Annotated in this window: 49 protein-coding genes and 1 tRNA gene (1 of these 50 running past the window's edge); 18 read left to right on the top strand and 32 right to left on the bottom strand. The window is 30.0% G+C overall.

All coding sequences use genetic code 11. The annotated features are described in order from the left end of the window. Together H574_RS0112785 and H574_RS0112780 are read right to left on the bottom strand one after the other, a co-directional pair. Positions 1–1,197 carry the 5' portion of an MFS transporter gene (locus H574_RS0112785; protein ID WP_027880956.1) on the bottom strand. The gene continues 177 nt to the left of window position 1, outside the view, so 1,197 of the gene's 1,374 nt are visible here — the first part of the coding sequence; it begins with the start codon at positions 1,195–1,197; its stop codon lies beyond the left edge, outside the window. Positions 1,198–1,328: 131 nt separating this feature from the next. After that, complete coding sequence (locus H574_RS0112780) at positions 1,329–2,369, bottom strand: LacI family DNA-binding transcriptional regulator (protein WP_027880955.1); 1,041 nt, start codon at positions 2,367–2,369, stop codon at positions 1,329–1,331. Between the two features lie 286 nt (positions 2,370–2,655). Here H574_RS0112780 and H574_RS0112775 point away from each other — a divergent pair, with 286 nt between their 5' ends. From H574_RS0112775 to H574_RS0112760, 4 genes are all read left to right on the top strand, one after another. Beyond that, positions 2,656–5,769: a SusC/RagA family TonB-linked outer membrane protein gene (locus H574_RS0112775; protein WP_027880954.1), complete on the top strand. Its 3,114-nt coding sequence runs from the start codon at positions 2,656–2,658 to the stop codon at positions 5,767–5,769. Positions 5,770–5,779: 10 nt separating this feature from the next. After that, a complete protein-coding gene (locus H574_RS0112770; protein ID WP_027880953.1) occupies positions 5,780–7,324 on the top strand; it encodes a RagB/SusD family nutrient uptake outer membrane protein in 1,545 nt (514 codons plus the stop codon). Positions 7,325–7,339: 15 nt separating this feature from the next. After that, a complete protein-coding gene (locus H574_RS0112765) occupies positions 7,340–8,674 on the top strand; it encodes a SusF/SusE family carbohydrate-binding protein (protein WP_027880952.1) in 1,335 nt (444 codons plus the stop codon). Positions 8,675–8,757: 83 nt separating this feature from the next. After that, positions 8,758–11,637: an alpha-amylase family glycosyl hydrolase gene (locus H574_RS0112760; protein ID WP_027880951.1), complete on the top strand. Its 2,880-nt coding sequence runs from the start codon at positions 8,758–8,760 to the stop codon at positions 11,635–11,637. Between the two features lie 112 nt (positions 11,638–11,749). Here H574_RS0112760 and H574_RS0112755 read toward each other — a convergent pair. Further along, positions 11,750–11,831 (bottom strand) — tRNA-Leu (locus H574_RS0112755). A gap of 120 nt (positions 11,832–11,951) precedes the next feature. Between H574_RS0112755 and H574_RS0112750 the strand changes: the two genes are divergently transcribed. The 5 genes from H574_RS0112750 to H574_RS0112725 all read left to right on the top strand — a co-directional run bounded on the left by H574_RS0112750 (position 11,952) and on the right by H574_RS0112725 (position 18,285). Continuing rightward, positions 11,952–13,340 carry a dipeptidase gene (locus H574_RS0112750; protein ID WP_027880950.1) on the top strand — a complete coding sequence of 463 codons (1,389 nt, stop codon included), beginning with the start codon at positions 11,952–11,954 and terminating at the stop codon, positions 13,338–13,340. A gap of 129 nt (positions 13,341–13,469) precedes the next feature. Continuing rightward, complete coding sequence (locus tag H574_RS0112740) at positions 13,470–14,330, top strand: DMT family transporter (protein WP_027880949.1); 861 nt, start codon at positions 13,470–13,472, stop codon at positions 14,328–14,330. A gap of 86 nt (positions 14,331–14,416) precedes the next feature. Beyond that, entirely contained in the window at positions 14,417–14,782 is a 366-nt protein-coding gene (locus tag H574_RS0112735; RefSeq protein WP_027880948.1) for a BlaI/MecI/CopY family transcriptional regulator, read from the top strand. A gap of 2 nt (positions 14,783–14,784) precedes the next feature. Continuing rightward, a complete protein-coding gene (locus H574_RS14490; RefSeq protein ID WP_081653215.1) occupies positions 14,785–17,028 on the top strand; it encodes a M56 family metallopeptidase in 2,244 nt (747 codons plus the stop codon). A 156-nt stretch (positions 17,029–17,184) separates the two neighbouring features. Then, on the top strand, positions 17,185–18,285 hold the full coding sequence (locus tag H574_RS0112725; protein WP_027880947.1) for a DUF4407 domain-containing protein: 1,101 nt from the start codon (positions 17,185–17,187) through the stop codon (positions 18,283–18,285). Positions 18,286–18,337: 52 nt separating this feature from the next. Here H574_RS0112725 and H574_RS0112720 read toward each other — a convergent pair whose 3' ends face one another. Genes H574_RS0112720 through H574_RS0112710 form a run of 3 tightly spaced genes read right to left on the bottom strand, consistent with a single transcriptional unit; the run spans position 18,338 to position 20,644 of the window. Next, a complete protein-coding gene (locus H574_RS0112720; RefSeq protein ID WP_027880946.1) occupies positions 18,338–18,916 on the bottom strand; it encodes a PhnA domain-containing protein in 579 nt (192 codons plus the stop codon). A 36-nt stretch (positions 18,917–18,952) separates the two neighbouring features. Continuing rightward, positions 18,953–19,447, bottom strand: coding sequence for a glycosyltransferase (locus tag H574_RS0112715; protein WP_027880945.1), 495 nt, complete (start codon positions 19,445–19,447; stop codon positions 18,953–18,955). 15 nt (positions 19,448–19,462) lie between these two features. Further along, positions 19,463–20,644, bottom strand: a complete 1,182-nt coding sequence (locus tag H574_RS0112710; protein WP_027880944.1) for a response regulator — start codon at positions 20,642–20,644, stop codon at positions 19,463–19,465. A 180-nt stretch (positions 20,645–20,824) separates the two neighbouring features. Between H574_RS0112710 and H574_RS0112705 the strand changes: the two genes are divergently transcribed. The 3 genes from H574_RS0112705 to H574_RS0112695 are packed head-to-tail and all read left to right on the top strand — an operon-like array spanning position 20,825 to position 26,633. Further along, entirely contained in the window at positions 20,825–23,914 is a 3,090-nt protein-coding gene (locus H574_RS0112705; RefSeq protein ID WP_027880943.1) for a membrane protein, read from the top strand. Continuing rightward, a complete protein-coding gene (locus H574_RS0112700) occupies positions 23,914–25,128 on the top strand; it encodes a hypothetical protein (protein ID WP_027880942.1) in 1,215 nt (404 codons plus the stop codon). Before H574_RS0112705 ends, H574_RS0112700 begins: the two co-directional genes overlap by 1 nt. Further along, positions 25,122–26,633, top strand: a complete 1,512-nt coding sequence (locus tag H574_RS0112695) for a glycoside hydrolase family 2 TIM barrel-domain containing protein (protein WP_027880941.1) — start codon at positions 25,122–25,124, stop codon at positions 26,631–26,633. The genes H574_RS0112700 and H574_RS0112695 overlap by 7 nt, the downstream gene beginning before the upstream one ends. A 32-nt stretch (positions 26,634–26,665) precedes the next feature. Here H574_RS0112695 and H574_RS0112690 read toward each other — a convergent pair whose 3' ends face one another. The 3 genes from H574_RS0112690 to H574_RS0112680 form a co-directional block, all read right to left on the bottom strand. Continuing rightward, entirely contained in the window at positions 26,666–27,877 is a 1,212-nt protein-coding gene (locus tag H574_RS0112690; protein ID WP_027880940.1) for a glycosyltransferase, read from the bottom strand. A gap of 110 nt (positions 27,878–27,987) precedes the next feature. Beyond that, positions 27,988–29,232 (bottom strand): oligosaccharide flippase family protein, encoded by a 1,245-nt coding sequence (locus tag H574_RS0112685; protein ID WP_240471272.1) that lies wholly within the window; start codon positions 29,230–29,232, stop codon positions 27,988–27,990. A 54-nt stretch (positions 29,233–29,286) separates the two neighbouring features. Further along, positions 29,287–29,556, bottom strand: a complete 270-nt coding sequence (locus H574_RS0112680) for an STAS domain-containing protein (protein WP_027880938.1) — start codon at positions 29,554–29,556, stop codon at positions 29,287–29,289. Between the two features lie 138 nt (positions 29,557–29,694). On the opposite strand from H574_RS0112680, the gene H574_RS0112675 reads away from it, so the two are divergent. Further along, the gene (locus H574_RS0112675; protein WP_027880937.1) at positions 29,695–31,761 is read left to right on the top strand and encodes a tetratricopeptide repeat protein; all 2,067 of its coding nucleotides are present in this window, start codon (positions 29,695–29,697) and stop codon (positions 31,759–31,761) included. 55 nt (positions 31,762–31,816) lie between these two features. Here H574_RS0112675 and H574_RS0112670 read toward each other — a convergent pair whose 3' ends face one another. The 18 genes from H574_RS0112670 to H574_RS0112580 all read right to left on the bottom strand — a co-directional run bounded on the left by H574_RS0112670 (position 31,817) and on the right by H574_RS0112580 (position 47,313). Further along, the gene (locus tag H574_RS0112670) at positions 31,817–34,438 is read right to left on the bottom strand and encodes a DUF6923 family protein (protein ID WP_027880936.1); all 2,622 of its coding nucleotides are present in this window, start codon (positions 34,436–34,438) and stop codon (positions 31,817–31,819) included. Positions 34,439–34,553: 115 nt separating this feature from the next. After that, complete coding sequence (locus tag H574_RS0112665) at positions 34,554–35,048, bottom strand: CAP domain-containing protein (RefSeq protein ID WP_027880935.1); 495 nt, start codon at positions 35,046–35,048, stop codon at positions 34,554–34,556. Between the two features lie 150 nt (positions 35,049–35,198). Beyond that, a complete protein-coding gene (locus H574_RS0112660) occupies positions 35,199–35,906 on the bottom strand; it encodes a LytR/AlgR family response regulator transcription factor (RefSeq protein ID WP_027880934.1) in 708 nt (235 codons plus the stop codon). A gap of 10 nt (positions 35,907–35,916) precedes the next feature. Beyond that, positions 35,917–36,234: a hypothetical protein gene (locus tag H574_RS0112655; protein WP_027880933.1), complete on the bottom strand. Its 318-nt coding sequence runs from the start codon at positions 36,232–36,234 to the stop codon at positions 35,917–35,919. Next, positions 36,221–37,291, bottom strand: coding sequence for a sensor histidine kinase (locus H574_RS0112650; RefSeq protein WP_027880932.1), 1,071 nt, complete (start codon positions 37,289–37,291; stop codon positions 36,221–36,223). The genes H574_RS0112655 and H574_RS0112650 overlap by 14 nt, the downstream gene beginning before the upstream one ends. Next, positions 37,291–38,424 carry an FIST signal transduction protein gene (locus tag H574_RS0112645; protein ID WP_027880931.1) on the bottom strand — a complete coding sequence of 378 codons (1,134 nt, stop codon included), beginning with the start codon at positions 38,422–38,424 and terminating at the stop codon, positions 37,291–37,293. The genes H574_RS0112650 and H574_RS0112645 overlap by 1 nt, the downstream gene beginning before the upstream one ends. A gap of 3 nt (positions 38,425–38,427) precedes the next feature. Then, entirely contained in the window at positions 38,428–40,767 is a 2,340-nt protein-coding gene (locus tag H574_RS0112640) for a PAS domain-containing sensor histidine kinase (RefSeq protein ID WP_027880930.1), read from the bottom strand. After that, positions 40,767–41,306: a heme NO-binding domain-containing protein gene (locus H574_RS0112635; protein ID WP_027880929.1), complete on the bottom strand. Its 540-nt coding sequence runs from the start codon at positions 41,304–41,306 to the stop codon at positions 40,767–40,769. The genes H574_RS0112640 and H574_RS0112635 overlap by 1 nt, the downstream gene beginning before the upstream one ends. Position 41,307: 1 nt before the next feature. Next, a complete protein-coding gene (locus H574_RS0112630; protein WP_027880928.1) occupies positions 41,308–41,721 on the bottom strand; it encodes a response regulator in 414 nt (137 codons plus the stop codon). A 459-nt stretch (positions 41,722–42,180) separates the two neighbouring features. After that, complete coding sequence (locus H574_RS0112620; RefSeq protein ID WP_027880926.1) at positions 42,181–42,555, bottom strand: MmcQ/YjbR family DNA-binding protein; 375 nt, start codon at positions 42,553–42,555, stop codon at positions 42,181–42,183. Positions 42,556–42,563: 8 nt separating this feature from the next. Next, positions 42,564–42,704, bottom strand: a complete 141-nt coding sequence (locus H574_RS14675; protein ID WP_155912676.1) for a hypothetical protein — start codon at positions 42,702–42,704, stop codon at positions 42,564–42,566. Between the two features lie 117 nt (positions 42,705–42,821). Then, a complete protein-coding gene (locus H574_RS0112610) occupies positions 42,822–43,433 on the bottom strand; it encodes a DUF4230 domain-containing protein (RefSeq protein WP_027880925.1) in 612 nt (203 codons plus the stop codon). Continuing rightward, positions 43,433–43,777, bottom strand: coding sequence for a DUF4260 domain-containing protein (locus tag H574_RS0112605; RefSeq protein WP_027880924.1), 345 nt, complete (start codon positions 43,775–43,777; stop codon positions 43,433–43,435). The genes H574_RS0112610 and H574_RS0112605 overlap by 1 nt, the downstream gene beginning before the upstream one ends. 1 nt (position 43,778) lies before the next feature. Next, positions 43,779–44,525 (bottom strand): cyclase family protein, encoded by a 747-nt coding sequence (locus tag H574_RS0112600; protein ID WP_027880923.1) that lies wholly within the window; start codon positions 44,523–44,525, stop codon positions 43,779–43,781. A 4-nt stretch (positions 44,526–44,529) separates the two neighbouring features. Continuing rightward, entirely contained in the window at positions 44,530–45,657 is a 1,128-nt protein-coding gene (hemW, locus tag H574_RS0112595) for a radical SAM family heme chaperone HemW (protein WP_027880922.1), read from the bottom strand. Between the two features lie 90 nt (positions 45,658–45,747). Then, positions 45,748–46,116, bottom strand: coding sequence for a four helix bundle protein (locus H574_RS0112590; protein ID WP_027880921.1), 369 nt, complete (start codon positions 46,114–46,116; stop codon positions 45,748–45,750). 10 nt (positions 46,117–46,126) lie between these two features. Continuing rightward, positions 46,127–46,684, bottom strand: coding sequence for a crossover junction endodeoxyribonuclease RuvC (ruvC, locus tag H574_RS0112585; protein WP_027880920.1), 558 nt, complete (start codon positions 46,682–46,684; stop codon positions 46,127–46,129). Further along, positions 46,684–47,313: a hypothetical protein gene (locus H574_RS0112580; RefSeq protein WP_027880919.1), complete on the bottom strand. Its 630-nt coding sequence runs from the start codon at positions 47,311–47,313 to the stop codon at positions 46,684–46,686. Before H574_RS0112580 ends, ruvC begins: the two co-directional genes overlap by 1 nt. A 46-nt stretch (positions 47,314–47,359) precedes the next feature. On the opposite strand from H574_RS0112580, the gene H574_RS0112575 reads away from it, so the two are divergent. From H574_RS0112575 to H574_RS0112560, 4 genes are read left to right on the top strand one after another with little or no spacing between them, the layout of a single operon-like run. Then, positions 47,360–48,325, top strand: coding sequence for a lysylphosphatidylglycerol synthase domain-containing protein (locus tag H574_RS0112575; RefSeq protein WP_027880918.1), 966 nt, complete (start codon positions 47,360–47,362; stop codon positions 48,323–48,325). After that, entirely contained in the window at positions 48,325–49,449 is a 1,125-nt protein-coding gene (locus H574_RS0112570) for a glycosyltransferase family 2 protein (RefSeq protein ID WP_027880917.1), read from the top strand. The genes H574_RS0112575 and H574_RS0112570 overlap by 1 nt, the downstream gene beginning before the upstream one ends. Positions 49,450–49,500: 51 nt before the next feature. Beyond that, entirely contained in the window at positions 49,501–50,373 is an 873-nt protein-coding gene (locus H574_RS0112565) for a hypothetical protein (RefSeq protein ID WP_027880916.1), read from the top strand. Further along, the gene (locus H574_RS0112560) at positions 50,374–51,114 is read left to right on the top strand and encodes a Bax inhibitor-1/YccA family protein (RefSeq protein ID WP_027880915.1); all 741 of its coding nucleotides are present in this window, start codon (positions 50,374–50,376) and stop codon (positions 51,112–51,114) included. A gap of 52 nt (positions 51,115–51,166) precedes the next feature. Here H574_RS0112560 and H574_RS0112555 read toward each other — a convergent pair whose 3' ends face one another. The 3 genes from H574_RS0112555 to H574_RS0112545 all read right to left on the bottom strand — a co-directional run bounded on the left by H574_RS0112555 (position 51,167) and on the right by H574_RS0112545 (position 53,877). Continuing rightward, positions 51,167–51,643, bottom strand: coding sequence for a hypothetical protein (locus tag H574_RS0112555; protein ID WP_027880914.1), 477 nt, complete (start codon positions 51,641–51,643; stop codon positions 51,167–51,169). Between the two features lie 120 nt (positions 51,644–51,763). Next, positions 51,764–53,515: a M56 family metallopeptidase gene (locus H574_RS0112550; protein WP_027880913.1), complete on the bottom strand. Its 1,752-nt coding sequence runs from the start codon at positions 53,513–53,515 to the stop codon at positions 51,764–51,766. A gap of 2 nt (positions 53,516–53,517) precedes the next feature. Beyond that, positions 53,518–53,877: a BlaI/MecI/CopY family transcriptional regulator gene (locus H574_RS0112545; protein WP_027880912.1), complete on the bottom strand. Its 360-nt coding sequence runs from the start codon at positions 53,875–53,877 to the stop codon at positions 53,518–53,520. A 119-nt stretch (positions 53,878–53,996) separates the two neighbouring features. On the opposite strand from H574_RS0112545, the gene H574_RS0112540 reads away from it, so the two are divergent. After that, positions 53,997–54,494: a DUF456 domain-containing protein gene (locus H574_RS0112540; protein WP_027880911.1), complete on the top strand. Its 498-nt coding sequence runs from the start codon at positions 53,997–53,999 to the stop codon at positions 54,492–54,494. Positions 54,495–54,761: 267 nt separating this feature from the next. Here the strand turns inward: H574_RS0112540 and H574_RS0112535 are convergent, their stop codons facing one another. Next, positions 54,762–55,439, bottom strand: coding sequence for a response regulator (locus tag H574_RS0112535; protein ID WP_027880910.1), 678 nt, complete (start codon positions 55,437–55,439; stop codon positions 54,762–54,764). A gap of 15 nt (positions 55,440–55,454) precedes the next feature. After that, complete coding sequence (locus H574_RS0112530) at positions 55,455–57,485, bottom strand: tetratricopeptide repeat-containing sensor histidine kinase (protein ID WP_027880909.1); 2,031 nt, start codon at positions 57,483–57,485, stop codon at positions 55,455–55,457. Positions 57,486–57,671 lie beyond the last annotated feature (186 nt).

Raw genomic sequence — 57,671 nt, 5'->3', positions numbered from 1 at the left:
AAACATATTAAATATCCCCATGATTACTCCCATTTTCTTAGGGTCTACACTACTAGATAACATAGCATATGGCATTGAAAGAATACTTCCCCATGCAAAACCTATAAGAATAAAGCAGTATTTTAGGGTTTCAGGAGTTGCTATATTCATCATTAAAAAACCTATACCTCCTAATATTAAAGAACCCATGTGTACAAATTTTCTATTAATCCTTCTTTTTGAAGTGTAAAAAGTTAGTAGTAAAGCAAACGCCATAGATGACAAGCCATAAATACCCATTGCTGAACCTACTAAATTTGAAGATTTTTGAAATGCTGTGTTTGCTGTATCAAAAGCTAATTTTTGTGCGCTGTCTGCCATATCAAAAGCAGTTTCTATAGGTGCTGGAGTATGAAACACATGTTCTGTAAGTGCAGGATTAGCTAAACTCCACATGGTGAAAAATGCAAACCAAGAAAAGAATTGAATAACTCCAAGTTTTTTCATGGTGGTTGGCATACTTCCAATATTATTAATTATATCTTTTATGAAGTTGCTTTTTTGGGCTTTTTCACGTTTAAACTCTTCCATATCCTCTGGTGGATATTCTGTAGTCGTAAAAATTGTATATAATACACTAATTAAAAACACAAAAGCACCTATTGCGAAAGCTACTTTTACAGTGTCTGTAATGACACCAGAGTCTGCAGAATCGCTAACACCAAACTGAGATACCATCCATGGTAGGTTACTAGCTATCCAAGTACCAATACCAATTATTAATGTTTGTACCACAAAACCATAAGATCTTTGTGAATTTGGTAATTTATCTGCAACTAAAGCTCTAAATGGTTCCATAGACACATTAATCGAGGCATCTAAAACCCATAAAAAACCAGCTGCTACCCAAAGCGCAGGAGAATATGGCACAAAAAATAATGCTAAAGAGCTTAGTATTGCTCCTATTAAAAAGTAAGGTCTACGTCTTCCTAATTTTGGATGCCAAGTCTTATCACTTAAATACCCTACAATTGGCTGTACTATTAACCCTGTTAATGGTGCTGCAATCCAAAGCAAAGGGATTTCGTCTTTACTTGCTCCTAGTGTTTGAAATATTCTAGACATAAATCCGCCTTGTAAGGCAAATCCAAATTGAATCCCGAGAAAACCAAAACTCATGTTCCAGATTTCCCAAAATCCTAACTTCTGTTTTTTCATTTATAGTATTATTAAATTTATACTATTTGATAAGCTGAAAAAACCTATCAAAACTTAAAGGTGAGAAGTAAAAATATAAGTTTTGATTGCCGTAAAGATAAAAAACATTTTAAGATTATATGTTAAAAATCTTATTTTGTAGATTCTCGTTCTATTAAATCTGTTTGAATTGTAAAGGTTTCGTATACCTCTTCTTCGTCTTCTCTCTCTAGATTATTAATTAAAAGTTCTGCTGCTTTTTCTCCCATTTGGCTTGCGTGCTGACTAACCGTTGTTAAACTTGGCACAGCGTGTTTGGACAATACACCATCTGTAAAACCAATTACTTGAAGACTTTCAGGTATTTTTATTTTTAACTTTCTAGCAACTTTCATTGCAGTAATTGCATAGATTTCGTTAACTGCAACTATTCCATCTAGATTTTTGTTTACTTTAAAAAAGCTTTCTATTTCTTTCTCCAAACTTTCAAGATTTTCTTCTGAAAGTTTTTCGTCATCTACTTTTAAGATAAAGTCTGCTTCTGGAAAAATCTGATGATCTTCTAACGCTTTTAAATATCCTTGGGTTCTTAATTTACCAACATTTATATAATCCTTTGTTGTAATTAAACCAATCTTTTCACAACCATTTTCAATAAGTTTATTAGTAGCTTTTACTGCGCCTTCAAAATCATCTACGATTACTTTATCACAATTAATTTCATTTATCACACGATCAAACATCACTACTGGCATACCTTGATTAATAGTTTCAGTTAAATGATGGTAATCTTGAAGTAACATTGTTTCTTTTGACACAGAAAGTATAAATCCATCTATACTTCCATTAGCTAACATCTCCATATTTATTACTTCGTTAGAAAAAGACTCGTTAGATAAACCAACAATAACATTATAACCTCTACTTAATGCTTCTTTTTCTATACCGCTTATTACTTTTGAGAAAAAGTGATGAACAATCTCTGGTATAATCACACCTATAGTTTTTGTTTTTCTATTTTTTAAACTTAAAGCAATATTATTAGGTCTATAATTGTAGAGTTTAGCAAAAGCTTGCACTTTTTGTCTTGTATCCTCACTTATCTCAATACTGTTTTTTAATGCTTTAGACACTGTAGATATAGATACATCTAATTCTTTTGCTATTTGCTTTAATGTTACCTTTTTTTTCATCTTAGATACTGTTAATCAATTTGTTTTAGTTGTTTTTGTATTGAGAATTTAATAAATTATCTACTCTAAATTAAGAAGATGCAATTTAAAACACGCTCTAAATGTGATTTTTGCAAAATTTTATGGTCTATTTTGTCAAATAACCAAAAGTTTTCAACACGAAAACGTTTGAGTAACCTGTTAACAAAGGAGTTACGTCAATTTAACATAAATTTTACATAGTTTTATAACGAGAAGTAAAAATATACTTAAAAATAGACTAATAAAATAATTTAATAGCAATTGTATGAAAACAATTTTTAAAGGGTTGTTGTTTGCGTTTATTCTGATACCATCTTTAATAATGGCTCAGAACACAGTAACTGGTTCAGTTACAGAGCAAGCAACCTCATTACCATTACCAACAGTTAATGTTTTAGTAAAAAACACAACTAAGGGTACTGTTACAGATTTTGATGGTAATTATAGCCTACAAGTTAATCAAGGAGAAGTTTTAGTTTTTTCTTACGTAGGATTTATTACTCAAGAAGTAACATATAATGGTCAAGACAAAATTAACGTGGCTTTAGTAGAAGACTCTGCCCAATTAGACGAAGTTGTAATTATAGGGTATGGTAGTGTTAAAAAAGAAGATTTAACTGGATCTGTAGATGTAGTTTCTTCTGATGATTTTAACAAAGGAGCCATTCAATCTACGGATCAATTACTTCAAGGTAAAGCAGCAGGTGTAAGAATTACAGATAGTGGTGGATCACCAGATTCTGCTCCTAATATTAGAATTAGAGGTGGCGCCTCTTTAAATGCAGATAGTAGTCCATTAATAGTAATTGACGGAATACCTGTAGGCACACAAAATCCAGCAGGTGTAAGCAACCCTTTATCATTAGTAAATCCTAATGATGTAGAAAGCTTCACGATATTAAAAGATGCATCTGCTACAGCAATTTACGGTTCTCGTGCCTCTAACGGTGTAATTATTATTACTACAAAAAGAGGAACTTCTGGAGCACCACAATTTAACTTCTCTACTACAGTAACTGCTAGTAGCGCTGGAGAAGGTATAGATATGATGGATAGTGATAGTTATGTAAGATTTATACAAGAGTATCATCCAGATTTAGTAGGCAGTCTTGGTGTACCAGTTGGTTCTGTTACAACAAACGAACCTATTAGTTATATCTTAAATACTCCTGATGGAGATAGAGCTATTTATGACACTAACTGGAGAGACGCTATTATTAGAACAGCATTTACATCTAACACTAACTTTTCTGCTAGAGCTAATCTAGGAGAAAACACACCTTTTAGAGCTTCAATAGGTTACAACAACGCACAAGGTGTTGTAAGAACAGATGATTACGAAAGATTTAGCGCTTCATTTAAATTATCACCTCAACTTTTAGACGATAATTTAAAAATTGATACCAATGCAAAACTAACTTGGGCAGAGAAAAATGCAACAGATGCTGGTGGAGCTTTAGGTGGCGCATTAGTATTTGACCCAACAAAACCAATTTATAATACTTCAGGTATATTTAACGGGTTTTATACTAACTTAAACGCTACAAACCCTAATTTAATTGATGGACAATACAATCCTCTAGCGTTACTTGAGCAACGTGAAAGACCTGAAAAAGCATTTAGATTTTTAGGAAACATAGAGTTTGATTACACTATGCCTTTTTTACCTGAGTTAAAAGCTGTAGTTAATGTTGGTTTGGATGCCTCAAGATCTAAAATTAGAGAGACTTTTGGCGAAGGCGCTTTAGCTACTTATAAGTTAGATGAAAATGGTCAAGGCGTATTTAATCCTGGATTAAATTATGCTGAAAGACAACATATAACTAATACAACTTTTGATGCTTATTTAAAATATGCAAAAAACCTAGAAAATTCGTTTATTAATAATTACGATGTCCAACTTGGATACGCTTACCAAAATTTTAAAAACGATGGTAATAATGACACTTATAACTACGCATCTACTCAAGAAGAAGTTGATCAATATGGTGTAGCTATTGGAGAAAGATATTTAGTATTAAACCCAAACAATCCAAACAACAGATATTATAACACTCAAAACTTACAATCATTTTTTGCAAGATCAAACATTAATATTAAGGACAAATACCTTTTAACATTATCTTTAAGAGCAGACGCATCTTCTCTATTTGTATTTGATGACATTTGGGGAGATAACGTTTGGGGATTATTCCCTTCTGCAGCTCTTGCTTGGAAAGTAAAAGAAGAAAACTTCTTAAAAAATGTAGAATTTGTAGACGATCTTAAGCTAAGGTTAGGATGGGGTAAAACAGGACAACAAAATATTACTGGCGTTTCTGGATTCTACCCAACAAGTCCATTGTTTTCTGTTGGTAGTCAAAACAGTCAATACTTACCTGGGTACAACTTATATTCAGCAAACGCATTTCAAACTGGGTTAACTTGGGAGAAAACAACAACATTAAATGCTGGTATTGATTTTGCTTTCTTTAATAACAGATTGATAACAGGTAGTTTTGATGTCTTTAAAAGAGAAACTACAGATTTATTATCAAGAGTAAGTTTACCACCAGGTCAATCTTTAACAGATAGCTTTATTAAAAATGTTGGAAGTACAGATAGTGAAGGTTTTGAACTTAGTTTAAACTTAAATGCTATCCAAAAAGAAGATATTAGCTTAAGTATTAATGGTAATTTATCTTATGCAAAAACAGAGGTTACTGATTTAGGAGGAGTTAATAGACTTAATATTGGTGGACAATTATTAGGTACAGGATCTAACTTGTTATTCAATTTAGTTGGAGAAGAACCATACCAAGCTGGAGTTTTCAAACAAGTTTATGATACAGACGGTAACCCAATACCTAATGCTTTTGTTGATTTAAATGGAGACAATCAAATAACTGAAGAAGACAAATATTATACACCTCTTAGACCAAACTGGAATTTTGGTTTTGGACTTAACTTTAACTATAAAAACTGGGATTTTGGTACAACTTTTAGAGGTCAGTTAGATGGTAAAGTTTATGACTTAAATGCTTTACGTTTTGGTTATACTGAAAGTGCAGCTCCTAATAACAACACTAGTATATCAAATGTATTAAACTTTTATAACGGTGCTGCTAATCCTGTATTTCAAGATGCAAACGGAAATATTCAATTCTCAGATTATTTCTTACAAGACGCAGCGTTTATGAGATGTGAAAATATTGTTGTTGGCTATAGTTTACCTAACAATTTTATTAAAAACACAAACATGAGGCTTTACGCATCGGTTAACAATCCTTTTATTATAACTAATTACGATGGACAAGATCCTGAACAATTTGGAGGAATAGATGGTGCGTTTTACCCAAGACCAACAGCTTATACATTTGGTGTAAACTTAGATTTTTAAAATTATGACTATGAAAAAATTAATATTAACATTTTTTGGATTGGCGTTATTTGTAACGATTACGTCATGTGTTAACGATCTAGACACAGAACCAAAAGTAGAGCTTACTCTACAACAGCTTTTAGATCAAGACCCAAATGCAATAGAAGGTTTATTATCTAGACTTTATGCTTCTTTTGCTTTATCTGGACCTAACGGACCAGGAAGTTCGGACGTATCTGACGATGCTGGAGAATCTCCTTTTTTAAGAGGTATTATCAACTTACAAGATTTTACAGCAGACGGAATGAAAAACCGTTGGGGAGATGATGGTTTAGACCAATTAACCACAACATCGCAATGGACTAGTAACAACAAATTTTTTAGATATTTATATAATCGTGCATATTACACAATACCACAATGTAATAACCTTCTAACAGTATTACCAAACGCAGGTGTAGATATACCTGAGTCTATACAAAGCGAAGTACGATTTTTAAGAGCTTTAGCTTACTACTATTTAATAGATACATTTGGAAAAGGAGTTTTAGTTACTGAAGAAAACTCTGGATCATCAGATTTCTTACCAGAAGCTTCTAGACAAGAATTATTCAACTTTGTTGAATCAGAATTATTAGATATAGAACCAACTATTGGAAACGACAATGGTTACGGTAGAGCTAACACATACGTAGTAGACATGTTATTAGCTAAATTATATATAAACGCCGAAGTATACACAGGGACAGCAATGTATACAGAAGCTGCTACGTACATCAATAAAATAATAAATGAAGGTGGTTATCAATTAGAAGAAAATTTTGTTCAAAACTTCTCTGGAGACAATAATATTTCTAATGAAATTATTTACCCTCTAATTGCAGACGCAGTAAATAGCCAAAGCTTTGGTAACACTACATACATCGTAAATGGTAGTTTAAGTCCTGATACTATTCCTATCTTAGAATTTGGCGCTGCCGAAGGTTGGCAAGGTCACAGGGCAACAGAAGCTTGGTATGGTCTATTTGGAGATTTAAACACATCTAATGATGTTAGAGCAAGTTTATTCTGGACGGATGGTCATAATTACACAATGACAGATTACAGAGAATGGACAGATGGCTATCCTTCAATTAAGTTTAGAAACAACGATTTTAACGAAACACCAACAACAGGAACTTCATTCTCAGGAACAGATTTCCCTCTTTATAGACTTGCAGATGTATATTTAATGTATGCAGAATGTGCTTTAAGAGGTGCTTCTAACACAAACATGAATGATGCCTTAACATATGTTAATTTAGTTAGAGATAGAGCTAATGCAGATTTAATAAATATGTCAGATTTAACATTAGACTTTATTATAGACGAAAGAGCTAGAGAATTAAACCTAGAAGGACATAGAAGAACTGACCTTATTAGATTTGGTATGTTTACAGGTGGAAGCTACTTATGGCCTTGGAAAGGTAACACCTTAAACGGTACATCAATACCCGATTCTTATAGATTATTCCCTATACCTCAATCTGCTTTAGACGCTAATCCTAATTTACAACAAAACCCTGGTTACTAATTAAAAATTGAAACAATGAAAAATTTTATAAAAATATCAGCTTTATTTTTGACATTATTCTTAAGCTTTACTTCTTGTGAAGAAGATGATAGTTTAGAATTTGTTGCAGCTCCTCAAGGAGAATTTGAATTCACTAACACATTCTTGTCAGAGTACATTTTACCAGCCGAAAATAGTACTGATGACAATATTGGTGCAATATTTTCTTTCAACCCAGCAGATTTTGATGTTCAAACTAACGTATCTTACGAATTACAATCTTCTATATTAGGCGACTTCACAGACGCAACTGTAGTTCCTACATTATCAAACAACAATAACAATCAAATAGAGGTTACTATTGGAACTTTAAAAACTTTAGCAGAAGAGTATGGTATTACTGCACCAGACTCAGGAATGTTAAACTTTAGAATAAGAGCTTATGTTGGTGATGCGATTTCTACAACAGAATCATTTACTGAAACTCAATCTATAACAGTAACGCTATTAGAAGCTCAAACTGGTGGCGGATCAGGGATAGAACCTTCTACGTGGGGAATTGTTGGTTCTGGTTACAATAATTGGGGCGCATTTGCAGATGCACCTTTTTACACAACAGACCAAGCAGATGTATATGTATCTTATGTAACTTTAGTAGATGGTGAGATCAAGTTTAGAGAAAATAACGAATGGGTTAATGACTTTGGAGATGATGGTGCAGACGGAACTTTAGAAGCAGGAGGAGCCAACATACCTGTTACAGCAGGAACTTATAAAATCACATTAGATCTTTCTACAAACACATATACAATGGAAGAATACTCTTGGGGTATTGTTGGTTCTGGTTATAATGATTGGGGAGCAACTCCTGATGCTAAATTTACATACGATTACGTTACTGATACTTTCAAAGTTGGAGTTAAGCTAATTGATGGTGAAATTAAGTTTAGAAAAAATAATGATTGGGCTGAAAACTTTGGTGATACTGGTGTAGATGGCACATTAGATGCTGGCGGAGATAACTTAGTTGTTACAGCTGGTTTTTATGCAATAACTTTAGATTTCAACAATGGAACATACACCATGGAAGCTACAGACATCTTCGGTGTAGTAGGTTCTGGATATAACGATTGGGGAGCAACTCCTGATTTTTCTTTTACGCCTTTAAGTAATGGAGTTTGGGTTGCTGAAATTGTACCTATAATTGATGGTGAAATTAAATTTAGAGCTAATGAAGATTGGGGAACCAACTATGGTGGTACTTCTGGAACTTTAGTTGATGGCGGGGACAATATTGCTGTAACTGCTGGAAATTATAGAATATCTTTTGATACAGTTAATCTAACTTACGAGCTAAATCAAGTTAATTAATTTTATCTAAATAACTAGCTATTATATAAATTGAAAAGGCTGACTGGTTTTAGTCAGCCTTTTTTTAAATACGAATACTTAATATGAAAAAAATTACATTAATAATCTTGATGTTGTTTTCAATAATATCATTAGGACAAGTTACAATAACACCAAATCCTTTTGAAGTCGATCAATCTATTACAATAACAGTAGATATTAATAGCACTGCAACAGATTGTAACGGAATTAATAACCCATCAAAAGTTTACCTACACTCTGGTATTGGAGACGATAATGACCCTTGGGGATTTAATGTAGTTGGAAATTGGGGACAAGATGATGGAGTTGGTGAAATGACAAACAATGGTAATGGCACATGGAGCATCACTTTTGTGCCTGAAACTTATTATAATCTTTCTACAACTCAGGCTCAAAATGCCATAAAAATGGGAATGGTTTTTAGAAACGCAGACGGCACTCAAGAATTAAAAGCTTCAGGTTGTTCTGATTTCTTTTTTGATGTTGGGACTTTTCAAGTTAGCTTAAGCTCTCCTGCAGAAGACTCTACAACTATAATTAATTCTGGAGATAATTTTTCCGTAAGCGCATCAAATATTGGCGGTCCGGCAGATTATGTTTTAAAATCTAACGGAAATATAATAAATACTCAAAATAGTGTTTCTTCATATAACTATACACAAACTAACATAACTAATAATCAAAATTATGTTTTAGAAGTTACTTTAAACGGAACAACTATTTTTAAAGAATTTTCAGCTATTGTAGATCCAGGAACAGTCTATGACGTAATGCCTACAAATTATCAAGATGGAATAACTTATCTAAGCGATACAGAAGCTGTACTAGTTTTATATGCAACAGGTAAGGACTTTGTGTACTTGGCTGGAAGTTTTAATAATTGGCAACCAGATTCAAACTACGCTATGAAGGTTGATCCAACTCGTAATAATAAGTTTTGGATCACACTTACAGGATTAACACCTGGACAAATTGAGACTTATCAATATTGGGTAGTAGATAAAACTCCTCCTGCAAATTCACCATCATTAGTAAAAACTGCAGATCCTTATTCAACATTAGTATTGTCTCCATTTGATGATCCTTGGATTCCTGCTGCATCATACCCAAACTTACCTGCCTATCCTGCTGGTCAAGAACGCGAGGTTACTGTTTTACAAACAGCTCAAACACCTTACAATTGGCAAGTCACAAACTTTACTAAACCAAAAAAAGAAGACTTAATTGTTTACGAACTTTTGGTTAGGGACTTTGACGCAGATAGAAATTATCAAGATATCATAGATAAAATAGACTATTTTAAAAGTTTAAACATTAATGCTATCGAGTTGATGCCTGTTATGGAGTTTGAAGGCAATGAAAGTTGGGGATACAATACGTCATTTCATAGAGCGTTAGATAAATTTTACGGCACAGAAGATAAGTTAAAAGAGTTAATTGATGTCTGTCATCAAAATGGAATTGCTGTAATCTTAGACTTAGCTTTAAACCATGCTTTTGGTCGTAATCCAATGGTACGTATGTGGATGAATGATCCTGATGGAGATGGTTGGGGCGAGCCAAATAGTCAAAACCCATATTTTAATGTAACACCTACACATACTTATAATGTTGGATATGATTTTGATCACTCTAATCCAAGAACAAAAGATTATACAAAAAGTGTTATTAAACATTGGATTGAAGAGTTTCATATAGATGGTTTTCGTTGGGATTTAACTAAAGGGTTTACTCAAAATTGTACATCTGGAGATGAAGGTTGTACAAACAGCTACCAACAAGATCGTGTTGATGTTTTAAGAGAATATGTTGATTATTCTTGGTCACTTGATCCTTATCACTATGCCATTTTTGAGCATTTAGGATCAGATTCAGAAGAGCAACAATGGGCCAATTACCGTATTGGAGAAACTATTCCTAAAGGTGTAATGATGTGGAAAGAAATGTGGAACGATTACAAAAACCTTGGTAATGGTAGTGCTGCAAACATTAGCGGTATGGGAAGTAACGAACATGGGTTTACAATGAAAAGAGCTTTAGGTTACCCAGAAAGTCATGATAAAGACCGTGTAATGTACGAGATGGTAACATTTGGTGCCAGTAATGGTAGTTACGATATTACAGATTTAAATACCGCTTTAACAAGAATGTCTACAATTGGAGCTACTTCAATTATGATTCCTGGTCCAAAAATGTTATGGCATTTTGCAGAGTTAGGAATGGATATTTCTATTTGGACTTGCGACAACGGTGTTGTAAATACTGATTATGACGGTAATAATGATGGTGATTGTAAATTATCCACAAAACCACAACCACAATGGGTAAACAACTGGACAAGTGACCCAAATAGAAGTCAAGTTTTTAACGATTGGGCTAGATTGAACGATTTAAAAATTAACGAAGATGTTTTTGAAGGTGACTACTCTATTGACTCTGGAGATTTAACACCTCGTATTTTTATCTGGAATGATGCCATTCCTGCAACTGAATTAAAAAATGTTGTGATTTTAGCAAACTTCGATTTAACAGCTCAAAACATTGTACCAGATTTCCCTTATACGGGAACATGGTATGATTTAATGGATGAAACTAACTCAACATCAATTAATGTAACTAACACAGCTGCAACAATTAATATTCCTGCTGGTGAGTTTAGAATTTTTGGTAATGCTGCTCCTCAAAGTTTAAGCACTACAAGTTTTGATGTAGAAGATTCTATAAAACTATATCCTAATCCAACTAAAACAACATTCTCGGTAAATATTAAACTTAACAACGTATCGATTAATGATGTTTCAGGAAAAGAAATAAAATCGTTTAATGGTGATTTTGAAAAAGGACATACTTTTAATGTTGAAGGTATTTCGGAAGGGTTATATTTAATCCAACTTGAAAATGAAAATGGTCAATCTTCAACTCAAAAATTAATTATTAATTAGTCAGAATAGAAATTTGCATTTAAAAAAGGCTTTAATCTAATTAGGTTAAAGCCTTTTTTATAATGATTTAAAACAAAAAAAGCTAACTTATTCAGTTAGCTTTTTTACTCTGTACAGGCGGAGAGACTCGAACTCTCACACCTTGCGGCACTAGATCCTAAGTCTAGCGTGTCTACCAATTCCACCACGCCTGCAACTTGTTTCCGTTAATTTCGGATTGCAAATATAATCAATAGTTTCAATTTACAAACAAGTTAATAGCAGATTTTTTTGATTTGCTTTTTGTACTTTTACATAAATCATAAAATTCTCTTATGCAAAACATTTCAACATACGTCAAAGACAACAAACAACGCTTTATTGACGAGCTGATAGAACTCTTAAAAATTCCTTCTATTAGTGCAGATTCTGCTTACAAAGAACACACATTTAATACTGCAGATGCTGTCGCAGAAAGTTTAAAAAAAGCAGGTTGTGACAACGTAGAAATCTGCCAAACCGATGGTTATCCTATTGTCTATGCAGATAAAATAATTGATAAAAATTTACCAACGGTTTTAGTTTACGGTCATTACGATGTACAACCACCAGATCCTCTAGATTTATGGCATTCGCCACCTTTTGAGCCTGTAATAAAACCTACAGAATTACATCCTGAAGGTGCAATTTTTGCACGTGGTGCTTGTGATGACAAGGGACAAATGTACATGCACGTCAAAGCAATGGAGTTTATGACCAAAAATAATTGTTTACCGTGTAATGTTAAATTTATGATCGAAGGTGAAGAAGAAGTTGGTAGCGTTAATCTTGGAAAGTTTGTTAAAGAAAACCGTGAAAAATTAGCTAACGATGTGATCTTAATTTCAGATACTGGTATGATTGCTAAAGACGTGCCTTCAATTACAACTGGTTTACGTGGTTTAAGCTATGTAGAAGTTGAAGTTACAGGTCCAAATCGCGATTTACATTCTGGATTATATGGCGGTGCAGTTGCTAATCCAATAAATGTATTAACAAAAATGATTGCTTCGCTTCATGACGAAAATAATCACATTACCATTCCTGGTTTTTATGATAAAGTTGAAGAATTAAGCCAAGAAGAACGTGCGCAAATGGCAAAAGCACCTTTTTCTTTAGACGCTTATAAAAAATCATTAGATATTGATGCTGTTTATGGTGAAGCCGGTTACACAACTAACGAGCGTAACAGCATTAGACCAACTTTAGACGTTAACGGAATTTGGGGCGGATACATTGGCGAAGGTGCAAAAACCGTTATTACAAGCAAGGCTTATGCAAAAATATCAATGCGATTAGTACCAAATCAAGATTGGGAAGAGATTACCCAACTATTTAAAACACATTTTGAAAACATTGCTCCAGAAGGTGTAAAAGTACTTGTAAAACCACATCATGGCGGACAAGGTTACGTAACGCCAATAGATAGTGTTGGTTATCAAGCTGCAAGTAAAGCTTACGAACAAACTTTTGGAAAAACACCTATACCACAACGTAGTGGCGGAAGTATTCCTATTGTTTCACTTTTTGAAGAGCAACTAAAAAGTAAAACCATTTTAATGGGCTTTGGTCTAGATAGCGATGCGATACACAGTCCAAACGAACATTTTGGAGTATGGAATTATCTAAAAGGCATAGAAACTATTCCGTATTTCTATCAATATTTTACAGAGCTACATAAATAAAATTTGGGTGTTTCCACCTTTTGCTTCTAATGGCAAAAGGTGGTCGCGCTTTTCATTATATCTTAATTTTGCCATATATGGCAGCAAAATTAAGGATGTCATTACAATCGCTAACACAACTAACCCAAAGTGAAAAACCAACATTTTAAGCATGTTTTAGAACTTACTTTTGCTACTTTTTTAATAAGTACGTCTGGTGCTTTAGGTAGATACATAGATATGCCTGCTCCAGTAACAATTTGGTGGCGAAGCATTTTAGCAATGCTTATTTTATTGGGTTATTGCAAGTATAAAAACATCAAATTAAACATTCTTTCAAAAAAAGATTTAGGTGGTTTTATAATTGCATCCATCTTTATGGCATTACATTGGATTACTTACTTTATTGCACTGCAAAAATCTAGTGTTGCAATTGGTATGTTATCACTATTTACATTCCCGATAATTACAGCGCTTTTAGAGCCATTATTTTCTAAAACTAAATTTGATATCATGCACCTTATACTTGGTGCAATGGTACTTTTAGGTATTTATATTTTATCTCCAGAAATAGACTTTGAAAACGACGCATTTATAGGCATATTTTTCGGATTGGTTTCTGCATTGTGTTATGCGCTTCGAATTTTAATAATGAAACAGTATGTAACTACTTATCATGGTAGTCATTTAATGTTTTATCAATTACTAATTATGGGTATAATGTTATCGCCTGTATTAATTTTCTTAGACAGCTCTAATATGGTAACACAATATCCTTATGTGATTATTTTGGCATTAGTTACTACAGCTTTAGGACATACTTTATTTGTACAAAGTTTAAATCATTTTAAAGTGAGTACAGCTAGTATTATTGGTAGCACACAGCCTATTTTTGGGATTATTATTGCTTACTTTTTCTTAAACGAAATCCCGACTTGGAACACCTTTTTTGGCGGACTATTAATCCTTTCTACTGTAATTATAGAAAGTCTTAGAACACGAAAGAAATAAAATATTTTCACTCAAAATTTGTTCTACGTTTGTAGAAGTCATTTTTATATTCTACATTTGTAGAAGTCATTCTAAAAACATAGAACATGCAATTATCAAAATCTGAAGAAGAATTAATGAGTTATTTATGGCAATTAGAAAAAGGTTTTATGAAAGACTTGCTAGACGCTTATCCAGAACCAAAACCAGCAAACACAACAGTTGCGACGCTTTTAAAACGTATGACAGACAAAGGTTTTGTGGCTTATAACAAATTTGGAAACTCTAGACAATACTATCCTTTAGTTAAAAAGAAAGACTATTTTTCTAAGCACGTAAATGGCTTGATCAAAAACTTTTTTAATAACAGTAGTACGCAATTTGCTTCGTTTTTTACTCAAGAAACAGATTTAACAAAAGAAGAATTAGAAGAACTACGCGCTATTATAGACAACCAAATTAAAAACAAATAATCATGGGTATTCTGCTATTAAAATCATCGGCATGTTTGGCTATTTTAATGCTATTCTACAAAATAGTTTTAGAGCCGTTAAACCATCATCATTTTAAAAGGTTTTATTTGTTAGCTGCGCTTTTACTATCGGCAATCATACCTTTTATTACATTTATTAAATATGTAGAACCAACTTTAGATTTTGGCTTTTACGATTCAGAAAGTATGACTACTCCACCATATTTTCCTGCAGAACTACCTACAATTACAGAAGGACAACCCAATACATTTTTACCGACACTTTTATGGGCAATTTATGCTATTGGTGTTATTATATTTTCAACGCGATTTATTTTAAATCTATTTAAGATTTCATCTAAAATTAGAACACATCAAAAGGTAAAAACCCATGTATTTATAAATGTTTTAATTGAAAAATTAGTTATTCCGCATACATTTTTCAACTATATTTTTCTTAATAAATCTGCTTTTGAAAATAACGATATTCCACAAGAAGTTTTATTACACGAACAAGCACATGCTAAACAAAAACATAGTTTAGACATTTTGTTTTTAGAAATCTTACAGGTTATTTTTTGGTTTAATCCACTACTCTATTTTATAAAAAAAGACATTAAACTTAACCACGAATTTTTAGCCGATCAACAGGTTTTAAAAAGTGGTTTCAACTTAAAAGATTATCAAAATCTCTTGTTAAGGTTCTCATCAAACCAAAAAGAGTTAGCATTGGTTAATGCTATCAATTATTCATCAATCAAAAAACGTTTAACAATTATGAACACACAAACAACACAAAGAACAAAATGGCTTAGAAGCCTATTACTACTACCTGTATTGGCATTGCTTTTATTTAGTTTTAGTCAAACTAAAGAGGTTGAAAAAAGTGTTAAGCCAAAAATTAATGTTGCATCTAATGCTAATGAAAATTTAATTAAAACACCAACTCTAACAATCAATCAAAATCCATTATCTCTTAAACTAAATGGTAAGTCGACTAGTTTAGAAAATTTGAGATCAGATTTCATAAACTTATTTGGAAAAAAAGATGTTGAATTACAAATAAATTCAAAAGGTAAAAGTTTAGATTACTCTATTTTAGAAAAAGTAACTAAAGCATTAGAAGGTTTATGTAAATCGATAGAATTAAGCAACGGAATAAAAATTAACGAGCAAACCCATAAAGTTTCTCCAAACAAAGATTACTCTTTCAATGTTATAGAAAAGAAAAAAACTACACAAGACAAACAGTACCCAATGTTAGGTATGTCCGTTTTTAAAGGTGATCCTATTTACGCCAATAAAAAAATGATACGAGCAAGTCAAGTTTCTGTAACAACAGAAAAAGAAGTGTTAAATTTTAAATTTAAAGTACCCGGAAAACCAACAGTAAAAGTTGAAGGTGATATGCTTAACGAAGAAGCGATAAAAAATTTAGAATCTGCAAATAACGATTCATACATAACTTACTTTGATATTAAACTTGAAGATGGTAGTAAAGTGCCTTCTATGATAGTAATTATAAAAAATCAACCAAGTAAAAACAATAAAAAGACAATTCCGTTACCGCCGCCTCCAGTAGCACATAATGCTACTAAAGAGCAAAAAGAAAAATATAAAAAAGAAAGAGAAGAATATTATAAAAAATATAAAATTATAGATGGTAAACCTACAAAAATACCAACACCATCAAAGTCAAAAAATTTAAAAGAGGTACCAAAACCACCTGCACCACCAAAACCAAAATCGCCTTTAGACACAGTTGTTGAAATGGCTAAAAAAGGTGCTACTTTTTATTACAACAATGAAAAAATAACTTCTGATAAAGCTATTAAACTTTTAAAAGAGAATAAAAACTTAAATATATCTTCAAGTACAATCAACAATGTATCTACAGTACATATAAATGACAATGATATTAAAACAACAAATAAAACCGTAGTATCTAACGTTAGTTATTCTGATAAAAAATATAATGAAGACAAAACTCACACATCTAATTTAACGGTTAACGCTGAAAATTTAGAAGAATTAACCAAATTTGATTGGGACGCTTTAAAAACAATTTTCAAAAATAATAGTCCCGAAGATGTAATTGAACTTAGCTTTAATTATAATAAGAAAGTAATGTTTAATGAAAATGTTATTGATAATGTTAATTTCACTATCAAAGGAAAAACTAATGAGTTAGAATCCATGATAAAAAAATCTAAAAATATGATATCAAAGCTTAAAGAAATACATTAAAATCTCTTTAAACCAAATCTATAAAAACCTCAAAACTAATTGATTTGAGGTTTTTTTATTTCAAAAAATGTAACATTTCAGCATAATTAGCGTTCTAATAACTACTTGTCCTGAGTACAGTCTAAGGATCATCATCAATCAAAACACAATCACATCATGTTACAACAATTTTTTATTATTTGCTCTGGCGCAGATATTAACATCCTAAACAATGCTTCTTCAAGCGAAAAAAACAAATACGCAGGTATTGGCGCAACGGTCTTTTTTACAGCACTAATGGCTTTTATCGCTTCTGGTTATGCGCTTTACACCGTTTTTGACAATCTTTTTACAGCCATCTTTTTTGGACTAATTTGGGGATTACTCATTTTTAATTTAGATCGTTTTATTGTCTCTACAATTAAGAAAAGAGATTCTTTTTTAGATGAATTTTTACAAGCATTACCAAGACTAATTTTAGCTTTAATTATCGCTATAGTTATATCAAAACCTTTAGAGATGAAGATTTTTGAAAAAGAAATCAACCAAGTTTTACTAGAAGAAAAAAATGCAATGACGCTTGAAAACCAAGAACAAATTGCACTTCAATTTTCTCCTAAAGAAACAGAACTAAAGCAAAACATCGAAGATTTAAAGTCCGAAATCGACACCAAAGAAGCCGAAGTAAATGCACTTTACGACACCTATATTAGTGAAGCCGAAGGTACTGCAGGAACAAAAAAACTGGGTAAAGGTCCTGTTTATAAAGAAAAAAGAGACAAACACGATGCTGCTTTAGCCCAATTACAACAACTAAAAACAGATAACAAAGCAAAAATTGCAGCTATTGAAATGCAACTACAGCAACTTCAAAATAATTATCAAACACAAGTTAATAATACACAACCCATAATTGATGGTTTTGATGGTTTAATGGCACGTGTTAATGCTTTAAACAAATTACCTTGGTTACCTTCGTTTTTTATATTTCTATTATTTTTAGCTATTGAAACTGCACCGATTTTCGCAAAATTAATTTCACCTAAAAGTGAATATGATTTTAAATTAGAAGATCAAGAAACTGCTGTAAAAACATTAGTACAACAACGTGTTGAAGAGCGTAAACTAGCTTTACAAACCGACTTTAAAATTAACGATAAAGTTTACACAGATTTATCTGAAGAAGATGAATTATATCAATTTAAACGCAAAAAAGCTAGAGAGCTTATGCAGTTACAAGCAGACGCTTTTTATAAAAGTCAGCAAAAACTATTATAAAAAAAGCCCGATTTTCAATTAGAAAATCGGGCTTTTCTTCACTTTAAAAATTTTAATTCTTTTTTACGTATTCTGTAATAATTACAATTTGTTGTCCGCCAACTTTGCCTTCAATGTAATTAGCATTTTCGTGATCTACGCGTATGTTCCTTACAGCTGTTCCTTGTTTGGCAACCATGCTAGAACCTTTTACTTTTAGGTCTTTTATTAAAACAACGTTATCTCCGTTTTCTAGTAAAACACCATTAACATCACGATGTATAATTTTTTCACTTTCGTCTTTATCTTCTCCTGTTGCTCTTGCTAATGCTAAAGCATCTTCATCTAAATACATCATATCCAACAGGTCTTTTGGCCAACCTTCTCCTCTTAATCGTTGTAACATACGCCATGCCATAATTTGGACAGCAACATGCTCGCTCCACATACTATCGTTTAAACAACGCCAATGGTTTGGATCCATATCGGTGTTTTTTTCAATTTGATTATAACATGTGTCACAAACCAAAACGCAAGTGTCTACGCTTTCGTTTAACGAAGGTGGAATTGTGTATTGTTGTAAGTTTGAAGAAGATCCACACAACTCGCAAGTTGATTGACTTCTATCTTTTAACATTTGAAGTACGCTCATTTTAAATATTTGAGAGCAAATGTATAAATTAATAAATCATAATTTACTTAATCTTTGAAGATTAATAAAAGCATTATTAGTTTTTAATGTTTTTAAATAATCTACTAAAGAAAACATACTTTTAAATATTGAATTATGATTTTTCTTACCTTGAAAAACATTTTTATTGTAATTTAAAATATCTTCTTGATTATCTACAATTGCATGTATTAAAGCATTAAGACCATGGTATTTTGTATTAAGTAAATTTGTACTAACATAGGCTATTTTATCTAAGTTATAGCGACTATTCATAAACCTTGCTCCAGCTCTAATTGCAGATATATCTGATTTTGTTTTTTTAATATTTACAAGTGAAACATTATCACAACGATCGGCAATGATTTCTAATATAAAAGCTGTATTATCCCTACTGTTATTGTTAACAAAACATATTTTTAAGTCTGAGACTTTAATTATATTTTCTATAAATATAGAAGGGTTTATATCCTTTGCATTATTGTGAAATATTATTATTACACCTGTTTTCATCTTAAAATTACATTTTTATACAGTCTTTAAATTTGAAGCGCTGTTTACTTTTTTACTTTTTGGAGATCTATATACCCATGCTATTTGACCTAATTGCATAACTATTTTTACTGAATCCTTCATTGATAATTTAGATCCATCTGCGTGTATCCATCTTTTTAATGGCTGCTCGCACAATAAAGTTTTTGCTTTTTCTAACCCAAAATGGTGACTCATTCTTTTAAAAATTTCGACATCAAAAATCCATTGTGTTACAAATTTTTCTCCAAATGCTATTTGAATAACATCTTTACTAAAAATTTTTGCTCCACATTGTGTGTCTTTAAAGTCCATTTTTAGGATCTTTCTTATGATGAAGTTAATCGTTAAGCTTATTATTTTTCTTGCAGACTCTTTAGTTATGTTTGCTCCCATTCTAGAGATCCTTGATCCACTAACAATCTTAAAGTTTGATGTTTCTATAGTTTTTACTAAATCATCAAAATCTGCTAAATCTGTAGATAAATCTGCATCTAAAAATCCTATGTAATCTAAATCGTCTTTATTAGCCATATGTAACATACCCAGTCTTACTGCTTCGGCTTTACCTCCGTTTTTTTCGCAATCGTAAACTGTTATAAAGTCTTCTCTTCCTTTTTGTAAATCTTTTAATACTTTTAAGGTATTGTCCTTACTACCGTCATTAACAAAACATAAATGATAACCAGAGTACTTGTCTATGTAGTTTAAAAACTCATTACTTAACAAGCGTTCTTCTTCATTATAACATGGTATAACAACACCAACGCAACGCTCTTGTATAACCACGTCTGATGAAGACTCTACTGCTTTAGTTTCTGGTTTTCCTATTAACCTTTTTATCCTTGCACTAATTTCGTTAAGGCTTAAAGGTTTTTTCATGTAATCGTCTATCCCTAAGTCAAAACCATCTGTAATAGTTTTATCTTGTGTATCTCCTGACAATACAACAATTGGTATATTAGAATTTTTAGTTTGTCTTATATATTTTACAACATCTAACCCAGGTACACCTGGCATATTAATGTCTACTATTACTAAATCTGGTTGAAAACTATTAAAGGTATCTATACCTGATGTACCGTTTGTTTCTATTTTTACGTCGTATCCTAACTCTGTTAGTCTCTTTTGTAGTGGAAGTAAGACTAGTTGTTGATCGTCGATAGCTAAAATTTTCATGAGATTTGAATTTTATTGTTGATTACGGTTCAAAAGTAGCTTATTATGAAGCTCTTATACGTTGGTTTTAGTCTAAGCTATTGTTATGTGTCGACGAATGGTTAAATAGTATAGATAATTAAAAATCAAACCCTTTTTTTATTTATTTATATTTACACTCATAAAGATTTTGCTTTATTGATGAAAGAAACGTCTAATAAATTTTTAATTGCAGCTTTACTTTTAGGTTTAGCTTTTCATGGTAGTTCTATATTTTTCACTTTAGAATATACTTATGATGCGTTAATTCATTTATTTTTTGCAGATCATTATGCTAATAGTTGGTTTGAACCTTGGAATTATGAGTGGTACACAGGTTTTACAGTACAAAGCTACCCGCCATTAGTACATCAATCTATTGCTTTATTATCTTATGTTGGCGGACTTAAGTTTGGCATGTTTACAGTAGCATTAATTGCTATTGTTTTATTTATTACTGGTACATACAGATTTTCGTTATTAATTACTTCTAGTAAAAAAATAGCTGGTTATGCTTGTGTGCTTGCTACATTTTCTTCTTCGTTTGTAGAGACTTTACATATTTTTGGTCAATTACCTAGCATTGTTGGTGTTTCTGTTTTGATGCATGCTTTACCAGAAATCTACTTATGGCTAAAAACCGGTAAGAAATGGTATTTAGCAACATCTTTATCTTTAATATCTGTTACAGTTACTTCCCACCATGTAACGCCTATTTTTGGGATGGTCTTTTTTATTTTTCCTTTAATTGGAATGGTCTTAATGGATGTATCTAAAGATAAGACTGGATCTTATAAAGCTGTAACTTTTAAAGTGTTTTTAAATAGTTTTTTTAAGCTATTTAAACGCATTGTCGTTTTTGGTTTTTCTTCGTTAATTTTAATTATTGGATGCATTATTCCGTATTGGTTAAATTCTAAGACTAACCCTATAACTCAAGTACCAATACCGCATGGATCTAGAGATAATTTTTTAGAAGTAACTTCTTCAGGATTAGTGTTTTTCTTAATTCCTTGGGGAGTTTTATTAGTGCTTTTACCTTATATTTTTTATAGATATTACAGTAAACGATATTTGTTTTTTGGGCTTTCTATAACTATCTGTACCATATTAGGTACTGGAGGCACAACACCAATACCCTTAAAAATGTTAGGCGAAACCGCTTTTAACATCTTAACATTAGACAGGTTTACACTTTGGGCTTCTATAATGTCTATTCCTTTGTTAGGAGAATTTGCTTACCGTTTTGTAGAAGGTGATTTAAAAGCACTAATTCAACAAAAATTTGGTGCAGTTTACCACAGAATTATTGGTGGTATTCTGGCTGGATTATTTGTATTTATGGTAATTTTTACAATGAGCTTGGGGTATTTTAGACCTTCTCAACCTCAAAAAATAAAAATGCTACCTATTGTTAACTTTTTAAATCAAGACGACCATGATAAATGGCGTTTTTTAACATTAGGATTTGGAGACCAAATGGCTTGGCTAAGTGCACAAACTAGTGCAATGACTGTAGATGGCAATTATCATTCTGCAAGGCGTTTACCAGAATTAACCACAAGACCTATAGAACGTCTTGAAAATTCAAAATTTAAAGGCGTAGCTGGTATTGGGTCTTTACAACAGTTTTTAACAACTCCAGAAAAATATAATTTAAAATACATATTCTCTAACGATAAGTTTTATGACCCTATTCTATACTTTTGTGGTTGGCAGCGGTTAAGACAATTAGAAAATGGTATAATGGTTTGGGAGCGATTAAATATTCCTCCTGTGGCTTCTATTTTACCAAAAGAAGATGTTGCTAAATGGCTTAAAATACATTGGGGCATAATGCCTTTTTTAACTGTATTAGTTGCATTTATTTTAAATATTCAAATGCTTTGGGTTATTATGCTCAAAACCCGTAAAAAAGAATTACCTGAGTTTTTAAAACATAATTTTGTTTTTAAAAAATTTAACAATAATATACTACGATTAATACATCTTTGGTCATTACTTCTTGCTGGTTTTATTATTTACGGCATTTATCTTTTCTACTTAAAAAATGACTCTCAATTAAGTCCAAAAAACGCTTTAATTGCTTACTATGATGCTTTAGATTTTAAAGAGTTTGAAAAAGCTCATAGCCTAATAGATCCTAATAGTAACTTAAGTATTGCGCAATATATGCTAGAAGTGTCTGTAACAGATGGTTTATTGAGTAGTTATGCTAAGATGGACGAGATTAAAACTGATATAATAAAACATAGTGACAGTACTGCTACTGCAAAAGTAATTACGCAATGGATTACTCCTTTAGAAAAAATAGAGCGTGTAGACCACAAAACTTTAATTAAACAAAAGGGTAAATGGTATTTAAAACCTGATGATCTAAATAACGACCTACCGCCAGATCAGCTATATAATGCTAATCAAACTAAATATTATAATCAAGGACGCAGACGTGTAACTACAGAACAAACACATCATGAAGATGTCCTAAAACAACCTGTTTTAGAAATTACAGACGCAAAACTTGTAAAAAATAACAATAGCTATGCTATTATTGGTCAAATACAAAATATAGACAATGTCCCTGCAGATGTAATTATTAAAGGAACATTATACAATGACGATAATAAAATGCTAGCTACCTACAATGCTAAATACCATATGAAGCATAAATTAATGCCTAAAGAAACAACTAACTTTAGAATTGAATTTGAAGGCATAGCGTGGTCTAAAACAAAAGACTCTATACCAGATACTTTTAATCCTGACGAATTTACACCTGTTGAGTTAGAAGAGCAACCTACAAAATTTAACTTACAAGCAGCTGGTAATGTAGCAGGAAGTGACCTTTATAAAAGTGTTGCTTTAAGTAGTTTAAAAATTACCGACAGTTTGATTTCGGGAAGTGTATATAATGGAGGCATACAAGAAGTAACCATACCTCAACTATTGATTAGTTACTACGATAAAGACAAAAACTTATTATGGGTAGATCATCAATTTATAAAAGATGGTATTAGACAACAACGCAAACAAACTTTTAAATACAAATTACTAACTAACAACAACATAAAAATTATAAATCAATCTAAAGACAACCTTTTTGTTAATGGATTACCTAATGCAGATATAGCTAGAAAAGTTGTTTCAGATAGAATAACAAATCATACAGATCAAGTTTTACAACCTATTAATCATCCTGTTTTTAAGTATATTAAGGTTGAAATTAACTCATACATTGGCAATCCGTTTTAATGAAAAGTAAGATAACATACCTGCTACTTTTTTCTTTTATTACCATAAAAGCCATTACTATATTTAGTGGTGAATCTAAACCTATTTATAGCTTACTTAATAAAAAGAATATTTATACTGCTAACGATTCTGTTTTATTAAATTTTAGCACCAATACTGACGGCAAACCTTCACTTTACATAACTAACAGTTATGGTTCTACACTTATGCAACCTACTTTAACTAATAATGTGTTAAAGTATAAAATACCTAAATCTTTTTCATCAAAAAAAGGAATACTACATTGGAAACTTTTAGACAATAAAGCTTCTCTTGAAGGAAGTATTAAAATCAAGTCTTTAGAACAAGTAAAAAATATTGAAACCTATATTGGTCCGCCAAGTATAAATGCAGGAAAAACAGACTATAGTATGATTGTAGTTATCCCAACAGATAGTTTAGACAATCCAATAAGAAAAGATGAAGAAGTAATTATCAAACATCAATTTTTAAATAAAAAGTATTTGGACGTTATAAAAACAGACAATCTAATTGCTTACAAAAATATCTATTCTAAAGATAAAGATGGACGTTTATTAATTTCTTCAGAATGTAAAAACACAGCATCAAAGGAATTTACTGTTTTCGTAAAACCATCTATTCCTAAACCATTTAATATCTATTCAGAAAGAACTCATAATTATGCAGACGGTAACCAAATTACAACATTAAAAACTTCAATTATAAAAGACAATTATAACAATATTGTTAGCGATGGTACTTATGTAACTTTTTACATCACAGATAAAAACAACAATAAACTACAAACTACAGGAACAACAATTAACGGTATTGCTACAGCAAAAATCATTAATCCTGATCATGAAGATTCCTGGAGTATAAAGGCTTACATAGACGGTATTACAGAAAGTAACTTGATTACATTAAAATTTGAACAAGTTGTAAAAAACATACCATACACCATTATTAATAACAACCGTACTATAACTGTTGGTCCTATAAAAAGTTTTATGAATCAATTTATACCTGATGGACTTGAAGTACAATTGGTAATAAAAAAGGATAATGACATTATAAACATTATAGAAAAAACTTCTTTTAATGGCTATGTTACTTTTAATTTAAAAGATGATATTTATAAAGATGATATCTATAACTTAACTATAAAAACAGCTGGTTTAACAAAAAACATTAAAGACCTAAAACTATGGTAAGTTTAAATAAAAACATAATCAGGTCTATTTTAATAATATCGTATATCATTGTTATTGCTTTAATAGTTTCCGGAATAAGCGGATTATTTAGTTACCTAAATACAGGAGCAGATCGCAGTAAGATGCTACATACCGAAATTAAAAAAATAGAACAATACCTTCCTAAAGTAATATGGCAACCACTAAATAATGAAGGCAGAAAAATGGATAATCAAAATCTAAATGCTATACAAAACGATTATTTAGATGCATGGTACGTAAAACAAGTTGCTTATAACTCTAATAAAAAAGCTGGAATTAAAGACTACTACACAGACCATGCTAGAAAGAATTTATACCAAACAATAGATTACAATACTAGTAATAACACAAGAGTTAATGCTACGACTATTAAGCATAACTTAAATTTAGATTTTTTTAGTGAAGATGGGCAGTTAGCAGTTGTAACCGATAAAGATGTTTTAGAATATAAGCAAGTATACAATAAAGACTCTTTAGTTTTAGAAACAAAAGAAACTTCTACATATAAAAGCATATTATTATTAGAAGATGGTTTTTGGCGAATAAGACACACGGTAAGACAAAATTTTACACCAATAAAACCAAAATTAAACCCACCTATTGATTCGTTAAATATCAAAGGTATAAATTACTATCCCCAAAATGCTCCTTGGGCTATGTTTGGAGACCTTTTCTCTAAGGATACTTTAAAAAAAGACTTTAAAATAATAAAAGATGCAGGCTTAAATACCATAAGAATCTTTGTCCAATATGAAGACTTTGGTAAAGCTGATGTAGACAAAACTAAACTTAAGCAATTAAAAACTACTTTAGACATAGCAAAACAACATAACTTAAAGGTTATTGTTACATTATTTGATTTTTTTGGCGACTATGCTGTTTTAAATTGGACACTAAACCATAGACATGCCGAAACTATTGTAAATAGCATAAAAAACCATGATGCTTTATTAGCTTGGGACATTAAAAACGAACCTAACCTTGATTTTAAATCTAGAGGAAAAGCTAATGTTATTGCATGGCTAGATAACATGATAGATGTTGTTAGATCTGTAGACAGCATAAATCCTATAACTATAGGTTGGTCAAATACCAAAAGTGCTACTATTTTAAAAGATAAAGTAGATTTTGTTTCATTTCATTATTATGAAGATTTAGAAGAGTTAGACTCTAAAGTTATTACGTTAAAGAAAGAAATAAAAAACAAACAACTTGTACTTCAAGAATTTGGAATTTCTTCTTACTCTGGTTTTTGGAAACCTTTTGGTAATAGCAAAGAAGATCAAGCTAATTATTACAAAAAAGCCCAAGAGATTATTGCAAAAAATAATTTACAATTTATGTCTTGGACTTTATACGATTTTAAAAATATACCTAAAGAGGTTGTTGGTAGATTACCTTGGCGTAAAAACGCTCAAAAGCATTTTGGCTTTATCGATAAAAACGGTAATAAAAAACCTGCATTTAAGTATATTACTAATTAAAAATTAGTTAGTTTTTGGGACAAAAAAGCTATTTACGCATTTATTACTGTATTAGTTTGAGGCTTCTTTTTTTTTATAAGTTTATCAAATTGCTCTAAATACATATCGGCAATTTTTTGCATAGGATAAGCTGTTGCTGCTTTATAGTTTGCTTTTCCTAAAGACATACGATAATCTTCATTTGTAACTATTGCTTCTATTGCATTTGCTAAGCTATCTATTGATGTTGGCTCAAAAAACTCTCCTTGATAACCTTCATCTTGTACTAAAAGTGCTAAATCACCTAAATCTGGCATAACTACTGCTTTACCATAGCTACCTGCTTGGTGTAACACTCCAGAACTACCAGTTGTTGATGTATAAGGAAAAACTACAACTGCACTTTCTTTAAACAGAGTTGGCACTTCTTCTTCTTCAACATAACCAGTATATCTTACTTGTGGTACATGACTATATTTTTGTTTAACACCTTCTAAATAACCAGGTACATTTGGATTATCAGTACCCGCTACAACTACCTCTAGATCTAAACCTGTTTTTTCTCTTACCTTAACAACTGCTTCTATCATTGCCTCTACCTTTTTGTAGGTTCCAAATTTACCAAAGGTCATAATTTGTAATGGTCCATCTGACAAAGTGTATTCTGGTTGTTCTTCGGTTACTTCAAACGTACCATGTGGTATTTGAACCACATTTGTGCTTTTATATTTATTATTTAACACATCTACGTATTTATGCATTGTAACTGCTACGGTATCTGCTTTTAATATTAACTTAGTTAAGCTTGTACCTATAAAGTTATACACGTTTTGTAGCAACTTGTTTGATGTAAATCCTGCTTTTCCTAAATCAACCTCTTCTAAGATATTATGTAACAAAACAATGTTTGGTATCTTTTTTAATCTACATACTAATGGAAGCATTAATCCTAGTGCAGCAGGTACTTTTTTATCACCAAACTTCATAAATTGCAAATTAAACAATACTGCATCTGGTTTAGTTTGGTTTAATGCTTTGTTTACTGTAAATAAGTTTTTGTAGCTATTAAATTCCCAACATTCTTTAACTGAAACTCTACAACCATTTTTCACAAAATCTATATCCTTAGCACCTTCTGTTTTATCTGTTAGTAAAACTACTTCTGTTACCTGATCTTTTTGTCTAAAATGCTTTACTAAATGATAAGCGTATTCATTTAAAGTTACTTTACTTGGTGGATATGCTGTTACGATTGCTAGTTTCATAATATTAAATTTTAAATGATTTAATTACAATACAAATTTGATGATATTAGATTATAAATCTCTGTGTATTAAGATTAAACGCAAGTATCTGTAGACAAATGGAAAGAATGTTAAGTTTGACTACTTTTTGATTTTATTTCTAAACCTGTTATATAAAAAGTTAATTGCACTAGTAAGAGTAATACCATTGCTATGATTTGCATGTAAACCACTTCTTCTAATGTGCTATGAAAAAGAAATATTAGTACTACTTGTAAAACACCAAATACTGCAGATATTAACACTGGCACATACTTATCTAAAGACAAATAGTAATAAGCAAAAATATTAGATAATGCAAATAAGCCAGTTGCAGTAGCGTATTTCCATAATAATGGCGCTACATCTAAATATTGTTCTCCAAATAATAAAGTAATAGCTAAATTAGGAAACAAAGCACATCCTACAATTATTGTAATAGCTATTGCGGCAATATACAATATGTACTTAAACAATATTTTTGATGGGTCTTTACCTTCCTTTTTTAATTGTACTACCTCTGGTAATAATAACATTACAAACATCCATGCTATAAAATATACTATACGTCCAATCAAAGCTAATGATGCATAAAGACCTGCATCATGAGATGGAAAATAATGCTTAACTAATAAAATATCGCTATTATTGATTATAATTTGTGTAAGCTCGTAAAATGCAGTAACTAACAAGAAGTGCTTTATAGCTTTTTTATCTGATGCTAGAAGTTGACCTTTAATGTTTAAATTGAAGTTTTTGGTATTAAATGGTATTAGACCAAATACAAAAGACAACAATATACCAATAGCTATAACTATTGAACTTTTTAAACCCAACAAGTAAATTAACGAAATTGTTAACACCAATCTACTAAGCATTTCTAGTTGGTATGTTATAGATAACTTTTTAAATTCCTTTTTACCTTGATACACACCTCTATTTACGCTCATTACAAAATATAAAGGCACGCCAACACCAAAAATGACAAACATAGATGATGAAGATGTATTAAAAACTGTTTGTAGTTGCTTAGAAAAAATAATAATCAATGTACCGAAACCAATACCTATAGCTGTAGAGTTTTTATAGATTGTGGTTAAGAAGTTGATTAAAACATTGTTCTCTAATAATACTGAAAACTTAGCGGTAACTAATTGAAATGTCATTGCTACAAAAGATAACACCAATAAAAATGTTATTAATACCGCCGCATCTGCAAATTGAGCTGGACCTAAAATACGTCCTAATAATAAGTTATATAAGTAATTACCACCGTTTACCAATAGCACACTTAACATAAACAATTGCTCTTGAGAAATTTTTAAGGACTTAATCATCTTAATAGATTGCTGCATAACAAATTACAATAAAATCAATTAATTATATTCTTTTTATTTACTTCTTAATTCTTCATAAATCTCTTTACACCCTAAACCTGTAATGCAAAGTTTTTTATTACTAGATATGGCATTATCGTATAAGTTTCTTATAGCTTTCATACCACTGGCATCTATTTTAGAAACCTTATCTATATTTAAGGTAAGATCTTCTAAATTAGTTAGCATTAATTTTAAGTGTGTCTCAAAGCTTTTTACTGTAGATGTATCAATTCTACCAACTATTTCAAATAAAGTTTTGTCTCTTGTTATTGTTAATGCCATAATTTTTATCTTTAAATTTATTTAGAGCAAATATCTACTTAAACAATAAGCTTAACTGATGTATTTCGATAGATTGCAAATAACTGTAGATGAACAAACAAGCTATTTACCTCAAAAAGCAATAAATAAGTGTCACTTATGAAATTAAAACATACTATTAGCCTACTAATCTTTCTTTTTTGTTACTCTTTAAACGGACAAAATATGCAAGAAGGCTTTTCTTATTTAGAGTCTGGAGATTACAATAAAGCCGAAAGCTACTTTAAAGAGATTTTAATAGCATATCCTGAAAACAAAACAGCTAGACTTTGTTATGGAAGAGCTGTTGGATTAAATGGTGACCCCAAAAAAGCCTTAACTTTATTTTCTAATCTAGTAAATGATTATCCTGAAGACTTTGAGGTTAAATTAAATTATGGAGAATCTTTATTATGGAATAAAAATTACATAAAAGCCAAAACCTACTTTAAAAAACTAATTATAGAACAACCCAAAAGTTTTCCTGCATTACTAAGTTATGCAAACACTTTATCTAATTTAAAAGAATATGATGAAGCGCTAAATTATGTAAACAAAGCTTTGTCCGTTTCAAATAATAATCCAAATGCCTTAACCTCTAAAAAATATATCTACCTAGGTTACGCTTATAAAAAACAACAAGAACAATCTTATGAAGAGGCAGAAAAATTATTGCTAAAAAATTTAGAACTTTTTAATAATGATAAAGAGACTTTGCTAAACTTAGCTAATCTATATTTAATTATAAACAAATTAGATTTAGCTCAAAACACTTACAATCAATTAAAAAACAAAACACCTCATACAATAGAAGCTTTAAATGGATTAGCTTTAGTATATCACTTAAAAGGAAAAGAAAAATTAGCATTAAATACTAGCAAAGAAGCCTATCAGGCATTAAAGCAAGCAAGCAACAAGTCCTTAACCAAACAGACTACAGAACGTTACATCCAGGCATTAATTTGGAATAAAAAATACAAAGAGGCTAACCGTTTAATAAACAATTTAATTAAAGAGCAGCCTAATACCAATTGGATACTCGCCTTAAGAGCCACTTTAAATATTTATAAAAGTGACTTTAAAAAGAGTTTAACAGATTACAATACTATATTAAAAAACGATAGTACTTCTTTTGATGGCAATCTAGGTAAGGCAAACACATTAAAAGCATTAAACCAAACCAATCAAGCCTATAAATCTGCGCAACAAACATTAAATATTTACAATAATCAAAAAGATGCTTTAAACTTTATTAAAAACATAGAAAATAATTTTACACCTTTTTATGAAGGAAAAGCTTCTTATTCTTTTGACAACGGAGATAATAATGCTGTAAGTTTAAGTAACAGTTTACAATTTCCTTTAAGTACAAAACTGAAACTTCAAGCAGACTATATCTATAGAAAAACAGATAATAAAGTTACTAATTTTAACGCGACTTCTAATGATTTTACTTTAGGCGGATCTTATAAATTAACAAATACAATCACTGCAAATGTTATGGCAGGTATATCTAGTGCAGATGCAAATAATGCTAATTACAATCAGTTTTTAACTGATGTATCATTAGATATAAAACCTTTTAAATTACAGCAATTAAAAGTTGGATATAAGAGAGACTTACAAAATTTTAATGCCGAATTATTAAATCGTCAAATTGTTCAAAATAATTATTATGCTAACTATAGTTTAAATACCAACTTTAATTTAGGCTGGTTTACTCAATACTTTTATACTAGTCAAAATGATCAAAACAACAGGCATTTATTATTTACATCTCTATACTACAACATCCTAGCTAAACCATCTCTTAAAGCAGGTCTTAATTATCAATATATCACATTTAAAAATCAAGTTCCGACTATATATTTTTCTCCAGAACAATTCAATGCTGGAGAAGTATTTGTTAATCTAATTAAAGATGAAAATGTAGCTAAACCTAAAGAATGGTTTTACGAGCTTACAGCTGCTACAGGGTTACAGTTTATAGAAGATAACGAAAGCCAGAGCACTTACAGAATACAAAGTAAATTAGGATATAAATTTTCTGATAGATGTTTAGCTAATATATTTGGTATAAGAAGTAATATTGCGTCTGCTACTGCAGCAGGATTTACTTACACAGAAGTTGGTGTTAGGTTTAAGTGGTTAATTTTTAAAAGACCCGTTTTTAAATTATCAGAATAAAAAAAGGTAAAAGCATTGCTTTTACCCTTTCTTCGCTATTAATCAACAATTAAAGTTACCTTATCAATAACTTTAAACTTTTATAGTTAGAGTTTACACTCTCTAACTTACATATATATAATCCCGAAATTAGGTTTTGTCTTTGTATTGATACTTTATTTTTACCTACACTAGCATTTACTTGTTGTCTGTAAACAACCTTACCTAATTGGTCATAAATAGATAGTGTTAAGTTTTCTTTTACTGTAGCATTAAAGTTTAAGCTAGTCACCTCAGACATTGGATTTGGATATGCTACTAATGTGTTTTGGTTAATATCACTCTCAAAATCCGAAACTGATAATGCTAAACCTCTTTCAAACCTTAAATCTTGTAAATTCATTTCTTTTGTTTGTGTAGAGCCATCTTCGCTTACCATTGTAAATACTAATGTTACAATATCGTTTGGATCAATTTCTGCACTTAAATCTGAATAAAAATCTGAAAACGGTAATGAAAAACTTGTATAATTTTCAGTTAGATTAACTGTAGCTTTATATTGTTCATTCCAGTTTGTAATACTTTGTTTTACTAAAGCAACTTCTAAACTACCTGTTCCTTTTGCTTTAAATTTTAAAACGTTATAATCTGTAACATCTACAGCTTTAAACCTTGGTGTTAATGCGCGGTAGGCTGCAAAATACGTATTAGTTGTTGCGTTTAAGGTGATATTTCTTTCAATAGGAAAAACATCTTCTGCAAATTGGATTGTATTTGGTTGCACTTCATAGTTATTAACTATTGTATTTGGTTGTGCATCATCAATACCCCATGGACCATCAGACATAAATAAATCGTCTGGAATATTTACACCATCTCCTATTCTAAATCCTATATCAAACAGGTTACCAGTTGGTACTTGCACGTTAGTAATATAGTTTTGGTTTAAGTCTATTGTAGAAGTTGTGTAATTAAAATCATTAGTTTCTGATGTTCTATATCCAGCGTCAAATGTCACACTATTAGTAGCATTACTATTAATAATCTGCAAGTCTAACATACCATTGATATACTTTCCTTTTCTTACAAATACTGTTGGTGCTTCAGATAGATTATAATTTGTTATGGTTTTTTCGGCATCTAATAAATTTAATACCTCTTGTGCTAGTAAGTATAAATCGTCTACAGAATCTGACCAAATTTGAAAGTTGTAAAAAGTCACATTTTCTTGGTATAAATCTAAATTCCAGTGACTTTCTATCTCAAAGTTAGCTTGATTATTTACTTCTTTTGCTGATAGACTTAAGACGTACTCAAAACTTCCGTCTATGTTTTTTATAATTGATTTTACAAACTCTTCATCGTTAATCATTATTGTTGAAACAGAAATCAACTCAGCTCCTAACAATCTATCACAAATATATTTTGTATGCTCGTATACACCATTTTCTGTTTTAAGAGCTAAAATTGAAGCTATAGAAGCATCATTTTGATAATAATCTACAGAGAAAACCTCGGTTGCATTTGTAATATTTAACAAATCTGTTGGTGTAGACTCGATTGCAAAATCTTCATTTATAGTTGTTAAAGGTATAAAATCTTGAAGGGTAAATGATGTATTTACAGAAGCACTTTCTGTTGTATTTACTGATCTAAAATTAGATTGAGAGTTGTTTTTTGTAAATCTTTTAGCGTTTTTTGGATTGAATTTATAACCAGATTTAACTCGATTATAATTTCTTTTGTTAATAGCTTCAGATAATCTACCATTACTTTCTAATCCACCATCGTTTGCAGTAGTTGGAGGTAATATTACATCACAATTTCCAAACCCTGAACAAGAAGGATCGTCACAATCTACAAGTCCATCGCCATCATCATCAATACCGTTGTCACAAATTTCTTGTAATACTGGTGCTGTTGGACAACGTGCTCCATCATTACTAGAACTAGCTGGACCAAAAGCAAATAAATTTGAATCTATAACAGACAAAGTGTTTATATCTTGTACATTTTGTATTACATATATGGTACCTGTTTGATTTGCAGACACATAAAAACGACCATCTGCATCAAAATAAACAGCGCCATATGTATAATTTAATCCTGTTAAAATTGGTACAACACCCAAAGCTGTTACTTGGCTTGTTAAAGGATTAATACGATAAAGTATGTTAGTTCCTTTTTCAACTGTATAAATATTTCCGTCTACAGCGTTAAAAGCCCAATCATGTACATTAATATTTTGACTTAAAGTTTCTGTAGATATATACTGTCCGTAATTAGCAGATTGTGGATTTAAATCTATTTTGTAATAATCTGTTCCTCCGCTTTTTAAATAATATATACCATCTGCACTAATATCTCCTACATATCTATTAGAATCTGGTAATTGTGGAATTGTAAAGGTAGTGACTTGAAAATCTTGACCTATTCTAATTATTGTTTGTGTAGGCGTATTTAATGATCCCCAAATAAATCCATCTGCTGGATTATAGGCTGCTGCATTAATATTTCCAGGAGTTACATCTTTAGCGACCTCATAAGAATTACCAGAAGCTAAATCTATTGCGTAAACATCATTTTTTTGAAATAAATATGCATTATAATCACAATTGAATGGCGTGTCTTGTGCAATAGCTAATTGACCTATTAAAAGAGCGATTAATATTTTAGTAAAAAGTAATGTTTTATTCATGATTTTGGGTATTAAATCTTTAACAAAAATAATATAGGTTAAGAGAGTTTATTAGTGTTTTTCGTTTACTACTATTACTCTAAAGTTAAATGGTAGTTAACTATCGATAAATGGTTTATCGCTTTAAAAATATATTGGTATAGTATCTTTTACCACTTGAGTCTACATCTGAATATATACCTATATCAGATAATGATGATTGTTCTAAATTTTGCTTATGCAAATCACTATTTAACCATGCATTAAAAACTGTTTGAGCAGTTGTATACCCATAAGCTACATTTTCTGACACATGTATTGCGTTAACAGTAACTTGTAGATTTTGTTGTCTTAAAAAGAAGAAGTCATGACTAGGTTGACCTTGATCTATCATATATTTACTGTGAGCTTTTGCTTCTAAACTAGCTACATCTAGCAAGTTTAATTTTGACAACCCTAAATCTTCTCTATGAGAATTAATTAGTTGAATTATTTCTAAGTCTATTGAATTATAATTTATTTCTGTTGAAATATCAGGATTAGTATCGTTTTGACTTGAAATATCTTCTGTAGAACAAGAAGTTATTAATACAAATAAAAAAAGCGCTAATAGTTGGTATATTTTGGTCATGCTGTTAGTTTTATATTTCTAACAACAAAATTATTTTTTATGTTACTTAACAGTTAAAGTATTCGATTAGTGCTTTTTAAAGTATCGATGAATGGAATATTTTTTAAGTTTTAAATTTACAATTACCGTTTAACCTAGTTAAACTATCGATTAAAGTAAGTTTAAACGCTTCATTAACTCTGGACGGTTAGATCTACTTACAGGTATTACATCCTTTTTTATTAATACACTATTATCTTCGATATCTATTATTTTATCTACGTTAATGATATAAGATCTGTGTATTTTTAAAAATAAACTATCTGGTAATTTATCGTGTATTTTTTTTAATGTACTATGTACTGTATAATTTTTTGTTTCTGTTTTAATATGAATATAGTCTCCTTTTGCTTCTACTAGGTATATACTTGGTATATCTATTTTGATAAGCCGTCTATCTATATTTACGTACAAATCATTTACACCAGAGTCTTCTTCAGTCGGGTTTGTTGTAGCTTTAGATGTAAATGTTGCTGATTTTGCTTTATCTAATGCTTTATTAAATCGCTCTTGGGTTATTGGTTTTACTAGGTAATCTACGATACAATCATATTCAAAAGCTTGAATTGCAAAATTTGCATCTGATGTAGTTAAGATAATTTTAGGTGGATTTTTTAATGTCTGTATAAAATCAAAACCAGTAAAATCTGGCATATGTATGTCTAAAAATATTAAATCTACAGTGTTTTGATTTAAGTATTTTATAGCTTGTATAGCATTAGGAAACTCTTCTACCACATTAATATCTGGCACATTAGAGCTAAGTTTATTTATTATTGTTCTTGCTGTAAGCTCGTCATCTATTATTATACAATTCATTAAAAACTAATTATAAGTTATCTAAATAATTAGTTATGACAATTAGTATGTTATCAAATTCTTCTTTAAGATCTGTATTATGGTCTAATAAATTATTTTCATAATTTATTGCAATGTCATAACTTTTTGAAAGACCTAAAATACTAATTTTATGCTTAAGTTTATGAACATTTTCTGCTGCTAGCTTATAATTTTCATTATTTAAGTTTTTATAATACGTTTCTTTTTCTGTCGGAAACTCTTTTTTTACCACATCTAGCAATTGTGCTTCAAATTCTTTATCTCCTCCAGAAAGTGTATTTATATAAGATAGATTAGGCTGTTCCATTTAATTGTTTTTTTATTGTAAAGTAAAATGTTGTTCCTTTATTTATTTCGCTTTCAAGCCAAATTTTACCTTGATATAGTTCGACTATTTTTTTTACGATAGATAATCCTATACCGCTAGAGTCTGCTCGGTTTTCTAACTTTTCAAAGGTTTTAAATATTTTTTCAAAGTAATCACTATCTATCCCTTTTCCGTTATCCTTAACAAAAAACTGCCAGTATTGTTTTTTATCTTCTACTCCAATTTCAATACTTCCTTTAGACTTATCATTATACTTAATAGCATTTGATATTAAATTTTGAAATAATTGTTGCAGCCTATATTTATCTCCTTTTACTGTAGGTAAATTTGCTTTTGTAATAGTGATATGATTTGGTACTTGTATAGTTTTTAGGATTTGATCTACAATTAAATCTAGATCTACATCATAGATTTTTAATTGATTTTTATCTATAGAAGAGTATTCTAAAATGCCGCTAATTAGAGCATCCATTTTTTCTACATTTTCTCTAACTAATTCTAATTGTTTATTTCCGCTTTCTCCTATTTTATCCTTAAAATCTTCTTTAAACCAAGCTGTTAAGGTGTCTATACTTCTTAAAGGTGATTTTAAATCATGAGATACCATGTGTGCATAATCACTTAACTCTTGGTTTTGATATGCTAACTCTGATAGTAATTGTTCTCTTTGTTTATTTATTTCGACAATTTCTTTTGTTTGGTTGTCTATAAACTCGATAAGCTTTAAGCCATCTAAATCTAAATTTAGCGTATTATCCTTATTGTTTTCTGGTAAATTATAAAGCTTTAAGGTATCTAAGACGTGTTTAAGCTTATCTATTACTTCTTTTTGTGCGTCTGCTTCTTCTCTTAATTGTTGATTTGCTGTAAATAACTCTTCAGAGCTTAGTTGCATGGCTCTTTGCTGCATATTAAATTGTTCTTCAAAGTTGTTGTAAGAACTATTTATTGCGTCTAAAAATGTTTTTAAATCATCATTTTTTGCAAATTCTTCAGGTAAAAATTTTCTTATTTGTCGTTTTAATAACGAGTTCATTATTCGCTTATTAAAGTAATTGTCATTGTTTGATTATGTAGTTGACATGATATTTCTCCATCAAAAGGAGCTATTTCTCCGTAAGAATAAAATCCGCTTATGGTGGCGTCTTTACCAATTACTTCAATCACTTCTTCTACTTCTTCTTCTACTCTTTGATCTAAGACTAATTTACGTCCAATACAACTAACTAACATTGCTAGTTCTGGTTTGTTTTGTCTTAAATTCATTGCTTGCTTTGCGGCACGTTCTGATGCATTTGCAATATTATCTACATTAGTCATCATTAATTGAACTTTAGCATTTTCTGGGATATCTCCTGCTAATATTACAGAATTATTAGTTTCGTCTATGTTTAGAATAGATCTTACAATTGGTTGGTCGTCTATTTGTACTTTAACGTTTAAAGGATATAGTAATGCAGCACCTGGTAAGTCTTTGGCTTTATCACCTAAATAGGTTTTGTACAAATCTAAAGCTGGCTGACCATCTAATTCAAATAAAATATTATCATCAGATTTTGTAACTACACGTTCTGGTCCAAAAGGTGTCCAACCACCATAAATAGAAAATGTTACTTCTAAAGTATCTCCGTAAAAACCTATAGCGATTAATTGTCCTTCTTTTGGATTTTCATTATACCCTGCAATTGTTTTTTCAAAACGATCATCGTCACCACAAAGTCCACCTGTTATTAACAAATTATTTTGGGTAACACTATTCATACCTTGCGTTAGTTTTGATCCATTTACAAAACTACCTTCTGATATTACAAATACATGTTTTAAATTATCTTTTGGTAATTGTTGGATTAAATCTTGACCTACTTTGTAACTATCTTGATTATTATTTTTTATGTTACTAGTCTTTATTACAAATGTAGATTTTTCAAACTCTATTGCTGTAATTGTAATACTTTGCTGGTTAACATCATTTGATGAAATTTCTGCGCAAGTTGATCCAAAAACTATTTGTCCATCAGGAAATAGAGTTTTTATATCTTGATATATATTAGCGTCTTCTAACATATATCTGTTACCCAAAACCATTACTAATGGTGCATTAAGTTTTATTTCTTGTCCAATATATTTCCAATCGGAGTTTTTATGTTTTACTAATTGTACTGTTTTCATTTTCTACTTTTTTAGAGTGAAATAAAAAGTGGTTCCTTTATTTAACTCACTTTCTAGCCAAATTTCACCTTTATGGAGATCGACTATTTTTTTTACTATAGACAATCCTACTCCGGTTGAATCTTTACTTTTATTTAATGAATGAAATATTTTAAATATTTTATCGTGAAATTTTTTATCAATACCAATCCCGTTATCTTCTATTGAGAATTGATAGTATGTTTTCTTTTCTGTTACATCTATATTAATTAGTCCTTTGTCTTTATCTATAAATTTTACTGCGTTACTTATTAGATTTTGAAACAATTGCTTTAGTTTGGTTGCATCTCCTTCTAAAGTTGGAAGTTTATTTTTTATGTTAACAGTTATATGATCTGGTATATAGAGTATTTTAAGCAATTCTTCTATTGTATTATCAAGGTTTACACTTGTTAGTTTTGAGTCTGATCCAATACTAGAATATTCTAAAATATCTGTTATTAGCTGCTCCATTTTTTCTAGCGTATTTTCTATTAAAGAAATGTTTTGCAGGCTAACTTGATCTAATTTACCTTGATTATCTTCTTTTAACCAGCTAACTAATGCATGTATACTTCTTAAAGGAGACTTTAAATCATGAGATACTATATGTGCGTACTCTTGTAACTCTGTATTACTTCTCTCTAGTTTACCTAATAGACTTTCTTTTTGTAGTTGTAATGTTTTTAAATCTGTGATATCTAATACTACAACTACACTTCCTACAACTTCATCTTCTAAGTTTAGATTAGGAGATCCGCATACAAACCAAAACCTAGTGTCTCCGTTTTTTCGTTTAACCTTTAACTCAAAAGTACTAGCAACACCTACTTTTCTTTTAGCTATAAACTCTTTTACTTTTCTTGATTCAGATTTTAGAGGAAATAAATCTCTACCTTTTTTGCCTAATATTTCTTCCTCCGTATAGCCGCTCATATTTAGTAAACTTTGGTTTACCATTGTAATATTACCATCTAGATCTGCTTCTATTAAGCCTAAATCCATATTTGCAATAATATTATGGTACTTGTGCTTTTGTTGTTCTAAATTTCTACGATATGTTCTATTTAATGTTACGTCTGAATAGGACCATAAATGTCCATTATATCCATCTGCTATATTAATTGGTATGTAGTCTCTTTCTACTATTGTACCGTCTTCTAATGTTATTTCTTTTCTAAGCTCTGATTTATTTTCTTTTATTAAAATATCAGAGTTTTTGGTAAATGTTTCTTCTTTAAATAAAGCTCTGTTACTTTTAATAATAATGTCATTATAATTTAGCCCAACTAGATCTTCTGGATTTTCATTTATTTTAAATAATTGACAAAATTTATTATTTACTAGTACTGCATTTCTTTTATTATCTTCTAATAAAATTGCAGTATCTAAGCTTTGTACTAATGTAGATAATTGCTTTTCTGACTTGTAAATCTTTAAATTAGCTTTATGCTCTTTTGTAACATCTTCTATAGTGGCTACTATATAATCTAAATCTCCTGAGTTATTTTTTACAGATAGTATTTTTGTTTTAGCCCATAAAAAAGAACCATCCTTTTTTACATAGCGTTTTTGTAATGTTGCACTGTCAATTTCTCCTTTAAGTAATTGTTTTCTTATAGCTTTAGTTTCTGGCTCATCTTCAGGATGTGTTATTTCTTGTGGACTAACGCCATCAAATTCTTCTTTAGAATATCCTAACATATCTAAAAAAGATTGATTAACTAATGTTAAATCTTGAGTTTTTACATCTGTTAGAGTAATACCTATTGGTGAGTTATCTACAATTATATTAAGCTTTTTTTGCTGGTCTTCTATTTGTTTTTTTAATTGTTTTTCTTCTGTAATATCTCTAACTATACCTTGTGCTGCAATGGGCTTTTTGTGTTTATCAAATATAAGACTTGCGTTAATATGCACCCATTTTATAGTACCATTTCCTGTAACAATTCTAGCTTCAAAGTCTCTGTAATATCCTTTTGTCTTAAGTAAATAAAAAGATTCTAATGCCAATGGTAAATCTTTATGATAGACAAAGTCTAAAACATTTACTGATTGCTTATTAATATCGTACCCAAATAATTTGGTTGCTGCGTCATTAAATTTTAAGACATTACCAGGAAGATCCATAACAACATAGGCGTCTAAGATATTATCAAAGACGCCTTTTAATTGTGATGATTTTTCTGCTAGATGATTTTGCAAAAGCTTTGTAGCATTATAAAGCTCTTTAGACTTATCCTCTAATATTTTTTCAGCAGCTTTTCTTGCTGCTTTTTCTCTTGCTAATGTTCTTTTTAATATTTCAATGTCTTTTTGACTCATTATTGTTGGTGGATAATAAATCTTACTTCTGTACCGTCTTCTTTTATTTTTTCAAATTCGATATTTGCTGTAGCATTAAAATGCTCAAAGGTTTTATTCATTAATCCTAAACCAAATCTATACATCGCTCTGCTTGATTTGTAAATCATTTTTAGGTAACCTTCTCCCTTTTCTTCTATAACAAAAGTAGGTAGCTCTGCATCTGGATAGATCTTCATTACTTCTACGTGTATATGATTTTCTATTGAAGAAAGCATTTCAATTGGATCTTTATAAGTAGCTATTAAACCTGGGTAGCTTGTTTCTATTACGCTAAAAAAATGTTCTGCGTATACTTGTAGTAAATCGTCTGTTGATATGTTTGTATAACTACTTAGATTTTGAAGTAATTGAAGCATTTCTGAAAAACTATATGTGCCTACAGATGTGTATACACCATTAGATGGTAGATCTGCATTTTCTATAATACGATCTACCATCTCTAATCCAAATTTATCTTCGACTAACTCTAAAAACTCCGTAAATACAATTCCTTTCATCTTATACTACTATCAACTCGTTAACACTCCAATAGTTTAATACTCTTTCTATTTTACTAACGTAATCTTCGTATTTTAGCGGTTTAATTACGTATCCAGCAATACCTATTTTATAACATTCTAACAGGTCTTTTTGATTATTAGATGTTGTTAAAATTATAGTTGGTATATATTTTAAAACCTCATCGTTTTTTAAGATACTTAAAAACTCTATACCATTAATTTTAGGCATATTTAAATCTAACAAAATTATATCGGGTAGATTGTCTTTTTTTTCTAAAATTTTAAGAGCTTCTTCTCCATTATTAGCTTCAACAATGTTATGATTTAATTTTAAAGAAGAGATTGTTCTATTCAACTTCATGATTTCGATCATATCATCTTCTATCAATAAGATATTTAACTTATTTTTCATATCGAGGGATTTATAATTCTCGAAAGGTAGAACATTAGTATTAGACATAAATTTAATTTCGTTTAATGCTTTTAAACTAAAGGTCAAAAGCGATTAAGTGTCGACGAATGGTAATAAAATGTCGTAAAAAATTACTTACAAAATTTTAAAGCTCTCAAAGTATTTTTTTGAGCTAATAATTTTGTTTGCTCTAAATCCTTTAATAACCCTCTAACATGTTGCTGTTGCTGCTTGTTTATTAGATAATCTTCTATTAAATCTATACATTGTAGTTGCTGCATACTACAGTATAAAGGCTTGTAAGAAGTTGTTGATAGACTACGGCAACTATGCGATTGATATAGACCTTTATTAACCATTAATCATTTTTTTATGCAAAATTAACTTATGGTTATTCTAAAATTTAATTTTATTCTACGTTTAGCCCTTTTTGTTAGACCAAACTTAAATATCTATAGATTAATTGTTATTTATGTTTAATTGGCTTTGTTGTTTTTTTGTTAATTTACTGACTACCAAACTATATGATTGATCTATTAAATCGCAAAGTAAAGCGTAAGTTATTTCGTTTTTACTTAAATAAATAGTATTCCAGTGTGTTTTATTCATATGATATGCGCCTTTTATGCTATCATATTCTTCACGTAACTCTAACGCATATTTTGGATCACATTTAAGTGAAATAGAGCCTTCTCCAGCTTCCCATTTTTCTAACGGAAGTAACGCAAACATTTTACCACATACTTTAAAAACTAATGTATCTTGATCAAAAGGAAATGTTTCTTCTGTTTGCGGTTTTTGAAGACAATATTGATAAACCTGCCCTAAATTCATGTTTAGAGTTAAGACTCAATTTTATGTTGCTTGATTTTTTTTAAGGTGTTATTCCTTTTTGTTTTTAAGTTTTTAGTTTCTACCTTGGTTAATGGCGGAATGTCTAAACTTTCTAGGGTTTCATTTAAATAAAGTAGTAATCTGTTCATAATAGCAAATTTTAATTAACTTTTCTTTAAGATAAAAAAACTAAGACAAATTAACGAATTCTTTATTCGTTTTTCGACAAAACGAACGTCAAAACTACATTTTTTAACGTTTAAATGTTATTTTGTTAACTTTGGTTGCTCTTCTGAATGAATAGTCAAGGATTGATAATCTAATGTCCAACCAATAGTTTCAACAATATTTTCTATTAATTGTAAAGATTCTAAAGCTTCTTGTTTGGCAACATTATATAAGCCGCTTTCTGGAACTTTTTTTAGGATATGTTGTTTCGCTTCTTCGTTTAAAGCTGTAAGATCTGCTGCTTCAAACTTATTGAAATAACCATCTTTTTTGTCGTAGTAATTTAAGTTAGTTTCTATAGACAATATTTCTGGTTGAGGAAAGCTTTTGATTATAACTGTTTTGGTATTTTGGTTTGCCTCTAAGCTTATTTTATTAAAATCAAAACCTACATGTGCTTTTGCATTAATAACTACTAATGCTTTTTTACGACTTGAGACTAGTTTTAAAAAACGTTCTTTTACATCTTCGTAATGATATATTTCTGCAAAGTCGCCTTCTACAGTTATAAACTTGCAAACTTTTTTAATTTTATCTAAAAGAATTATCGATTGTGATGAAACTCTTTTTTTGTTCTTTAAATGTTTTACATAGGTAGATATTGCTAAAACAACAAGTCCACCAATGATTAATGAGATAAAAATTTCCATTATATATGTCCTAAATGTGTGTTTTTAAAATTATCGGCATATTTAAGTCCGTAACCAAAAACTCGGTCTAAAGCAGCATGAGAAAACAGAATGATTCCTATTAATTGCATGACTTCGATTTCAAAATAAACTCCAACTAAAAAAATTAAAATTGCTAATCCTTTATGATGAAACACATTATAAGTTAATGCTCCTGTTTTTGTATTTATTAAATAACCTAACATACCAATATCAGGTAACAAAATTAATACCAAAAACCACCACCAAGTGTAACTTAAGGTAGAAAACAAGTAAATACCTAATGCGAATTGTAATAATTCTTCTAGTTTTAAAACAGATTTCATTTTATTCTATTTTATAAAGAATAGGCTTACTTGGTGTAGCATCGTTTTCAAAAGGTGCGATTTGTAAATTTAAAATGTATTTACCGTCTTGAATTTTATTTTTCACGTAAATAAATTCGGTTATGGTGGCGTTTTTTCTAATCTTACCATCAACATCCCAAAATGCTTTATGCGCTAATAATTTACCATCGTCTTTTTCTTTATCTACACTTGGCAAGTCTACCAAAAGGTGCTGTACACCTATTTTTTTTATAAATTCTGCCGCATCTTCGGTTAAGTAAGGCCAATTAGTATTAGAGTATTGTCTAGAAAGCTTATCTTTTGTATTTGGCATTGTACGAATAACTAATGCTTCTGGCTTACGTTGTTTTAGTAAAAATTTTAATTGCGATTTAGATATCACGTAATCTTCGTCTATTTTTTCTGGTGCTACAGTGATTACCTCTGCTCTAAAGAAAAAAGTTTTTAAGCATTTATTAATGCTATAAAATTTTTCGGTAATATGTCCAACACACTCGGTATGCGTACCATGTGCATGCGGATTAAATTGAATATTATTAAAGTTAATAGACGCACCTTCTTTTACACTTGCAGTCCACTCGCCTATTTGCGCTGGTTCAATTTTAGGCTCTTCAATATACCATGCATTTGCGTTATCCTTTGATCCTCTAATTGACATAGAAATATCTAAAGGTTTAGATAAGTCTATTGTGTATTTTATAGTGTTTATTGTAATTACTGTTTTCATCTAATTAATTTAACATGAATAGCTCACTTGCTATTCCGTCAGTTAAAAATTTTCCTTTTTTTGTAGCTTTTAAGCTGTCCTTTTCAATATACAATAATTGTTCATTGATATAAAACTGAGCCTCTTTTATTAAGAAATTTTTATAATGAAGCCCAAACTTGTCTTCTATTTTAGATAATGACACGCCCCAAATTGTTCTTAATCCAGTCATGACAAACTCGTTATACTTATCATTTTTTGTTAATGTTTCAATCTCTAATGGCAGGACATTTTCTTCAATTTTTTTGATGTAAATGGAATTATTTTTAACATTCCAAGCACGTTGGTCACCGTTAAAACTATGTGCAGATGGACCAATACCAATATATGGTTTACCTAACCAATAGGCACTATTGTTTTTACTGTAATAACCTGGTTTTGCAAAGTTAGACAGCTCATAATGCTCAAAACCAGCTTCTTCTAATTGTTCTATTAGTTGATGAAATTGTTTGTGTGCAACTTCATCATCTACATCGTCAATAATTCCTTTGTCTATAAAATTTGCTAATGCTGTTTTAGGCTCGACAGTTAGTGCGTAACTTGAAATATGTGGTACGCCAAAACTTAGCGCTGTTTCAATATTATTTAACCATTCTTGCGATGTACTATTTGGAATTCCGTAGATTAAATCTAAGCTAATGTTATCAAAGTATTGCGTCGCAATTTCTAAACATTTTTTTGCCTCTTCGGAATTGTGAGCACGATTCATCAACTTTAAATCTTTCTCATAAAAGGATTGTATACCAATACTTAGTCTATTGATTGGCGATTGGGATAATTCTATAATTTTCTCTTCAAATAAATCGTCTGGATTGGCTTCTAAAGTAATTTCTGGTGACGTTGCTACTGAGTAATTTTTATGTACCGTATCTATTAAAAATTGTAATTCTTCAATGGATAATAGACTTGGTGTACCACCACCAAAATAGATAGTTTCTACAGTTGTATTTTTAAATTCATCTTTACGAAGTTGAAGCTCTTTTGCTAAAGCAGAAATTAATTGATCTTTCTTTTTTAACGACGTCGAAAAATGAAAGTCGCAATAATAACAGGCTTGTTTGCAAAATGGTAAGTGAATGTAGATGCCGGACATATCAGTTGTCAATAAACAATTAACAGGAAACAATTAGCAGTAGTCAATTTACAAATTATCAGATATCAATGATTAGTGACCAACTAACAGTTAAGGTATTTTATTTATTCTTGTTTTTTTAAGTATTGAAAATAATATTTTTGATAGTTCGTCAGTGTTTGAGTGTAATTTATCAAACTCTATTTTACTTAAAAAATCTGAATCTTTAAGTAAGCTTAACCAGTACTTAGTCTCTAAGCTTTCTTTATAAGCAATTGAAATTTTAGCAGAAAAATCAGCATTTGATATTGCACCGTTTGCTTCTGTAACATTAGCTCCAATGGACGTACCAGATCTTAATAATTGTTTAGATAAGATAAACTCTTTTTTTGAATTAGTTAATTCTTTATAAACATTAACAATTTGAAGAGCTAATTGATACGATTTATCAGCTAAAGGATTATTTGCTTGTTTAGACATTGATAACTGTTTATTGTTTATTGATTTTTGTTGGGTTTTGTTTTACAAAACTTGCCCAACCCGAATAGCTTTTACCAATTTCTACGCGACCTTGATTGTAAAAATGACAAACTGCTGCTGCTAAACCATCGGTAGAATCTAAGTTTTTTGGCAAAGTTTTTAGTTTCAATAAACTTTGCAGCATTTTTGCTACCTGCTCTTTACTAGCATTACCATTACCTGTAATTGCCATTTTGATTTTTTTTGGCGAATATTCGGTAACTGGTACTTCTCTACTTAAACCTGCCGCCATAGCAACGCCTTGCGCACGACCTAACTTAAGCATACTTTGTACGTTTTTACCAAAAAAAGGCGCTTCGATAGCGATTTCGTCAGGATGATGCGTGTCAATTAATTCTATAGTTCTTTCAAAAATCAATTTCAATTTTAAGTAATGGTCGTCGTATTTTTTTAAGTCTAGCTCGTTAAGTTGTAAAAAGCTCATCTTTTTATTTTCAACTTTAATCAAGCCAAAACCCATAATGGTTGTTCCGGGATCAATACCTAATATAATTTGTTCTTTTGCCATTAATTACAAGTTGCGCAACCGCTTAAAGAAACTGCAACACCAACAGTTACGGTTAATAAATTACCGTTAAACGATCCATAACCTTCTGTAATAGGATCGAAATCGCTTGCAAATCCCATAATGTAAGATGCGTCGATATATGCAGAAACAGTTCTACTTATTCCGTAATGAAATTCCATTCCGCCCATAGCATTTAAATAAGACGTTTTATTATCGCCATAAGCATCTAAAGGTTTTATCATAGAATAACCAGGACCAACATGAAAAACTACACCTGTACCAAATGGTAAAAACGTAAAATCTGATGTAGCATCATAAACAAACTGTGCATTTACACGTGTGTAGTTTACTTTAAAATCTGGTGTATTATCGGCATTTACAAATCTATTATACCCAAAATCTACTTTAGCTCCTAATTGATTAGTAAACATATGCTGAACTCCTAAATTTATGGTCGGAAAATTTAATCCATCAGCCTCAAAAGGCGTTACAAATCCATCTTGACTTGGGCTATTTACACCTACAGCAATTAGAGCTTTCCATTTACTAGTTTCTATTTGTGCTTTTACTGTGTTTAATCCAAACATCAAAAAAGCAACCAAACAAATGATTTTAAATCTTGATAACATTGTGTGTTTTTTAGTTTATTTTGCAAGCACTTTCAGAAAAAATAAGATGAATAGTAGCTTACCTTACAAAACTAAGCAATTCTTTTTTGTACTTATCAAATTAAGTATAGTTGTTGGCGCTTTTTACTTTATTTATCAAAAATTACTTAATAATCCTGATTTAAAATTTGAAGATTTTTTACGTTCTCTAGACAAAAACGAGCTATTTTCAACAAAAAACATCATTTTTTTAGTGTTTTTAAGTAGTTTTAATTGGTTTTTAGAAATTTTGAAATGGCGATTTTTAATCTCAAAAATCAAAAGAATAAGTTTTTTAGAAGCTACTGAGCAAAGTTTGGGCGCACTAACAGCTTCAATTTTTACACCAAATCGTATAGGCGAATACGGCGCAAAAGCGATTTACTTTGCAAAAACGCATCGTAAAAAAGTACTGCTTTTAAACCTAATTAGCAATATGCTTCAAATGAGTGTTACTGTTATTTTAGGTGTAATTGGGCTTGTTTTTTTATATCACAATTATGAAGTCAATATTGGTTATCGATTTATTAGAGCTTTAATATTATTGGCTTTAATTACTTTGTTTACCGTATTTGGTTTTAAACAAAAAAGATTTAAGATTAAAGGTTTTTCTTTTGAAAAGGTGATTAATTACATCAAAAATTTAGGTCTAAAATATTTAGGTATTGGCTTTTTATTATCGGTGTTAAGATATGCTGTATTTTCTTTTCAGTTTTATTTTATTTTGACACTTTTTGGGACTCAATTAAACTATGTTGATGCCATGATTTTAATTACATCCATGTATTTATTGGCTTCAATTATTCCGACAATTTCAATTTTTGATGTTGTGATAAAAGGTAGTGTTGCGCTGTATGTTTTTGGACTAGCTGATATTAACCAATTACCTATTTTAAGCTGTATTTTATTAATGTGGCTACTTAATTTTGCACTGCCTAGCGTTTTTGGTAGTTACTATGTACTTAACTTTAATGTTCTAAAAAACCATAATTAATGCTTGTTATTACAGTTGTTATATTGCTTTTGTATTTATTTTTAATAGGAAAATTTGCTTTTGCAATTGATAAAGTAACTGTTTTTAAACTGAATGATAGTCCTGCAAAAACAAAATTTACGGTAATTGTTCCTTTTAGAAATGAAGCCGAAAATTTACCAGCGCTATTAAATTCTATTGCAGAGTTAAATTACCAAGCTTCGCTTTTTGAAATCATTTTAGTTAATGATGATTCTGAAGATCCTTCAAAAGATATTGTTACTAAGTTTATTTCAACTTCAACTTTGGACATTAAATTAATTGAAAACGAAAGACAATCCAATTCGCCTAAAAAAGATGCGATTTCTTCAGCAATAAAAATTAGCAACTATGATTGGATTATCACAACCGATGCCGACTGTGTTTTACCAAAATATTGGCTAGATAGTTTTGATGCTTTTATCCAACAAAACGATGCCAAAATGGTAGTTGGACCAGTTACTTATCATCAGGTTAATGGGTTTTTAAAGCACTTTCAGCTTTTAGATTTTTTAAGTTTAACAGGAAGCACTATTGCTGGTTTTGGTATTGGTAAACCATTTTTATGTAATGGTGCTAATTTGGCTTACAAAGCATCCTTTTTTAATAGCATGAATGGTTTTGAAGGCAATGATACCATTGCAAGCGGAGATGATATTTTTTTAATGGAAAAAGCTTTAAAGACAGATGAAAATTTTGTTAGATATTTAAAAAGCACACATGCTATTGTGCAGACAATACCGCAACCAGATTTTAAAAGTTTACTATCGCAACGCATACGTTGGGCTAATAAAGCATCTAACTACAATAATAATTTTGCTAAGTTGGTTGGGTTAATGGTTTTACTAGCAAATTCTGTAATTGTCATTGGTTTTGTGTTAATGGTTTTAGGGTTATTTCATTTTAAGACCTTTACTTATTTATTTCTTTTAAAGCTGCTTATAGATTTTCTTTTAATTTATAAAACAAGTGTGTTTTTCAGCAAAGAACAAGCATTAAAATACTATTTACCGTCAAGTTTATTATATCCTCTTTTTAGTGTTTACGTTGCTGTTGTTGGCTCGTTTTCAAGTTACAAATGGAAAGACAGACGCTTTAAGAAATAGTTTATTAGTTTAAAAATTTCTACTTTAGCATAGAACCAAATTACAATCTCTATGAAACGTTTACTTTTCATTTTAAGCTTATGTGTTTCAACATTAAGTTTTGCACAACAAACCTACTCTGTTAATGGCGAATCTTTAAAATTAGACACTGAAGTAGAAGGCACTTTAGAACTACTTTGGACTTCTGTTGATGGGCAATTTAGATATTTTATTAAAACCGAAGACAACGCTGTAACCGAACTTAAAAACACTAAAGGCAACAACAATAAGTACCAAAACGAATATCAAACTACACTTACTAATTTAACTGACATGGATGCGTCTAAAACTAAATTTACATTATTTGGTTTGAAGCAATTTGTAAATAAATATAACGCTTCTGTAGACGATACTTATACAGCTAATGATGGTAAACCAAAACTTAAAACTAGATTAAGTGTTTTTGGAGGTTTAACTAACAATCCTTTTGTAAATAACCCTGATAATGAAAACAGTCTGTTTTTTGGGACTGAGCTAGAAATTGTCCAAGACAAAGCACAACCTAAACATGCTGGATTTGTTAACCTAAGATACATTGCAGAAAATGACAATCTACAATATAGTGCTACACAATTAGCTTTAGGCTATAGATTTAGGTTTATAAATCAAGATAATTTTAATGTTTACGCGCAAACTAAATTTGCAACATTAACTAATGTAAACGCAACTTATATAGTTGAAAACCCTGAAAACCCAGGAAATTTAATAGAAAACGAAGTCTCTAATACCGAATTTGACGCACCTTTAATTTTTGGACTTGGTGCCGATTTTAAAGTTGGTAATGGTTATATCACTTTAATATTTGACTCTTTATTTGCTGCATTTATAGATAATGAAGATAACTTTCCTACAGATGTAGCTTTAGGCTATAAATTTAACTTATAAATGAGTTTAATAGACAAAACTTCTAATCCTGTTTTTGACGGTTACTTTTGGGATAATTACGACCAAGAACCCAAAAAAATGACCGTTGGTGGCATTTTATTAAAAACCTTGTATTGCCTATTAATTATAACTGCAATTGTTGTTGGTATTTGGAAACTACAAACACAAGGCACAAGTATAAAATGGTTTGCTTCTGGTGGTGGTATTGCTGCAATAGTGATTAGTATTATCATCTCGGTTAGGCAACAATGGGCTCATTTTTTGGTTCCATTATACTCGGTTGCAAAAGGTTTTTTTCTTGGAGGAATTACTGCTTATGCTCAAGCAAAATTTCCGGATTTACCGTATCAAGCAATTGGTGTTACTATAATAACATTTTTTGTAATGTTATTACTTTATCAAACACGCATTATTATTGTTACCAAAAAGCTACGAAGTATTATTATTACTACTTGTGCTAGTATTTTTGTAGTTTATATCATCACATGGGTTTTAAGCTTTTTTGGCATAAAGAGCTTTATTTGGGGAACAAGTTGGTTTGCTATTGGCTTTAATATTTTTGCTATTGTTTTCGCAGCTTTATCATTACTCTTAGACTTTGATTTTATTGAAAGACAAAAACATCGTGCGCCAAAACACAAAGAATGGCTTGCTACTTGGGGATTATTAGCAACTCTTATTTGGTTATATGTTGAAGTTTTAAGGTTGATGAAAAAGTTTGCTGTTAAGTTTCCGAAGTAGTTTTTTTAGATTCTTCGCTGCGCTCTGCAATGACAAAAAAGTTAATAATCTTTTAATTAACCTGAAGAACAATAGGTAATTTAAATTGTGTTTTCACTTGCTGACCGCGCTTTAAAGCTGCATAAATTGGAGGCAAACTGTCTAAACTACTTTCTATTATTTGTTGAATATTTGGTAACTCTGATATAGTTAAAGAATCTACTGTAAATTTTTCAATTTGTAATTGTCCTTTTTCTGAAATTAAAAATTCTAAAATTATAGTGTCATTAATATCCTGAGTCACCACAAAGGTTTCTTTAGCTAATTGTGTACTTATGTGGTTGGCTAACGTAGTTTCAAAACACTGTTTTTTATTAGTCAATGTGTCTAAAGAATCGCAAACAGGAAAGCTTGGATATGTGTCTACTTCGTTCCAATTAAATGTTTTTAATTCCTTTTTTAGAATAGCATCTTTTGATGTCTTTTTAGCTTCAAAATACTGACAAGACACTAACAAAAGGAATATAAAAAAAATTGCTATTTGCTTCATATTAAACAAGTATCGCCGAAAAATACGATTTTTACTTGATAATTGTATATTTATTAGGTGTTGACCATAAAAAAACCGAAGCAAAAGACTTCGGTTGTAACTTTTTAAAAAGAAAAATTACTAATCTACTTTAAAGGTTATTGGTAAGCTATAAGGCACATTAACTTGTTTACCTTTATCTGTACCAGGTGTCATTTTTGGTAATAAATTAATCACTCTGATAGCTTCTTCTTCTAAATCTTTATGTGGTGCTCTAGCTTTTACATTTACTACATCTCCATTAACATCTATTTTAAAGCTTACAAAAATGCGTTTTACACCTTTTTCTAAACCAAGTGTATTTGCTAGTTCTGTATTGAAGTTTTTCATAACATGCTCGTTAATTTTATTTGAAAAACACTCTTTTTGTTCTTTAAGATTAACTAATGTTTCACAACCTTCAATTAATGGGACTTGTTCTATAATACTAAAAGGAACATCTATTTCGTTATTTGTATCGTGAATGTAATCGCCTTTTGGTTCTCTAACTTCAATTTTAATATGTCTGTAACCATCAGATATTACCAAAGCATGATACCATTCTTCTTTATTTATTTGCGCTAATTTTGACTGTTTCAATGCTTCTTCTTCAGTAGTTAAATTATCTAAATCTTCTACTAATAATCTTAAAGTACCTCTTTTTGGATTGCCAATCCAATTATCTTTAGACTCTTGGGTTTCTTTATTTTTTAAATAGTCTTGATAGGTTTGATTTTTTATTTCATTAATGAAATTTGCAGACTTACCATTTTTTAACTTAAAATCTTCTGCCATAAACAAAAACTTAGCTTTAAGTCTTGCATATTGGTCTAAAGTGTTTAAGTAATTATTATAATCTGCCTTATTCTCTGAAAACAATTTTTCAATATTATCTTTATACTTGCTTCTATAATCGTTTAAGTATTTTTCTACCAATTCTTCTTCCGTTAATGTGGTTTGTTCTGTATTTGCTTTACTAGTTTCGTCTTGAGAACATGAAGAATACACCAACATTGCTGTAATCATTGGTATTAGTAGCAAGTACTTAATTAAATAGACTGGTTTTGATTTTGATTTTTTTAACATAATAATTCGTTTTTTGATTAATGATTGTTTAAAAAATGGATTGACGAAAGGCAACGATTTTACATCAAAAATTTGCTGTAATAAACGCTGATAATAGTCTTTTTTATTGACGGTTTTTATGGCATTTTGGTCGGCAATATATTCGTGCACTTGTATTAAATATCCTTTGTAGACATATACTAAAGGATTAAACCAAAGTGCAATTTTTAATACTTCTAACCACAATAAATCTATGCTGTGTTTTTGTTTAACATGAATAAGCTCATGTGCCAAAATACTTTCTTTTTGTTGTTCTGTTAGTTGGTTACCAATAAACACATAGTTAAAAAAGGAAAAAGCAACAGTTGTATTTGACAGTGATAAGATTTGATATCCTTTAGACTTTACTTTTTTAGATTTTGCCCATAATTTTAAAAGTTTAGATAGTTTAAAGACAAAAATTAAAAATGCAATACAACTACCTAAAATGATAATATTGTTAAGCGTTAACCATGAGGTTTTATTGGCAATAGTTGAAGCTTCTGTAATTATTTGTGGTGTTTTTTTCACGTTACCTAAAACAACTTCTGGTAAAACAACTACATATTTACTTGGTAAGGTTTTAGTAAAACTTTCAATTTTAATAAAAGGCAAGAGTAATGACAATACAGAAGTTGATAATAAATAACAACGGTTGTAATTAAAAAACGTTTCTTTTTTTAAAAGCGCTTCATAAACCAATAAAAATATAAGTTGAAAAGCTATTATTTGAATGATATAGGTAATCATAACTATTCGTTTTTATTGATTTCTTTTAAAACACTTTCTAGCTCTTCAATATTTATATCATTTTTCTTCACAAAAAAAGACACCATACTTTTAAAAGATCCTTGAAAATAATTTTCGACCAAGGTGTTTAAGCTTTGATTGCTATAGTCTTGTTTTTTAAGTATAGGAAAATACACATGTCCCTTTCCTTTTTTTTCATAATCTACAAATCCTTTGGATTCTAAAATCCTAACAATTGTAGAAACCGTGTTGTAAGCTGGTTTAGGTTCTGGAAGTATATTAATTATATCTTTTACATTAGCTTTTTCTAATTGCCAAAGGACTTGCATAATATCTTCTTCTGCTTTTGTAAGTGGTTTCATTTTTATAACTAAAGTTTTAGTTGAATACAACAAATATAACTAAAAAATTAGTTTAAACTAATTTTTTAGTTTAAAAATGTAACATAACAGAAATATAATCGTCATATAAACAAAAACTTATGGATATTTTTTTAACCATTATTGGCTTTGCATTTATCTTGTTAGGCTTAGTTGGAAGCATCTTACCAATTTTACCTGGTCCACCTTTAAGTTGGATTGGTTTGTTATTTTTATTTATTACAGACGCTGTGCCCAACGACACTTCTTTCTTGATTATAACCTTAATCGTTGCATTATTAATTTTTGCTTTAGACTACATCATACCTGCAATTGGTACTAAAAGATTTGGCGGTAGTAGATCCGGAATGATTGGGACAACGTTAGGTTTAATTATAGGACTAATTGCGCCAATACTATTTGGTATTATTATTGGACCTTTTGTTGGTGCGTACTTGGGTGAGTTATCTAATAAAGCAGATTCTAAAACTGCTTTAAAAGCTGCTTTTGGCTCCTTTTTAGGTTTTGTAACTGGTACTTTTTTAAAGTTTATTGTAGCAGTAGTCTACATGGGCTTTTTTATTAGTACGTTTTGGGAATTTAAGCATTTAATTTTTTAATTTTTTTAATCATATATATAAAATGAAAAAGCAACATCGAGCGATGTTGCTTTTTCTTGTGTGTAAATGTAAATGCTATTAACCAAACTAAGTTTATAAGGGAAAATACTTAAATTAATAGTCATTACAAATATAAGTAATTGTATATTATACCTTTACGGTTTTTACCGTAAGTAGATTGCGGTAAAAACCATAAGCCTTAAGTATAGGTAGACTTTTAAAGCTTTTTTTAACGTTAAACAAAATTGTAATTTTCTTTAAAAGTTTTTATATGTAGCCTTTTTCTTTCGCAATTTTAATTAAAGTTTCATCCTTACCATCCTCAACAAAGAAAAGTTCTTTTATGTTTTTCTTTCTTTTTTCAATTGCACTTAATGTTAAGTCTAAATGTTTAACTAAATCTTTTGTCTTTACACCTAATGATAAAAGATGAAGCATTTTATGATTTACCAAATCTAAAGTTATTGGATTTTGTAAGCTTTTTCTTAGTATTCTATTTATAGTACCACTATAAAATGGAGGATTATTTTGAATGGCTTGAAAAGCACTAGCTAGCTCACTAGAGGTTAAATCGCTTTTTATTAAAAATCCTTCTGGGTTTATAGTTTTTATAATATCATGTATTCTATAAACTTCATCAAACATAGTCAGAATTACTATTTTGGCATCTTCTTCTACCATTCTTACTCGTTTTGCTAAATCTTCTCCAGATTTATATAAGCCATCACTAGACTCTGGTATACTAATATCAAAAAAATAAATATTGTAAGGTACGCCTATGCTTTTTGCTTTTTTCATGGCTTTTAATGCCGAATCACAATCTGAAGCTATATCTATTGTCAAAGACTGGTTTTCTTTTTTTGTAGCCATTAATGTATGCATATAGCCTTCTATAATCATTGGATGATCATCAACCATTAGTATTTTTAACTCTTGAGTTTTCATGTTTTTTTAGTTAGTTTAAATATTTGGGACAGTAATTGTAACAGATGTTCCTTTATTTATTTGAGATGTGACATTAAAATTTCCGTTAATTTCCTTTAATCTATCTTTTATATTTTTTAGACCAATTCCGTTTTTAGTTTTGGTTTGGTCAAATCCAACACCATTATCTGTTATTTTTAAATTTAATTTATTTTTATCTAAATAAAACTCGATATCAACTAACGTTGATTCTGCATGTTTATAGATGTTTTGCATAGTTTCTTGCAAGATTCTATACAAGTGAATTTTTATTTTGTTATCAAGCATATCCCAATTAATATTAGAATCTGCTTTAAACGTATAATCGATATTGTAGGCTGTCATTTGAGTTTCGACTAGGTTGTTAACCATATTGAAGTATCCTGATTGATTAACAAAATCTGAATTTAACTCATGAGAAACCTTTCTTATATCGTCTTCTATATTTTTTAATTCAGAAATGTATTTACTTCGTTTTGAAATTGCATCTTCTGTATTAACTAGATTTAAGCTATCTAGACTTAATCTTGCTCCAAAAAGTCGTCCTAAGATACCATCATGCATTTCTTGAGAAATTCGGTTTTTCTCTACGCTACGTGCTTCGTCTATTTTTTCTTGTTGAGAGAGCATTAACTTATAGATCTCTTCATTTGCTTCTTGTTGCTGTTTTTGTAGTTGTAACTCTTTATTTTTTTCTCTTTGAGATTTAATGATATACAAGAAGAATAAAACGCCTAATAATCCTACAGATATAAAAATTAACCATTGTCTTTGCTTAGAGATTTGTTCTTTCTCTTGAAGAATTTCGTCTGTTTCAAACTCAATTCTAGCAAATTTATTTCTGTTTGTTCGTTCTTTGGAGATTAAACTATCGTTTAACCTTATATGTTCATATAAGTATGCTTTAGATTGCTCTCCTGTTTCGGTTTTGGCTTTTAGTATTAACGCATCTAAGACAGTTTGGTTTTCTCCTACTTCATTTGCTTTATTGTATGCTATATTTGCATATTTTTGAGCAGAATCTATTTGCTTTTGGTGTAAGTATAATTCTGAAATAAAAGAGGCGATAATAGATTGTTCTACTTTTATATCTTGATCAATAGAAAATTTGTATGCTGTTTTAAATGTGTTTTCTATTTCTTCTGAAACAAAATTACCTTTTAAAAACTTGGCGTAGGCTAAATTTGAAATTATAGAAACATAGGTTTGAGGATCTTCTTCCTTTAATGTTTCTAAGTTTTTTATATTATTTAATACTTGTATTGTTTTATCATAATCTCCTTTTCTGCGATGTACTATGGCTATGTTCATCTCTGAAAAGTCTTTATAATATTTATACTTTTCAGCTTTTAATTTTTCTGCATACTCTAAAGCTTTATTATGATATTCAATAGACTTATCAAACCTTTTTACTTTACTTGAGACTATACCAATTAAATTATTAAAAGCCCATAGGTTAAGGTTGTTTCCGTCAGATATTGGCAATGTTTTTGCTATTTCTATTCCTTTAATGGCATTTATTTCTGCACCTATATAATCTCTTTCAGACTCTTGTATGTTAGCCATATTAAGGATAATATTAGATTCGTTTTGTATATCTTTTAAAAGCTCGTAAAGTTTTCTGGCATTGTAATAATAGTAATAAGCGCTGTCATTTTTATTACTCTCTGCAAAGTAAAATCCTAGATTATTATTTGCATAAGCCATCTTAAGAGAGTCTTTTATTTTAGTAGAAATTTTAAGATTTTCTTTATTTACCCTATATAAAGAATCATACTGCCCAGACACTATAAATAACCAAGATAACACTCTGTTACTTGCTAATACTGTAGAGTCTTTATCATATTTTTTTGAAAGCGAAATAGCTTCTCTAGCATATTCAAACCTTTTAGATATGTTTAAATCTGAATTATTGGCTTGTTTCCTTAGTTTTAAAATTTTTAAAATAGGGTCTTCTTCTTTAGCTTTTGGTGAAGAAGTAAAAGAGAAAAAAGTGATTAGTAAGGTTATATATAATATATATTTCACTAAGTAGAGTTCTTAATAAATCAAATTTAAAATATTTTAAATAAAAAACTAATCCTCTTCTAACTGTTATGTTAGAAGAGGATTTTTATATAATTAAATATATATGTCTTAGCCTTGCGTTGGTACCTTTGATACTTTTTTATCTGTCATCGAGATTAAATCTACTTGTACCTCTTTTACTTCTTT

It is taken from the genome of Mesoflavibacter zeaxanthinifaciens DSM 18436 (genome assembly GCF_000422365.1).
GTDB classification, from domain to species: Bacteria; Bacteroidota; Bacteroidia; order Flavobacteriales; family Flavobacteriaceae; genus Mesoflavibacter; species Mesoflavibacter zeaxanthinifaciens.
This window is presented reverse-complemented; position numbering and strand designations above follow the sequence as displayed.

Bases quoted from the DNA above. Each gene is read 5' to 3' on its own strand.
- H574_RS0112780 (WP_027880955.1), bottom strand. From the start codon at position 2,369: ATGAAAAAAAAGGTAACATTAAAGCAAATAGCAAAAGAATTAGATGTA.
- H574_RS0112775 (WP_027880954.1), top strand. From the start codon at position 2,656: ATGAAAACAATTTTTAAAGGGTTGTTGTTTGCGTTTATTCTGATACCA.
- H574_RS0112770 (WP_027880953.1), top strand. From the start codon at position 5,780: ATGAAAAAATTAATATTAACATTTTTTGGATTGGCGTTATTTGTAACG.
- H574_RS0112765 (WP_027880952.1), top strand. From the start codon at position 7,340: ATGAAAAATTTTATAAAAATATCAGCTTTATTTTTGACATTATTCTTA.
- H574_RS0112760 (WP_027880951.1), top strand. From the start codon at position 8,758: ATGAAAAAAATTACATTAATAATCTTGATGTTGTTTTCAATAATATCA.
- H574_RS0112750 (WP_027880950.1), top strand. From the start codon at position 11,952: ATGCAAAACATTTCAACATACGTCAAAGACAACAAACAACGCTTTATT.
- H574_RS0112735 (WP_027880948.1), top strand. From the start codon at position 14,417: ATGCAATTATCAAAATCTGAAGAAGAATTAATGAGTTATTTATGGCAA.
- H574_RS14490 (WP_081653215.1), top strand. From the start codon at position 14,785: ATGGGTATTCTGCTATTAAAATCATCGGCATGTTTGGCTATTTTAATG.
- H574_RS0112725 (WP_027880947.1), top strand. From the start codon at position 17,185: ATGTTACAACAATTTTTTATTATTTGCTCTGGCGCAGATATTAACATC.
- H574_RS0112720 (WP_027880946.1), bottom strand. From the start codon at position 18,916: ATGAGCGTACTTCAAATGTTAAAAGATAGAAGTCAATCAACTTGCGAG.
- H574_RS0112715 (WP_027880945.1), bottom strand. From the start codon at position 19,447: ATGAAAACAGGTGTAATAATAATATTTCACAATAATGCAAAGGATATA.
- H574_RS0112710 (WP_027880944.1), bottom strand. From the start codon at position 20,644: ATGAAAATTTTAGCTATCGACGATCAACAACTAGTCTTACTTCCACTA.
- H574_RS0112705 (WP_027880943.1), top strand. From the start codon at position 20,825: ATGAAAGAAACGTCTAATAAATTTTTAATTGCAGCTTTACTTTTAGGT.
- H574_RS0112700 (WP_027880942.1), top strand. From the start codon at position 23,914: ATGAAAAGTAAGATAACATACCTGCTACTTTTTTCTTTTATTACCATA.
- H574_RS0112695 (WP_027880941.1), top strand. From the start codon at position 25,122: ATGGTAAGTTTAAATAAAAACATAATCAGGTCTATTTTAATAATATCG.
- H574_RS0112690 (WP_027880940.1), bottom strand. From the start codon at position 27,877: ATGAAACTAGCAATCGTAACAGCATATCCACCAAGTAAAGTAACTTTA.
- H574_RS0112685 (WP_240471272.1), bottom strand. From the start codon at position 29,232: ATGATTAAGTCCTTAAAAATTTCTCAAGAGCAATTGTTTATGTTAAGT.
- H574_RS0112680 (WP_027880938.1), bottom strand. From the start codon at position 29,556: ATGGCATTAACAATAACAAGAGACAAAACTTTATTTGAAATAGTTGGT.
- H574_RS0112675 (WP_027880937.1), top strand. From the start codon at position 29,695: ATGAAATTAAAACATACTATTAGCCTACTAATCTTTCTTTTTTGTTAC.
- H574_RS0112670 (WP_027880936.1), bottom strand. From the start codon at position 34,438: ATGAATAAAACATTACTTTTTACTAAAATATTAATCGCTCTTTTAATA.
- H574_RS0112665 (WP_027880935.1), bottom strand. From the start codon at position 35,048: ATGACCAAAATATACCAACTATTAGCGCTTTTTTTATTTGTATTAATA.
- H574_RS0112660 (WP_027880934.1), bottom strand. From the start codon at position 35,906: ATGAATTGTATAATAATAGATGACGAGCTTACAGCAAGAACAATAATA.
- H574_RS0112655 (WP_027880933.1), bottom strand. From the start codon at position 36,234: ATGGAACAGCCTAATCTATCTTATATAAATACACTTTCTGGAGGAGAT.
- H574_RS0112650 (WP_027880932.1), bottom strand. From the start codon at position 37,291: ATGAACTCGTTATTAAAACGACAAATAAGAAAATTTTTACCTGAAGAA.
- H574_RS0112645 (WP_027880931.1), bottom strand. From the start codon at position 38,424: ATGAAAACAGTACAATTAGTAAAACATAAAAACTCCGATTGGAAATAT.
- H574_RS0112640 (WP_027880930.1), bottom strand. From the start codon at position 40,767: ATGAGTCAAAAAGACATTGAAATATTAAAAAGAACATTAGCAAGAGAA.
- H574_RS0112635 (WP_027880929.1), bottom strand. From the start codon at position 41,306: ATGAAAGGAATTGTATTTACGGAGTTTTTAGAGTTAGTCGAAGATAAA.
- H574_RS0112630 (WP_027880928.1), bottom strand. From the start codon at position 41,721: ATGAAAAATAAGTTAAATATCTTATTGATAGAAGATGATATGATCGAA.
- H574_RS0112620 (WP_027880926.1), bottom strand. From the start codon at position 42,555: ATGAATTTAGGGCAGGTTTATCAATATTGTCTTCAAAAACCGCAAACA.
- H574_RS14675 (WP_155912676.1), bottom strand. From the start codon at position 42,704: ATGAACAGATTACTACTTTATTTAAATGAAACCCTAGAAAGTTTAGAC.
- H574_RS0112610 (WP_027880925.1), bottom strand. From the start codon at position 43,433: ATGGAAATTTTTATCTCATTAATCATTGGTGGACTTGTTGTTTTAGCA.
- H574_RS0112605 (WP_027880924.1), bottom strand. From the start codon at position 43,777: ATGAAATCTGTTTTAAAACTAGAAGAATTATTACAATTCGCATTAGGT.
- H574_RS0112600 (WP_027880923.1), bottom strand. From the start codon at position 44,525: ATGAAAACAGTAATTACAATAAACACTATAAAATACACAATAGACTTA.
- hemW (WP_027880922.1), bottom strand. From the start codon at position 45,657: ATGTCCGGCATCTACATTCACTTACCATTTTGCAAACAAGCCTGTTAT.
- H574_RS0112590 (WP_027880921.1), bottom strand. From the start codon at position 46,116: ATGTCTAAACAAGCAAATAATCCTTTAGCTGATAAATCGTATCAATTA.
- ruvC (WP_027880920.1), bottom strand. From the start codon at position 46,684: ATGGCAAAAGAACAAATTATATTAGGTATTGATCCCGGAACAACCATT.
- H574_RS0112580 (WP_027880919.1), bottom strand. From the start codon at position 47,313: ATGTTATCAAGATTTAAAATCATTTGTTTGGTTGCTTTTTTGATGTTT.
- H574_RS0112575 (WP_027880918.1), top strand. From the start codon at position 47,360: ATGAATAGTAGCTTACCTTACAAAACTAAGCAATTCTTTTTTGTACTT.
- H574_RS0112570 (WP_027880917.1), top strand. From the start codon at position 48,325: ATGCTTGTTATTACAGTTGTTATATTGCTTTTGTATTTATTTTTAATA.
- H574_RS0112565 (WP_027880916.1), top strand. From the start codon at position 49,501: ATGAAACGTTTACTTTTCATTTTAAGCTTATGTGTTTCAACATTAAGT.
- H574_RS0112560 (WP_027880915.1), top strand. From the start codon at position 50,374: ATGAGTTTAATAGACAAAACTTCTAATCCTGTTTTTGACGGTTACTTT.
- H574_RS0112555 (WP_027880914.1), bottom strand. From the start codon at position 51,643: ATGAAGCAAATAGCAATTTTTTTTATATTCCTTTTGTTAGTGTCTTGT.
- H574_RS0112550 (WP_027880913.1), bottom strand. From the start codon at position 53,515: ATGATTACCTATATCATTCAAATAATAGCTTTTCAACTTATATTTTTA.
- H574_RS0112545 (WP_027880912.1), bottom strand. From the start codon at position 53,877: ATGAAACCACTTACAAAAGCAGAAGAAGATATTATGCAAGTCCTTTGG.
- H574_RS0112540 (WP_027880911.1), top strand. From the start codon at position 53,997: ATGGATATTTTTTTAACCATTATTGGCTTTGCATTTATCTTGTTAGGC.
- H574_RS0112535 (WP_027880910.1), bottom strand. From the start codon at position 55,439: ATGAAAACTCAAGAGTTAAAAATACTAATGGTTGATGATCATCCAATG.